This window comes from Marinomonas ostreistagni (assembly GCF_016461785.1).
Classification (GTDB): Bacteria; Pseudomonadota; Gammaproteobacteria; order Pseudomonadales; family Marinomonadaceae; genus Marinomonas; species Marinomonas ostreistagni_A.
In genome coordinates this window covers 1-42,762 of record NZ_JAEMUH010000023.1, presented here as the reverse complement: position 1 = coordinate 42,762, position 42,762 = coordinate 1, and the positions used below count along the sequence as shown (strand labels likewise).

Here is a 42,762-nt window from a genome sequence, read left to right as displayed (position 1 = left end):
AAGCAGAAAGCAGAAAGCAGAAAGCAGAAAGCAGAAAGCAGAAAGCAGAAATTTTAAATTAGAGACAAGAAAAGGGAAAGAAGTATTAATGGGGTGGACGATGGGGCTCGAACCCACGACCGATGGAATCACAATCCATAGCTCTACCAACTGAGCTACGCCCACCATAAAGACTAGATGGCTCCCTGAACTGGACTCGAACCAGTGACCTAACGATTAACAGTCGTTTGCTCTACCAACTGAGCTATCAGGGAACTACAAAACCCGCTTACAAGCAGGTTAAATGGCGGAGGAGGAGAGATTCGAACTCTCGGAAGGCTATTAACCTTCGCCGGTTTTCAAGACCGGTGCATTCAACCGCTCTGCCACCCCTCCGTATATCAAAAGTGGTGGGTCGTACTGGATTCGAACCAGTGACCAATTGATTAAAAGTCAACTGCTCTACCAACTGAGCTAACGACCCGCACATTTGAATTTTCACTATTCTGACTGGTCGGAGTAGAGGGATTCGAACCCCCGACATCCTGCTCCCAAAGCAGGCGCGCTACCAGACTGCGCTATACTCCGAGTGGCTCCCTGAACTGGACTCGAACCAGTGACCTAACGATTAACAGTCGTTTGCTCTACCAACTGAGCTATCAGGGAATGTCAGAAAACAGAAACATCATTTCTGTATACTATATAGTTGGTGGGTCGTACTGGATTCGAACCAGTGACCAATTGATTAAAAGTCAACTGCTCTACCAACTGAGCTAACGACCCAACTATATATGGCAATGGGGTGGACGATGGGGCTCGAACCCACGACCGATGGAATCACAATCCATAGCTCTACCAACTGAGCTACGCCCACCATTACCATTAATAAAATTAGTGGTCGGAGTAGAGGGATTCGAACCCCCGACATCCTGCTCCCAAAGCAGGCGCGCTACCAGACTGCGCTATACTCCGAATGGCTCCCTGAACTGGACTCGAACCAGTGACCTAACGATTAACAGTCGTTTGCTCTACCAACTGAGCTATCAGGGAACAACTAATTTTTAAACTCACTTCAAACCACTTCATTTAAGAAATGGCGGAGGAGGAGAGATTCGAACTCTCGGAAGGCTATTAACCTTCGCCGGTTTTCAAGACCGGTGCATTCAACCGCTCTGCCACCCCTCCGTTGCGAGCGAGGTGTATATTACGGATTCTAAATTTCAGTGCAACTATTTTTTTAACTTTTTTTAAATTAATCCGTTACATACCGCTGTTCGGCAGCCGTACGAATCCATACGTTAGAGAACCAGTAATAATGCTTTCCAGACTGATCGGGCATCGTACAATTAATACGCCCTCGCCCAACTGGAAAGGCCTGCTCTGCCTCAACAATGACCGTACGATCGTCACGCCAATTGAGCAGCGCTTTACCTTGACCTGCAACATAACAAGTTAGCTCACTGGTTCGGTAACGTCCTTCTTTTAAAGTAAGCGCCATTTTTACAGGCTGCTCACTGGCAAAGTCACCGCCATTTTCTATTGCATCAATCGGCATTGGCTTAGCACGCAATTTCACTTTCAAGGTTGAAAGCTTCGCATAAGGCCCCGCGGCTGGAAAGCGCGGCAAATTGGCAAAGTCAGAATTTTTACTCACCACACCTGATTGCTGACCAAAGCCAACCATACCTTGTTCCTTAATGAGCTTACGCACACTGTCATTGGATTCGCCGTACGGATAAGCGATCATCTTCGGAGTGGAACCAAGCTTTGACACTAGCAAAGACTCAACATCAGCCACCTCTTGTTTAACTCTTTGCTCCCATTGCCCCACTGTTTCCCCCTCTTCCAAACGAAGCATGTAGGGGTGACTGACTGTGTGGTTTGCAAAAACGCCACCAGACTTCTGCATTTCTTCCATTTGAGACCAGGTTAAAAAGCTACGATGACCTCGTTCAATGGGCCCTGTATTAATAAATACGGTAAACGGAAAACCATGTTCCTTAAGGATCGGAAAACCATTTTCGTAAATATTCAAATAAGCATCATCAAACGTAATGGCAACAGCCTTATCAGGTAGAGGCTGATCAGAACGAATTCGCTGTAAAGCTGTTTCCAAATCAAGCACCTGATAACCGGTTTCCTTCAAATAGTCCATATGCTGTTTAAATTCTTCAGGTGACACGGATGTTGAGCGAGGTGTTGAAGCATCCACATGGTGGTACTGCAAAATCGGCAAATACTCTTGTGCATGAGCAGTCCCCGTGACACAACAAGTACTTAAAAGCACAGCAGGCAGTAATTTCATAATAACCCTTTTATCATTCTTTACATGTCATCACATTGTACGGGAAAGGTAGTAGATAAACATGTAAAAGGCTCTGCTGGGGAATTGCATACAATCATTGGAGAGAGTAGCTTAATCACATATACATTTAAGAATAACGAGTTTTTTCATGGTTGAAATTGGCACAAGCACACATCCATCACCGCATGCTATGGCACGATATATACTGGTCACCAAGCAAAGCGTACTAACACATGACTCGGGCTTTCTTTTTTCCATAAAAGACTTTCACCCGACACCAGAAATGCGCAGCGTTTATATCGGCCAGTTTGAAGGGGAAGATGTATTCGTATGCCATTTCTCCACTGCCCCTAAAGGATATACCGAGAAAGGGTTACGTGATGTTCTGTATGAATCAGATGCCTACTACTTTGGGCTTTTAAGCAGAGCTCACCAACTGGCTACATGGGATTTGGACCACCAATTCTGTGGCCGCTGCGGCTCAACGCTTACCAAAAAGCATGAAAAAGAACACGCAAAGCTCTGCAACAAGTGCCACATTAGACACTATCCACGTATCTCCCCCTGCATCATTGTCTCTGTAAGAAAGGAAAATTCTATATTGCTCGCGCGCTCATTTAACATGCCGTCAGGTCGAATGAGCAACATTGCAGGGTTTGTTGAAGCGGGTGAAACATTAGAAGAAGCCGTTCATCGCGAAGTGCTTGAGGAAGTGGGGATTCATATTAAGAACATTCAGTATCGAGGCAGTCAACCTTGGTCATTCCCCCATCAACTTATGGTCGGTTTTTTTGCCGAATATGATCACGGCGATATCACACCAGCGCCAGAAGAAATCGCTGAAGCAGGCTGGTACCCAATTGACGCATTGCCCACTACTCCTAACGAAACCAGTATCTCAGGTCAGCTGATACTTGAGCATATTGAGCTTATTAAGCAGATGGACTCTAAAGCATAAAGAGGTAGAAAGGATCATGAAGCTGTTCAGTTGCCAACAATGTGGTCAAGCGTTGCTTTTTGAAAACACTCAGTGTGAGAGCTGCCAATCCCCTTTAGGATTCCACTCCGACACATTAGAGTTAACTGCGCTTACACCGTTGGAACAAGGTTTTAATGCGTACTCGAATCACCCCCCCTCGCCAGACAACACAGTTTGGTATTATTGCTCCAATCATGTTCATAATGTATGTAATTGGCTAGTTTCTACCCCTAACACATTATGTGATGCCTGTGATTTAAATCGACACATCCCGAACCTTTCAGACATAGAAGAAAAGCAGGCTTGGCAGACATTGGAGCAGGCTAAACATCAACTTGTTTATGCATTGCGCCGACTCAATTTACCGATTGTTAGCAAGAAACAAGATCCGGATGATGGTCTATCTTTTGACTTTATTTCAGAAGATAACGTCATCCCTGAGGATGCCCAAACCTCAACAGGTCACGCTCAAGGCCAAGTAACCATTAATGCAGCCGAAGCTGACAGCGTTGATAGAGAGCAAATGCGTAAAGACATGAATGAATCTTATCGTACTGTCATAGGGCATTTTCGACACGAAGTCGGGCATTATTACTGGGATCAACTGATTGCAGATCATCCCACTAACCTAACTTCATTTCGAACACTGTTTGGCGACGAGCAAACCGATTACACAGAAGCATTATCAAATCATTACGCCAATCCTAATCCAGTGTGGAATCATGAATTCATTAGCTCCTACGCTTCATCCCACCCTTGGGAAGACTGGGCGGAAACCTGGGCACACTATTTACATATATTAGATACTTTAGAAACTGCTTATTACTTTGGCCTTACCACTCGCCCACCCTTGCCTGAACATAGCCAGCTAACTGCAAGCGCTTCTTTAGATCCCTATACCCATGAGAACTTTGAAGATCTTCTTAACGAGTACCTTCCACTGACTTTCGCAGCCAACTGCTTAAACCGAAGCATGGGGCAACCAGATCTCTATCCGTTTGTATTGGTGCCGAAGGTAAGAGAAAAACTTGGCTTTATTCATCGACTAATCCGCCAAGTTCAAACAGACACAGCTCAATAAAGATAAATAGCATGCAATAAAAAAAGGCCGCACTAAAGATATCTAGTGCGGCCTTTTAACAATCAGTCACAGAGAGTTAATCAGTGATGACTTTATAGCAAGGCACATAAGCCGTACCTGGCAACTTCATACGCTGTTGAGTCACAAACGCTTCTAGCAAAGCATCTAGTTTTTTCATCAGCTCCTTGTCACCGTGTATTTCAAATGGGCCAAATTCTTTAATACTGGCAACTCCCTGTGGTTTCACATTCCCAGCCACAATAGCTGAGAAGGCGCGACGCAGGTCCGCAGCGAGCAAATGCGTATCTTGACCATAAAACAAATTCAACCCCTTCACATTTTCATGTGTCGGCTCAAATGTGCGTTGAAATTCGTCAGGGATATGCAACTTCCAGTTGTAATAGAAGGCATCTTGATGGGCTTTTCGATACAGACGAACCGCTTCCATCCCTTCTTTCATAACACGCGCCACTTCTACTGCATCATCAATGATGATCTTGTATTTAGCTTGTGCTTCCACCCCTAAAACAGAACCAATAAACTCATGGATCTGCTCAAAATAAGGTGCACTTTCTTTAGGTCCGCTAAAGACTAGAGGGAAAGGCATATCAGCATTTTGGGGATGCAATAAAATACCTAAGATATAGAGGATTTCTTCAGCGGTTCCAGCGCCACCAGGGAAAACAACGATGCCATGACCAGTTCGAACAAACGCTTCAAGTCGCTTTTCGATATCTGGCATAATAACCAGCTGATTCACAATCGGATTAGGTGATTCGGCAGCAATAATTCCCGGCTCAGTTAAACCTAAATATACGCCATTTTGGATACGTTGTTTCGCATGAGCAATGGCAGCGCCTTTCATAGGCCCTTTCATGGCACCTGGACCACAGCCCGTACAAATATTCAGCTCACGCAGGCCTAGCTCATGGCCAACTTGTTTCGTGTAGTCATACTCATGGCGGGCAATAGAGTGTCCCCCCCAGCAAACGACCATGTCCGGTGTTTGTATACGACGAAACACATTTGCATTTCGAAGCAGCTCAAAAACAACGTTGGTTATTTTGTCTGAGCTTGCATCATTAAGACCACGAGCGACATTGTATTCGTGATAAGTAAAAATAATGTCTCGCAACACACTAAATAACATTTCGCGGACACTACTAATCATTTTGCCATCAACAAACGCGCTACTGGGCGCATCACTTAGTTGCAGTTTTACGCCACGCTCCTGCTGAACAATTCGAATCTCGAAGTTTTTAAATACCGACATGATTTCTGAGGGGTCATCAGAATCACTGCCACAATTTAAGATTGCCAAGGCACAGCGACGAAACAACTCATGCAAATCGCCACTGTCTTCAGACATACGAGCAATTTCTTCCTGTGACAACATTTCTAGTGCGCCTTTTGGTGATACTAGCGCATCAACGCGATCGCTATATGTCATGGATCGCCCTCCTTTTTTCTATGTGCTTGTCTTATAAGTATATTGCTCCTAGTCGACGAAAATGCAAGCAGATTTGTTTGTTTCTATAAAAAGCATAGTTGTAGAGCATTCATAGATAGGTCAGTCAATGCTGTGACTTAGACACAAAAAAGCCGCAAAAAATGCGGCCTTTTAAAACAAAAACTTATGAGATTTGTTCGAGAACATGCTCCGCAGAGCTAACACCAAACTCTCCTGGCTCTTCAAGCCAAAGCTGCTGAATCACACCATTAATAACTAACATTGCATAACGGCGACTACGTAACCCCATTTGCGCTGTTGCGATATCAATCTCTAACCCCAAAGCCGTTGTAAACTCTGCAGAGTTATCTGCCGCCATAACAATCTTTTCAGCCCCTTGAGCTTGGCTCCAAGCATTCATGACAAACACATCATTGACCGACAAGCACATAATCTCATTCACACCTAATGCTTGAAACTCATCATAATGCTCCACAAAGCCAGGCAGATGTCTTGCACTACAAGTGGGCGTAAAAGCACCTGGCACAGCAAATAAAATGACGGTTTTATCTGCAAAAAATTCAGTGACATTCACTTCTTGTGGACCATTTTCCCCCATTACCAAGAAGGAACCATATGGCAACATATCACCAATTTGCACACTCATGCTCGTACTCCAATTGATTCTCGGATAAGCATCATAGCGTGATTTCTAAAACTCTGCGACTCAGGCCGTTCGAAATTGCCCCACCAACTCACGCTGATGCGCTGCAACTTCATTCATTTTCTCGCAGTTCGCTTGGCCAATACGAGTTTCTTCCATGGCACTTTCAGAGCTAGACGAAATTTCATGGACACTTTGGTTAATGTCTTGTGCAACATGGGATTGCTGCTCAGCCGCTGTCGCAATCTGCATACTCAAATCACGGATCTCAACCATAAACTCACGTAAATCATTCAACACCACACCAACACTTTGCGCTTCTTCCATACTATCGCGCGCATTTTGTCGGCTTTTCTCCATTGAAACCACTACATCTTTCACGCCACCTTGGAGGTCCGAAATCACCGCTTGGATCTCTTCAGTTGAAGTGTGCGTTCTATTGGCGAGCGTTCGAACTTCATCCGCCACCACAGCAAAACCTCGACCTTGCTCACCCGCACGAGCCGCCTCAATCGCAGCATTCAAAGCAAGTAGGTTGGTCTGCTCAGCAATTTCTTGAATCACTTCAAGGATTTGTCCGATGTCCTGAGAATGCTTATCCACTCGCTGAACAATCTCAGAAGACGCCTCCAACTGAGACACCAAACTTTGCACCTGCGCGATATTTTCATTCATACGCTCAAGGCTATGATTCGCACTCTTATCAACGTCCTGCACTTTACTCAACGTTACTTCAGCGTTCTTAGCCACTTCACTTACCGTTGCTGACATTTCGTTCATCGCAGAGGCAACCGACGTGGTTTTATCATTTTGCTCTTGCATGATGTTCTGCGTATTCGCGGATGTTTGATAAACCTGCCCAGCCGACTTGACCACTTCATGAGAAGCCCCATCAATCTGCTTAACAACAGACCCTAGCTTCTCTACAAGGGTATTCACCCAGCTCGACAACTGACCAAACTCATCTTTGCTAGCTACCGTAACACGCTGTGTCAAATCACCATTAGCGATCAAATCAAGCACTTCAAGGATTTTTGCTAATGGCTTGCGAATACTGCGACTTACCCACATTGCAACCAGCACAGCAATCACGACCGATACCGCAACAACGATAAGTGAAATGTATTTTGCATTCGTTGACGCGCTTAGGGCGTTTGCCTTCGCTTGGTCACGTAACGCGTTAACCATACCGCTAAGCTCGGTCAGGTGACCTTGAATAACCCCTAGGCTATTTAGCAAGCTAGACGCAGCCACTTCTGCGTCTGCTTCAATCTGATTTAATTCCAAGTAATCAGCGACAACACCTTCTTCGTCTTGAGCCGCTTTACGGACTACTTCAATATTCTCTGCAATAAAGTCATCATTAATCTTAGAAAGGGCTTGATCGACCGGACCAAATGCAGAGTTTATGTCACCTTGAAGATCTCTTAATGCATCCACCCTAGAAGAATCAAAGTAATCACTCAAAAGTACTTGTAGACTTTCCATTTGAGTTCGAACAAGGGCTGTTGCAAACGCCTGCTCATCAGACTCAGGGTAGCGCTCAATAGCGCGTAAATCATCAACAACAAAACTTAATGCATCTCTTAGATCAAGCTTTTTGTCCGCTAAATTGCGTTCCAACTGCACTTGGCGCATATGGTCATCAATTGCTCCACCCGCCACTGTTAAGAATTCATTAGCCTGACTGTCCACATCAACTAACACAGTCAAGATCTCTGGGTAATCAGTCACCAAAGTTTGTAACTCTTCGCTTTGCGCGGCAAATGCCTCTTTGCCTTGATTAAATTGAGCCATCGCCCCTTCGAGTGCGGTATCACTCGAAGCCACTAAATACTGCAAAACTGCGCTACTGGTTTTACCCATTTGAGCACTTAAACCGTTACTCCCATCGGATACTGCGGCCATTTTTCCCGTTACAGTTTCTATACGCTCCTGAACACTGTTCAGCCCTTGTACACCCGCTCCCGCAACAACAAATAGCAGCACCAATAAAAGTAAAAAACCCAGCAGCACACGCTGCACAACTGATAGAGACATGATTTCCTCTCGTCAAATAGATTGAATAGCCAGTGGTTTGATCATCCGGTTCAGTCCCCCGCAATTATAATTATGTAAATTTTTCATCAACTTTGCCTGTAAACAAACGTAACCGCAAGTCGACCTGTCAGACAACACATCTATGACTTATTTTAAAGCGCGCAATCTGAAAAATTGTAACGCAAGCAAACTTAAGGCCATCTTCTCGCATGGATCTAACTCTCTATCAAAAAGTCGCAGATCAAATCGAGACGCATATCCATGAGGGTCTTTTTAAACTGGGAGAGCGCATTCTATCCGTTCGTAAAGCCAGTGCGCAGCCGTCATCCGAACAGTCTAAAAGCATTCAAGCACTGCTATCTAAACTCCTATATTTGTCACAAAATCCAAAAGCGACTCAATTTGGTGCAGCTATACCCAACAATCAGTTTCTACCAATCCGCCAACTTCAGCACTCGGTCGGACGTCTGATACGATTACAAGCGGATATCTGTGTAGCCAAAACCTCAACCAGTTCACGAATGCAATCCAAGCATACTTCCCTAGCGGAACAAGCTGTTCTTCACCCAAAGGCGGCTTTATCCTTTGAGTCACTTTGCCTAATAAAATCAATTTATTAGAGCTTTACGAACGAGCGCTAACGAAAAATATCGACCTACTGCCAGGACCTGCACTGAGTGATTCGGGTGAATTTACGCATCACATACGAATAAATTATGCTTTACCCTGGAACAATCACACCGAAACAGCACTCAAAACAATCGGAAAGCTGTGTTTTGAATTACTGGACTGATATATGCATGACATTCTATCTACATAGGATGCATTCTTTTGAATGCTAGAAAGCTCAGTAAAATACTGCTTAGATAAACAGTGTTTTAAACGCTTTTTCTTAGATTCTGAGCTTAATAGTTAAAAATTATTTATAGCACTGAATTTATCCTAAATTTCGTCTGTACAGCCAGATTAAAAAGCGTACAATTCGCTTTCTTTTAAACCTAATGGCTATCCGGCCGATAAACTGACTAATTAAACGATTACTGGCTTGTTGCGATGGAATTTGTTGCACATCCGAAAGACCTCCCCTTAGACATCACTGTTGTAGAGGACCAGTCTTTCCCTATTGTTGGAGCAGAAAGAATCGGCTTTGTAGGCATCACCTATTTAGCTCCTTTCGAGTACCAAACAGGTTCTTGCGTCCGCATTACACTTCAAGAAATCGACCCTCATTTTTGCGTCACGGGGCGTATAGCTTGGTGCGATAAAGAGCAAGATGAATACAGAATAGCAATCGAGTTTCCTAACAACGATGATTGTTATTGTGTTCGTATGGTTGAACAACTATCTCAGATTGAACACTATCGACGACAGGCTAAACATCAAGGTCGACGCCTTAACTATAACGAAGCTGCCGCTGAATGGATCCAACAGTTTGCCGCCAGTTTCCCAGCATTCACACTTTAATTACCTTAATGAATAATACTCTTTCTCAAGCTGATATTGATATCATCACTCAGCAATTGGGCCGCACTCCAAGTGGCATTCGACGTGTTGCACACTACTCCCCAGATGGCGTTCCTCAGGTTCTAGAAATGGAAACTTGGGTTTTCGATCAGCCTTTTCCAACACTATTTTGGCTTTCTAGCAGTAGCATTGATAAAGCGCTTGCACGAATCGAGAGTCAAGGTGTCGTTAAAGAGCTGGAGCAACGCATCAAAGAAGATGCGGATCTTCGCGAGGCGTACCATGACTCCCATCGCGATTACATAGCAAGACGTTGGCAAGCAATGAGCGATGAACACAAACAAATCATAGAACAAAAAGGCTTTACTCACCTTTTTGAGACTCTAGGCATTGGTGGCATCAAAAACTGGGATCAAATCCGCTGCTTGCATATGCAATATGGCCATCACCTAGCAGGGAATAATGTGATTGGAAGGATTCTAGATGAAGAATATGGCATTCGAGAAATCGCGGACGCCGAGAAGAAGTAGCAAGTATATTGGTGTATCTCTTCATGAGATACACCAATCAAAAACTTTTAAGAAATTAGCCCTTTAAGTACGTCTTCAACTCATCTGCAGTACTTACTTTGCCCAGCCCTTCACGAATTTTATTAAAAGCATTCGCAGCAACAACAGGTCGCTGTGCGTAAGTTGTTAATGCGCCGCCAGTCCATCCAGCCATTTTAAGTGCCTCTTTCTTAAAGGCATTACCTGACACACCATGGCCACCAAGAGCCAGCAATTCATCTTCAATATCCAGGTAGCTAGGACGCTCGCCACCAAATTTCATAAAGTCATCTTGATGCACTTCTGCGTATTGTTTAGCCATCAATAAAATCCCTCAATATCACTAAGTATCAGTACTAAAAGTTAGCTAGTATCGCATCCAAGCTCAAGCAAATATGCGTTTAAAAACGTAACTCAACCTTTTACGTTGTCACTAACTCGCTTAACACTTCTAACATACTGTAAGATGGCTATATTACGCTATGACTATTTGCAAGGAGCTGATTTTTTTGGAATGGTTTTCTGATTTGTCGTTCTGGGCAGTATGTGTATTAGTCTTAACCGCATTCTTAGCAGGGATCATCGACGCCTTAGCAGGGGGAGGTGGCTTAATCACGGTCCCTATCATGATCGCCGTTGGCATTTCCCCTATTGAAGCGCTCGCTACCAACAAATTACAAGGCTGCGCTGGAACACTTTCAGCCTCTCATCATTTTATTAAACTAGGTCATGTTTCTTTACGAGAAATGCGCTTCCCAATTTTTATGACAGCCGTTGGTAGCCTAACAGGAACGCTTCTCGTCACTTACATTAACACCGCAATACTGCTGCGCATCATTCCAGCAATACTCATTTTCGTCGCCATCTTTTTTTACGCGTTGCCCAAACTGCAACCCGTTATTTCGTCCTTTGTACGTATTACCATGAATCGCTTTGCTTTCATTGCAGGCTTTAGTATTGGTTTTTACGACGGTCTTATCGGGCCTGGTACCGGTGCCTTTTTCTCAACCGCCTTTATATGCTTGATGGGACTATCCATTATTTCAGCTACTGCTCATACTAAAGTGCTCAATGCTACTAGCAACCTTACATCCCTTGTTGTTTTTTGCTTTAGTGGCCATATTCTTTGGGGTATTGGAATCGCTATGGGAGTAGGACAGTGGCTCGGGGCCAAGATAGGCTCACGATTAGTGATAAGCAAAGGCAATACTCTTATTCGACCTTTGGTCATCACGATATGTATCGCGCTATCAATTAAGCTCTTACTATCATGAAAGTGCTTCCTCTAAGGAATAAGATCGGCACTCCTCAATAAGCCACTTTAAGACTTGTTGGATAGGTTCTCGATCACGGAATTCATTTGGGCAAGCAAACAAATACACATGCCCATTATCATAAACCTGATCAAATGGCTTCAGTAGGCGCCCCTCTCTAATATCATCCATAACGAGAGGCGTTCTACCTAACGCAACACCTTGACCAGATAACGCAGCTTGAACCGCTAAATCTCCTCTATTAAAGCTCATGGCACGGCTCGGCCGAGCACCTTTCACATTTGCCATCGCTAGCCATGCTTCCCACTCAGCATACGGACTGAAGAAGCGCCACTCTGAATCATCATTAATAAGCGGAACACGAATTAAGTCTTGAGGAGAAGTTAAAGCTTTCTGTTCTGCAAACAATGGACTACATACGGGGAATACTCGATCTGCTAGTAATGGCACACTGTAAGCACTTCCAGAATGTAAATGACTGTGAACAATGGCCGCATCAATTCTATCTCGAGTGAAATTCACTTCGCGCTCATTCGCTTGAATTCTAAGCTGTAACCCGGGATGAAGCTCTTGCAGTCTTCCAAGGCGAGGCATTAACCACCTTGTCGCAAAAGACGGCATCACCGATAAAGTAATGATATTTGAATCACGCTCTTCTCTAAGCTCTTCGATAAGCCCATCTAAGTCAGAAAACATGTGACGTAAATGCATCGCTAAGCGTGCCCCCATTGGAGTCAGCTCTAAGCGACGATGGAAACGAATAAATAAAGTGAAGCCTAAGCGCTGCTCAAGCAAACGTATTTGCTGACTAACAGCACCTTGAGTCAAAAACAACTCTTGCGCAGCTTTGGTAAAACTTAAGTGCTTAGCCGCAACTACGAAGGTATGCAGAAAAGGAAGGGAGGCTTTATTCATAGGTATTTAGCATTAGATAATTTAATCCAAAACACAAGTTTATATCGTTTGTCGTGCAACGCTCAATAGCTAGAATAAGCACCATGTTTTGGTAGTACTGCTTCCTTAACTTGGCATCCATCATGATTAGATGCCAACCTCTAGTGCATGTCCCCACAGCCATGTATTAGTTGTGATGTTGGTGAGCGCCACATCACATCAACTGCTAGTTACATTTATCGGGCCTTGTGCCCGATTTTTTTTGCCTAAACCTAGCCCTACACCAAAGACAAGCAACAGCACATTATTTTCAGACAAAAAAAACGGCGACCCGAAGGTCGCCGAACTAACACACATGCTTAAATGTGTCCGGTCATTACGCCGCTGCAGTCTCTACAGCGTTGCTATCAGCCAATGCCATCTGCGCTAACTTTTCCATTAGACGCACCACTTGGCAGCTGTAGCCATATTCGTTGTCGTACCAAACGTAAAGTGTCGCTTGGTTACCACGTACTTTTGTTGATAGAGAATCCAAAATACCTGCTTGCTCACTACCGATGAAATCAGAGCTTACCGCATCCGCTTCTGCGCTGAAGCCAATTTGACCTGCTAACGCCGCGCTTGCAGAGGCTTTCTTCAGTACTTCGTTGATCTCTTCAACTGACGTTTCCGCTTTCAAATTCAGGCTTAGAACCGCGATAGAAACGTTGATAACAGGAACACGAATCGCACTGCCACTTAGCTTGCCTTCAAGAGAAGGAATCGCTTTAGAAACAGCTTTCGCTGCGCCCGTTTCTGTCATTACCATGTTCATGGCTGCAGCACGACCACGACGATCGCCTTTATGAACGTTATCGATTAGGTTCTGATCATTCGTGTATGCGTGAACTGTTTCAACGTGACCAGATTCAATACCGTACTTCTCTTCAAGAACAGAAAGAATCGGAGTGATCGCATTCGTTGTACAAGACGCTGCCGAAAGGATTTGATCGTTTGATTCAATATCTGAATCGTTAACGCCAAACACAATGTTTTTCATTTGCTTGCCAGGCGCTGTCAATACAACACGATCGATGCCTGGACGAGCTAGATGGATGCTCAATCCATCGTGATCACGCCAGCGACCAGTGTTATCTACTAGCAAGGCGTTGTTGATGCCGTAGGCAGTGTAATCCACTTCACTTGGATCAGAAGAGTAAATAATCTTGACTGGCTGACCGTTGATGATCAGTTGCTCATTTTCAGCATCTGCTTTGACAACACCTTCGTAAGTACCGTGAACAGAATCGAACTTAAGCAGGCTAGCGCGTTTAGCCAAGTCATTATCACCCGCTTTACGAACAACGATAGCAGCCAAATTCATACCTGGCGTTGTATGACCTAGCGTACACATGCGACGAGCAAGCAAGCGACCGATACGACCGAAACCGTACAAAACAACAGGGGTTGTTGAGCCAGCTTGAGCAAAGCTCGCTAACGATGCAATGTCTGCATCGGTCAATGCTTCTTCAAGTTCAACAACTGCATTCGATGTTTTGTTTGCGATCAGTTGTTCCAACACTTGATACACACGAGCTAGGTCTACTGCTGGATATTGATCAAACAATGCAACCAATCCAGTAACGGAATCTGACATCAAAGTTTGTCCAGCAAGCTGAACTTTAACTGACTGCTCACGACCTAGCTTGCCCAATAGTGGAATCATGGATTCAACTTTGGAAACCGTTTCTAACCAAGTGTTTGTCATTTATCTGCCCCCGAGAAATACAAACGTTTTGCGACAATTTGGGCGCAGTCTACCCATTCATCGGGGCAAAAACAAATTGTAACAAGGCAACAAAAAACCTTTAAAAACGGTACTTTAGGGCATTATTTTATGAAAACAACGTAAGAATAAAAGGTGCGTAAATAAATAACGACATTATGACAATTGCAGTAAAATTACAGCGCATTTTCTAATAAATTTACGTAATTTCACTACAGAAAAAGAAGGAAACTTTCTTAACTTTTTTTTATAAATAACGCTTTCTCTCTGCGATAACCCCCAGAACACAAAAACAAACCAGAATCAAAGCTGGTCGCCATACAGGATCCGTCATGCTTAACACTCGGTAAATAATCGGCTGCCCCCAAAGCGTCAACAGGCCATAGCCAAAAGTACACATCAACACAAATGCAGCAATACGCGCTATAAACCACCAACTTGCCACAGAGCGCTTTAATGTTCGATTAAGCCAATCCCCTAAAACCACCAAACTAGTCGCCACCAAAGCTAAAGCAATATCCGATAAATAGGGCTGCATCATTCGAGCAGCGTCCATGTTGATCTCTGAGATAACATTCACTTTAATTACTGACTCCGCCTCAATAACGCTTCCACATCGATTCGCCCTGACGCAGTTACGCGCTTAGGAACTCGGTCAATATAACTAACCGATACATCGAACGTTGTATTATGTAGTTCTATTTCAGTGCCATCACGCAACATCCATCTTGCGCGACCATAACCATTACGCACAAAACCTATAGAAGGCGGGCCATATTTACTCTCAAGCAAGTTTCCAAGTTTTGCTCTTAACTCTGGGCTTTCAACAACACCAGACATGGTTGCATGCTCTACAAACTCATAGCGATTGTAGACCACAGTAAGCTCTTTTATTCCAAGAATCCCTGTTGCGCCTAAACTATAATTAGCCACTCCAGCACGATATGATGGATAAGGCTCTAAGCCCATTTTCGTCAAATGATCTTCAAACTTTGTTTTTGATAAATCATTGAATTCAACACCAAATAATTCAGCGCCTTTTGCATATGACGGCTGAGTTTCAGCAATCACCTCTGGCGTTTCTGGCTCTTCAGCACCAACGTGACTACTAGCAATCGCCGCTGTTAGCAGAACAGTCACAACACTCAAACATTTATTCCACATGAAAATCTCAATCTTCATAATGTTAACCAATAAGTCAGGAAGGAATTTTAACACTTCTCTGTTAAACTAAAGCCTAATTCTTCCATTCAGCAATGCAAATTCATTTTCTTTTGAGGTAGCCTATGGCTCTCGTAATCGGCATCACCGGTATTTCAGGTAGCGGTAAAAGTCGCCTATGCTCTCTGTTAGCAGAAGGCCTTGGAAATAAGTTGACCATAATTTGTCAGGATAGTTTCTATAAAGGCTGCGGCAACATCGACCCAGATGTCTATAATTTCGATGACTTAAACTCTCTTGACTTAGAGAGCATCACCCTAGCCATCCATAACTGTAAAAACCAACAACAGCCAAATGAGATCCCTGTTTACGATCACTCACAACACAAACGAGTTGGCTATCGTAATCTGGAGCCCTCAAAGGTGGTACTGGTCGAAGGTCACATGATGTTCCAAGATCCAGGTATTCGCGATGCGTTGGATTACTTACTCTATGTCGATACGGATATGGACATCGCCATTGTGCGCCGTCTAAAGCGCGACATCGCAGAGCGAGGACGTAACGTTAATGAAGTGACTAGCCGCTATATGCGTCACGTTCGTCAAGCTTCCCTCAAAACCATAGAGATCCGCAACAAGGCAGACTTTATCATCCCTAATAATAATAGCTTCACCAACGCAGCCAATCTGTTGCGTCAATATATTGAGACTTTACTAACAGAAAAAGGAGCCTAATGGCTCCTTTTTATTATTACAAGCTATATTAGAAATTACTTCTTAATATCTTCAAAGAAACGCTTCACACCATCAAACCAACTTTTTTGCTTTGGCGAATGATCTGAGTTCTCACCCATAGTTTCCGCAAGTTCTTCCAGCAGCTCTTTTTGACGATCAGTTAAGTTAACAGGTGTTTCCACCATTACCTTACAGATCAAGTCACCTACTGGTCCCCCTCTTACAGGCTTCACACCTTTGTTACGCAGACGGAACAGCTTACCTGTCTGACACTCTGGTGTAACTTTTAGTCGTACGCGACCATCAAGGGTTGGCACATCAATCTCACCACCCAGCGCTGCCGTTGCAAAGCTAATGGGAACCTCACAATAAAGGTTCGCACCATCACGCTCAAAGATCGCGTGAGGCTTAACAGAAACCTGAACAAACAGATCGCCTGAAGGGCCACCAAACGTTCCAGCTTCCCCCTCGCCTGACAGACGAATGCGATCGCCGGTATCCACACCCGCTGGGATCTTAACATTAAGCGTCTTGTACTCTTGCTTACGGCCTTGGCCATGACAAGAATTACATGGATCTGAAATGATCTGACCTTGACCATGACACTGAGGACAGGTCTGCTGCACAGAGAAAAAGCCCTGTGACATACGCACTTGTCCGGCACCGTTACAAGTTGGACAAGTCGTTGGCTTAGTGCCTGGTTTGGCGCCAGAACCTTCACACTTATCACACTCTACAGCTGTTGGTATGCGAATCTTTTCTTCACAACCCCAAACCGCTTGCTCAAGGTCCAGTTCAAGAGTGTAACGTAGGTCTGATCCACGACGAGTACGGCTTTGACCACCGCCACCACCGCCGCCAAAAATATCACCAAACACATCACCAAAGATGTCACTGAAACCACCAGCACCACCGCCGAAGCCACCATGACCGCCTTGACCACTCACGCCTTCATGACCGAAACGGTCATAGGCTGCACGCTTATCTTCTGAAGAAAGAACTTCGTACGCCTCGGCAATTTCTTTGAATTTATCCAGCGCTTCTGGATTATCCGGGTTTTTATCCGGATGGTACTTGTTCGCTAACGAGCGGTAGGCCTTTTTAATGTCCTTTTTGTCCGCATCCTTGGCAACACCAAGTACTTCATAATAATCACGTTTACTCATTGCAGGTGTTCCTGAATATGTAGAGTGAGTTCAAATCCCTAGAGACAGCAAAACACGGTAGCGTCCCGTGTTTTGCATAAGTCCCGTTGGGACGACGACTTAACTAAGCGGTTGGCTTATTTTTTGTCGTCTTTAACTTCTTCAAACTCAGCATCAACTGCGTCGTCTTGTTTTTGACCAGAAGCTTGTTCACCTGCTTGAGCTTCAGCAGCATCTGCTTGCTCGTACAGTTTCTGCGCTAGAGAACCAGACGCTTGAGTCAACGCATTCGTTTTCTCTTCGATCTGATCTTTGTCGTTAGACTCTAGAGCCGCTTCTAGATCAGTGATCGCTTTCTCGATTGCTTCTTTTTCTTCTGCAGTCGCTTTATCGCCCGCATCTGTCAAAGTCTTACGAGTTGCATGGATCATGCCGTCCGCAGTGTTACGAGCTTGTACTAGCTCTTCGAACTTACGGTCTTCTTCAGCATTCGCTTCCGCGTCCTGAACCATTTGTTCTACTTCTTCATCGCTTAGGCCAGAAGAGGCTTTGATCACGATAGACTGCTCTTTACCAGTCGCTTTGTCTTTCGCAGAAACACTCAAGATACCGTTGGCATCAATATCAAAGCTAACTTCGATCTGAGGCACACCGCGTGGCGCTGGTGGAATGTCAGCTAAGTCGAAACGACCTAGAGACTTGTTCTGAGACGCTTGCTTACGCTCACCCTGAAGGGCGTGGATCGTTACAGCGTTCTGGTTGTCTTCCGCAGTCGAGAATACTTGTGACTTCTTAGTTGGGATAGTCGTGTTTTTCTCGATCAGAGCCGTCATCACACCACCCATTGTCTCGATACCTAGAGACAGTGGCGTCACGTCTAGTAGAAGAACGTCTTTCACGTCACCTGCTAGTACCGCACCTTGGATCGATGCACCGATTGCAACCGCTTCGTCTGGGTTCACGTCTTTACGAGGCGCTTTACCAAAGAATTCAGTTACTTTCTCTTGCACCATAGGCATACGAGTTTGACCACCAACAAGAATAACTTCGTCGATGTCAGAAGCAGATAGATCTGCATCTTTTAGCGCTTGGCGGCAAGGCTCTAGAGATTTAGTCACTAGATCTTCAACTAGAGACTCAAGCTTAGAACGAGTTAGCTTAACATTAAGGTGCTTAGGACCTGACGCGTCTGCCGTGATGTAAGGTAGGTTAACTTCTGTTTGTGAAGAAGAAGACAACTCAACCTTCGCTTTTTCACCCGCTTCTTTTAGACGCTGTAGCGCTAGAGGATCGTTGTGTAGATCGATACCCGTCTCTTTCTTGAACTCTGCAGCCAAGAATTCGATAACGCGCATGTCGAAGTCTTCACCACCTAGGAATGTATCACCATTCGTAGACAGTACTTCGAATTGTTTCTCACCATCAACGTCAGCAATTTCGATGATAGAGATATCGAATGTACCACCACCTAAGTCGTATACCGCTACGGTAGAGTCACCAGATGCTTTGTCTAGACCGTAAGCAAGTGCTGCCGCTGTTGGCTCGTTGATGATACGCTTCACATCAAGACCCGCAATTTTACCTGCGTCTTTAGTCGCTTGACGTTGAGAGTCGTTGAAGTAAGCAGGAACCGTGATTACCGCTTCTGTTACCTTCTCACCTAGGTAGTCTTCCGCTGTTTTCTTCATTTTCTTAAGAACTTCAGCAGAGATTTGTGGTGGCGCTTTTTTGTCGCCTTTCACTTCTACCCATGCATCGCCATTGTCAGCAGAAACGATCTTGTACGGTACCATTGAGATATCTTTTTGTACCACGTCGTCTTGGAAACGACGACCGATCAAACGCTTAACAGCGAATAGAGTGTTTGTTGGGTTAGTAACCGCTTGACGCTTAGCTGACTGACCTACCAATGTCTCACCATCTTCAGTGAACGCTACGATAGATGGGGTGGTACGATCGCCTTCCGCGTTTTCGATAACGCGAGCCTTGTCTCCGTCTAGTACGGAAACACAAGAGTTAGTTGTACCTAAGTCAATACCAATGATTTTGCCCATGGTTGCATCTCCAATAAAATTCTTTGTTCGTTTCGATAATTCTGTATTTGGGTACGGCAATTTTTATTTCAAGCTCTGACTGTCAAAAAAATGACAGCTTTTTTAGGCAGCGCTTGAAACCACTACCATTGCTGGACGCAACAAGCGGCCATTCAGTGTGTAACCTTTCTGTACCACATCCATCACGGTATTTGGTTCCATGTTTGGATTTGGCACCATAGTCATCGCTTGATGTAATTCAGGGTTGAATGGTTCGCCTTGAGGATCAACCGCAACTACCTCAAAACGTGCAAGCGTTTCTACTAGGTCTTTGTATGTTAGTTCAACGCCTTCGCGCATTGGATCATTTTCAGAACCTTCTGCCGCAGAGGACAATGCACGCTCTAGGTTGTCAGCAACCGTAATGACGGATTTCGCGAATTTTTCCAACGCAAACTTATGCGCCTTTTCAACATCTTGCTCAGCACGTCGACGAATATTTTGCGTTTCAGCTTGAGCGCGAAGCGCTACTTCTTTGTACTGGGCCGCTTCTTCGCGGGCTTTAACCAGCTCATCTGACGCTTCTTCTTCCACCATACCTTCTAGAACTTCTTCTGCGATGGCAGCATCGGCTTCGTTTAGCAATTCTTCTTGCTCGACTTCTTGCTGTGCTTTATTCGTTTGATCACTCATTTTCATCTCCAAATAACAGAAAGTAACCTGTCTGTGCGTGTTATATGGGGACACCTTTTAGCCTTTCAACACCTAATCCTTATTAAATGTATGCAAATAAAATCTTTTCTCAGAACTTGTCAAAAAACGTACAAATACTGTATAAAGAACCATATAAAAGTACTGTATATTTAACCATGAAAAATTGCTTAATCGGGAGCATACCATGTTAACCAGTATCGCCATTTCGAATTTTGCCATTGTAGAATCCCTAGAATTAGAGCTGAAGCCTGGAATGACCGCCATTTCTGGCGAAACCGGTGCCGGTAAATCCATTATGGTTGATGCCCTTTCACTTTGTTTAGGAGGACGTACTGATGCAGGTGTTGTGCGTCACGGGGAAAAAAAGGCAGATATCAGCGCCACCTTTGAAATCAGCGCTTATCCAGCGATACAACACTGGCTAGAAGAACGGGACCTTGAAAACGGCAGTGATCCCCTATGCATACTACGCCGAGTCATTAGTAAAGAAGGTCGCTCTAAAGCATACATTAACGGTCGTCCATGCACATTGAGCGACTTAAAAGAAGCAGGCAGTTTTCTGGTCGATATTCATGGTCAACATGAGCATCAGTCTCTGTTAAAGCGCAGTGCTCAACGTCAGCAGCTTGATGAATACGGCCAACTGACGGAGCTCTCTCGTCAAGTTCGTGACGAATACAACGCATGGCGAAAGCTGAAAGAAGAACTGTACGCGAAGCAAAATCGCTCAGCTGAACTTGAGGCCAAAATTCAATTATTGTCATACCAAGCGGAAGAATTGGCACAGCTAGACCTTAAGTCTCACGAACTGGAGGATCTGGAAACAGAACAAGCCTTTCTCTCCAACATTGCAGATGCCCAATATAAAGCCTACGCAGCGAGCGGCATCCTCAGAGATAACGATGAAGGCAATATATGCTCGCTGTTACATCAAGCAATACAACAAGCAAGCGCCATTCACCCTGCAACCAAAGAGCTTGAAAACGCTTTAGAAATGATGAATCAAGCACTCATCCAAGCGGAAGAGGCTTCAAGTAGCCTGAATCATTACCAAGACACTCTGGAGCAAGATCCTGGTCGCCTGCAAGATGTCGAACAACGTTTAAGTGATATCTACGACACCGCTCGCAAGCATAAAGTGTTGCCGGAAGGCTTAATACCTTTACGAGAAGACGTCAAAGCGGAGCTAGACAGCTTATCTGGAGGAGAAGAAAGCTTAGAAGCCCTAAAAGTTAAAGAAGAAAAGGCTTATCAGCAATTAACCACCAGCGCCACCTTACTAACCGAAAAACGTATGCGTGCCAAAGAAGAGCTAGCACAGCGAGTTGAAGAGCAAATCCACGGTCTGGGTATGCCCTATGCGCGTTTCCACATCCATTGCGAGCCTTTGGAGCAAATCAGTGCCAATGGTTACGAGGAAATCGAGTATATGATCGCTTCTAACCCCGGCCAGCCAGCCCAACCTCTTCGCAAAGTTGCTTCGGGTGGTGAACTATCACGAATTAGCCTGGGGATTCAGGTTGTAACGGCACATACTTCAGTCATTCCGACATTGGTATTTGATGAAGTAGACGTAGGTATCAGTGGCGGAACGGCAGAAGTCGTAGGGCGTATGCTCCGTGCCGTCGGTAATCGCGGGCAAGTTTTCTGTGTCACACATTTGGCGCAAGTAGCCGCACAAGGACATCAGCATTTCCGTGTTAGCAAAGAAGTTATTAATGAGGCAACAGTATCTACTGTGGAGTCATTGAGGGAAACAAATCGTACGCAAGAGATTGCTCGCTTGCTGGGTGGCATTGAACTTACCGAGCAAACTCTAGCACACGCTAAAGAGATGCTCAGTAACGTTCAACTTCAGTAGCTAAGCTACTGAAGTTGATTAACTCTTCTTTGGACGAACATAGATGATCAAATTGTGATCTTCAATTTCGTAGCCATGCTGCTCTGCAATCTCATGCTGACGCTGTTCAATCACATCATCAACAAACTCAATCACTTTGCCTGTCTCAAGACAAATCATATGATCGTGATGTTCGCCTTTCGCTAATTCAAAGACAGCCGTGCCAGCCTCGAAATGATGGCGAGATACAAGACCCGCTGTTTCAAATTGAGTCAGCACACGGTATACAGTTGCCAGACCGACATCTTCGCCCTGATCCAACAATGTACGATATACATCATCAGCACTCATATGGTGATCGCCAGCATTTTCTAAGATTTGTAGGATTTTCACACGCGGAAGTGTTACTTTCAGTCCAGCTTTTTTAAGTTCTTGATTTTCACTACTCATGAGTCATTCTCTATTTCGATCTCGTTAATAATTACTTTATCATTGACCTAACCAATACAGGATAAGACCAATGAAGAAAACGATTCTCCTACTTTCGACACTGCTCACTGTCAGCGCATGCAGCCTACTGCCCGCACCTTACAAGCCTTCCGTTGAGCAAGGTAACGTCATTAAAGCAGAACAAGTACAACAACTCCAACTAGGCATGAGTGAATCACAAGTGATCTATGTACTGGGCACTCCCATGGTACAAAGCACATTTGACTCAAGCCAATGGCATTACCTATTCACCAGTCTATATACTGATGACAAAAGCAAGCTAAGTGAAGTTAAACATCTTGTTCTTTCTTTCCAAAACGGGTCACTGACAAGTATTGACGAAAAATAGGAAACGGCTATTTGTCTGTTTTTGCCGCACGATTGGCCCGAGCTTGTTTCGGGTCAACCTTTAGTTCTCGATAGATCTCCACGCGCTCACCCGCCTTAAGCACCTGCTCTTCAGGTTTACGCACAGCCTTACCGAATATTCCCACCTTAGGTGCAGACAAATCTAAGTCTGGGAAAAACGCATCAATATTTGATAATCGAACCGCTTCTAGAACGGTACAGCCTTCTTCTACATCAAAGGCAACTATTTTTTGCTTTTCAGGCAGCGCGTAAGCCACCTCCACTCTAATTTTAGCCATATACTACTTTTGCTCGCTCACTAAATGCTTCCACCATGGCATTGGCTACTTGACCGAACACTCCACCAAACGCAAATTTCAGCATTCCACTCAACTCAAAATCGATACTTAAAGCAATTTTACAAGTCGTTTCGGATAAAGGCTCAAAGGTCCATACTCCATGCAAACGCTTAAAAGGGCCTTGCACTAAATTCATTTCCACTCGGCTCGGCTCGGTTAATACATTTCGCGTCGTAAATGACTGTTGAACAGGCCCTTTGCCAACATCCAATGTGGCAACAATCTCTCGATCCGTTCGAGATAACGTACGTGCGCCAATACAACCTGGTAAAAATGCAGGGTATTGCTCAAAATCGTTCACCAAGTCATACATCTGTTGTTGACTAAAATTGACATGTGCGAACTTATGAATATGACTCAAACTAAACTCCTATCCATCCCGCAACGGTAATCAGAACAGCCGCCGGAATACTGACGTATTTGAGCGTAGTGTACCACCAATAAAAGTGTCTGGGGTTCTGCGCTATCATTTCATTTTTTAACATAGGTTCCGGAATCACCCAAGCGACTAAAGTGGATAATGCTATGGCTGCGATAGGCAATAAAATCAATGATGTTGTGCCATCAATAAGCTCAAATAAATTAAGACCGAATAATATTTTCGCATCCCAATGGTTAAAGGATAAAACCACGGCAATACCAACAAACCATACCGCAAGACCAAGCATAAAAGATGCTTTTAAGCGACCAATATAAAAACGCTCGTGCATCCACGAAACAAACAATTCCAGCATGGAAATGGCAGAGGTTAAAGCCGCCAAAACAAGAAGCACAAAGAAAACCAAACCAATGACTTGGCCTGCAGGTAATAAGTCAAAAATGATGGGCAAGGTGACAAATGGCAAGCTTGGCCCTGAATCCACGTCAATCCCAAATTCAAAAGTCAGCGGAAAAATAATCAATGCCGCCAAGATTGAAACCACTAAATCTAAGCTCACGACGATCGTACAAGCTTTCGCAATCGACATACGTTTACTCATATAAGCACCGTATGAGAACATTGCTCCTAGTCCAACACCTAAACTAAACAGCGCATGACCAATGGCAGAAAGCGCAACCTCAAACGTTACTTGAGACCAGTCCAAACGAAACATAAAACGAATCGCTTCTGAACCGGAGCCAACCACTAACGCATATATAGAAAGTAGCAACAACATAAAAATTAATGTTGGCAGTAAAACCCTAACGACATTTGATAGCCCTCTTGTCACCGCTTGGCCTACCACCAACACCACAAGTGCCATAAAAACGCTGTGCCATAACAGCATTTCGACAGGGTTATTCAGAAAGCCTTGAAATAAAGCTTCTGATTGAAGTTTATCTAAATGTTCCAACTCCCCAGTTACCGCACGATGGGAGTAGGCTAATGCCCAGCCTGCGATAACGCTGTAAAATGATAAAATCAACAATCCCGTCAAACCGGCTAAATAAGGCACAACCACCCAGTATTTTGACACCACCCGCCTTTCAGCTAGATCGTTTACGGTATCGACTGGGTTTGAGCGCACAGTTCGTCCCAAAGCGACTTCGGCCATCAGCATAGGTAAGCCGACGACAATCAAGCAGAGGCAGTAGATCAATAAAAACGCTCCACCGCCGTTTCCACCCAGCATATAAGGAAACTTCCAAATATTGCCTAAACCAATGGCTGAACCGGCTGCCGCAAAAATAAATATCCACGGGCTAGACCAAATACCTTGTAAACAGCGACTCTCGGGCATACATTAAGCTCTCAAAAATGAGTTAAGCGAATTTAAACATACGGCGGTTACAACTGCCTGCACCGAACTTACTTAAAGTCGTAAATTTTCTTATATTAGAGCGCATACCTCAAGAAAAGCATTAGGCTTTTCGCGCTATCGACCGTATAATTTTTTCCTATGAGTAAAGCAAAGAAAAAACCAAACAGCTCCGGCACGATTGCCTTAAACAAACGCGCGCGCCACGAGTACTTCGTTGACCAGAAGTTTGAAGCGGGTCTAGAGCTATCAGGCTGGGAAGTCAAAAGTCTTCGTGAAGGGAAAGCACAACTAGTGGATAGCTACGTTATTATCCACCGGGATGAAGCGTACCTTATTAATGCGCGTATAACGCCACTATTGAGCGCGTCTACTCACGTGGTCTGCGAACCGTTGCGTCAGCGCAAACTGTTACTACACCGCCGAGAACTTGATCGCATCATTCAAACCATTGAACAGAAAGGTAAAACTTGTGCCGCAATGGCCTTGTACTGGAAAGGTAACAAGATCAAATGCGAGATTGCACTGGTGACAGGTAAAAAAGATCACGATAAGCGTGACACAGCCAAAGAACGTGATTGGGCGCGCGATAAAGAACGCCTAATGAAATCAAAAATTTAATTTCCACATTGTGGAAAGCGCGCCACTGACTAGCGAAATCGGATTAGATTCGTTATGATGGCGGCAACTTCGGGGATGACATGGTTTCGACGCCGGTTACAAAACCTGAGGTGCATGTCGAGAGTGATACGTGATCTCGTAAATCCACATGTATCAATTATATAGTCGCAAACGACGAAAACTACGCTCTAGCAGCTTAATAACCTGCTAGTGTGCTGCCCCCAGGTTGCTTGTAGCCCGGGATTCCGCAGTATCATAAATTACGAGATGCTATCCGATGCCCTGCCTGGGGATAAGGATCTAAGATCAAACAGGCTCGCTGGTTACACCCTGTCCTTCGGGCGGTAAACAGTCAAAAAGTAGAAGTGACTAAACATGTAGATCCGATGGCAGAGGACTGGCGGACGGGGGTTCGACTCCCCCCATCTCCACCAGACGTCTAAGAAAAAGGCCGCTCAGCAATGAGCGGCCTTTTTTGTGTCTTTCAATCTACATCACCTTTCTCTAAATCTCTATCTTTCTGCCCTACTTCCTGTTCTATCATGCGCTAAGCTATTTCCACTAAAAGTCTTCAAGGCGGTATCAGATGAAAGGGGATCGATAACAATATGTTTAAAGAGTTAGCATTTGGCGGGCTGTTATTTAGCCCATTGGTATTGTTTGCCCCTTTGGCGTTTATTCTTTCTTTAGTAACACGCTTTGTCCTCTATAAAACCGGTCTTTATTCAAAAATCTGGCGTGTTGCATGGTTTGAGGTGGGCTTATATGTCTGTTATTTAGCACTAGTCGTGTATTTACTTGGGAGTTAACTGATTATGAAAAACACCTTACGCATCTCCCTGACCCTGGCGGTGGTATTGATTGCATTTTTGGCTGGCCAGTGGATTTGGCAACATTATCTACACTCCCCTTGGACAAGGGATGGCCGTGTTCGTGCGCATGTTATTACCGTCGCACCCGATGTATCTGGCTGGGTCACAGAGCTAAATGTGAAAGATAACCAATCAGTAAAGAAAGGAGATGTTATTTTAAAGGTCGATGATGCACGAGCCAGAACAATCGTCGCGCAATTAGAAGCCCAGGTTGAAAGCAATCAGTACGCATTAGAATTAGCCAAACATCAATATAAGCGCCGTAGTGAGTTGAGTCAAAGAGGCCAACTCGTTTCCGATGAAACCACTGAAAGTGCACGCATTCAAGTGAAGCAAGCGGAAGCAGCGTTAAAGCTTAGCCAAGCGGAATTAGATGCCGCAAAATTAGATGTGGAGCGCTCTATAGTAAGAGCTCCACAAGATGGCTACATCGTAAATTTAAATCTGCGTGAAGGTAACTATGTTAGCCAAGGTAGCGCGGTGCTTTCTTTGATACAAGCAGGTTCGATGTATGTTACAGGCTACTTTGAAGAAACGAAGTTACAGCTTATTCATGAAGGTCAGAAAGCTCATATCACATTGATGAATGGTAATCAGCCACTGACCGGAAGGGTCATCAGCATTGGTAAAGCTATCGCTAACGACAATACCGAGAGTAATGCTCAACTCTTACCACAGGTCCAACAAACCTTTAATTGGGTTCGTCTAGCACAACGTATTCCAGTAGACATTGAGCTTGATACAGCGGAGAACACAAGACTCAGTGCAGGTATGACTGTTTCAATTCGATTAAACGACGAATAGTGGAGCATTTATGCCTGTATTCTTCAAAAGCTTATTGTTTCCAAGTAACGATGCAGTAAAGTTTGCAGTCAAAGGTCTATTGGCCATGACTCTTTCATTATATGTGGCCATGTATTTCAACTTGGAACGCCCTTATTGGGCGCTGATCGGGGCGGTGTTTTTACAGATTCGTCCGGAAAGTGGGTTGGTCATCGAGAAAGGTATCTACCAAATTATCGGAACCCTAGTAGGTGGTATTTTCGGCATATTTATATTGGAAAACTTTTTCGCCGAGCCTTTGATCGCCATGACCTGTTTAGCATTATGGTTAGGTATTAATTCTGCTCTATCCGCTTTGGTCCGTCGTGTGAACTTGATCTATGCCTTTGCTATGGCTGGTATGACGGCTTCCCTTGTTGTGTTGTTGGTAATGGTTCAACCTGAAAAAGTCAGCAGTGCTTATATCTTTGGCATTGCACAAGCTCGAATCAGTGAAATCATTGTCGGCGTCGTATGTGCAGCATTAGTCAGCACCCTCATTTGGCCGATAAAAGTAAGCTCTGTTCTTCGCAGTAACGCTCAAAATAGCATTAACCAAACACTCGAATATTTAGCAATCGAACTTGATCCAAATAGCTCACATGAACATCGTCATCAGACCATTGATGGCATTTTAGAGTCATTGTCCGCCTTAAATGATGACTCCACGGCGGTAAACTATGAAGGCCCTCACGGACCAGGTAGAAGCCGAGCATCAAACCTGCTTTCTAATAAAACCTTATCTATCTTGGCGATGATTCAAATCTTTGGTCGCTTACAACGTAATCATCCCGAGTTAATCTCTGCATCATTACGCATCATGATTGATGATATGTACCAATCTTTTCACGCCATAGCGAGTGCAACAAACTTTTCTGATAGCTACGAACTAGTAAAAGCGTTACGTCGTAGACAAAATCAATATGCGAATGAGGCGAACGGGGAATCTCCTCTTGGGCAACGTTTATTCAAGATTGCCCTTGAATTAAGTACTGAGCTAATCGTCATCTTAAAAAGCTACGATTCGCTGACTAGTGAACGCCAGCCACAATTAAACGCGCTACGCATTAAACCACACCACGATCCATTAGTCGGTCTAACGACAGGCCTTCGTAGTACAGTAATGTTTGCTGTGGGAGCAACTCTGTGGCTAGGCACGGGATCAAGCGCAGTGCTGATGATTATGATTTTACCCGTAGTCTTTTCAATTATGATGGCACGTTTTCCAATGATGATTTTAACAGTTGTGCTACGACGTATATTAGTTGGTGTAGTAGTCGCTACCTTGCTCGCAGTATTTTACGCTTTGCCATTGTTAGCACAGAGTTCTGGTGACTTTGAGTTGTTAATTTTGATCTTAGCGCCACCGTATTTTTGTGGTCTACTTTGCTTGGCTAATCGTCCAACCTTACCTTACGGTCTGGGCATTTTGATCCCATTTACGATTTTCGTAATGCCAAGCTCAGGTATGGAACAGGCATTTAAAATTGATTACACCATCAGTAATGGATTAGCAATCTTTGTTGGTATCACAATTTTATATTGGCTGTTTAAACTCATCACAGGGCCAAGCCTAACGTTGATGATGCACCGATTAATCAAAAATACTTATCGAGACTTGATTGATTTACCTTATCACCCCCGAGCTGATCAATGGTTTAACGCTCGTATGGGAGATCGTTTGTTACGCATAGCCAGCTACGAAAAAGGTATTAAGTCAACTCGGTATTTGACCGATCTTGCGTTAACTGGGCTGAATTTGGGCCATGTATCCCTTCATCTGAAAAGTATGATGAAAACATATTTTGGTGGCCTTATGGATAACGAATTAGACCAACTGCAAAAAGCTCTCGCTCAAGCGTTTCTTGATTGTTATAGAGGGCAAAGTCCTGATGCTTTTAAAATTGCGGCAAAGCAGTTTCTTCAACAGCTACCTAGAGGCCGGCTTGCAGCAGAAGACATGGAGTTAATTCAAGGCAGCTTTGAGCGACTATCTATGTCATTAGAGCGCTCTGCCCGTATGATTGCTTCTGAGCAAAGCCCCTCTGAACAGCCAGCATGATACTTTCTGGAACGCTTTCGAGCACAATACAGAGTGATATAGCTTAATTATCTAAAGGCCTTTCTGTATATAAGAAATCGTTATCATCCAGCCACCTCAATGGCTCGTATCCATCTATACTGAACGTTAAAGGTGCATTCTAAACACATATAACCGTTCAGAAACATCTAGCTTCATTTAAGTCGAATACGAGGAGGACAGCATGATTAATCATGTGTGGGGATTATTACACCATCCTGATCGAGAATGGCGAGAAATCAATAAAGAACACGAATCGGTCAGTCATATGTATGCACATCATGTGTTGATTATGGCTGCCATTCCGGTTGTCAGTAGTTTCATTGGAACCACGCAAGTTGGGTGGACTCTAAACGGTGAAGAAGGTGTAAAACTAAGCGTCATGACAGCCCTTGGGCTGGGAGTTTTGTTTTACGCCTTAATTTTATTAGCCGTGGCTGGTGTTGGCTCAGCTATTCACGCTCTTTCAAGACAATACTCTCATCGACCCAGTCGAGCCGAAAGCATTGTATTTGCTGGTTACATTGCAACACCAATGTTTTTGAGCGGCTTATTTGCCATTTATCCAATTGCTTGGTTATGCGTACTGGCTGTTTGCATGGGCGTTGTATACTCCGCCTACTTACTTTACAAAGGAACGCCACGCTTCTTAGGCATTAGTCACAAAGAAGGCTTCATCTTATCAACGGGCACTTTAGGTATTGGTGTGCTGGTATTAGAGTTCTTACTAGCAATTGTTGTACTTCTTTGGAGCATGGGGTCAGAACACAGTCCTTTGTGGGCATTTTTTGGTTAATGCTCAATTTTTGAAGCATATTTATGTCTGCCATTAGTCATTTTAAAACTTTGATGAATGGCAGGCATTGTTCTTTTAGTTACAAATTTAATACATTTAGACAATAAATAACTTTTATCTCTTCAGCATTGAGCACACAATATCCACAAATTTGATATTTATCCTATTTATGGAGCCAAGCTGAAAGATGTTTTTCTCTTCTAATAAAAACCGCATTGCTGAGCTTGAAAGTTTAATAGAGCAAGAACGCAGTCAAAGCCAACAACGAATTGCAACACTAGAGGCAGAACTTAGTGAAGCTAAACAAACTCCCGTAGCAAACAATGACAATGAGTTTTGTTCTGAACTACTTGGCTATCAGTTACGCGGTGGAGATATGCTCGGATCGATTCGAGAAGGTTTAGCAGACAGTGCAGATAACCTTATCCATGAGCGTAAAAAACTTAAAGAAGTCGATACTCTTTTTAGTGATACTCGCTCAGCATTATCACGTTTGAACGAACGTGCACGAGTCATCAATCAAGAAGCAAGCTCCAGCATGGAAGCAGCCAATGTTCTGGACAAGACTGCCAGCGGCATCAGCCAACTAGTATCAAGTATCCAAGAAATTTCCGATCAAACCAACCTGCTTGCTTTAAATGCTGCCATTGAGGCCGCGCGAGCTGGTGAGGCTGGTCGCGGGTTTGCTGTAGTGGCCGATGAAGTGCGAAATTTGGCAAGTAAAACACATTCAGCCAGTGAACAAGTTGAAGACCTTGTACGTAAAGTGCTAGAGCAAACTCAACAAATTAAGACCATGGTTGATAAAAACCAAACCAGTGCTGAAGACGTTGCTACCTCAGCAAGCCAAATTGATAGCATTGTTGAAAATGTCATCTCAACCTCCCAGCAAATGCAGTACGTTATTAAGGTCGCTGCCACACAAGCCTTCTTAGATACCGTTAAGCTAGACCATACTGTTTGGAAGAATCAGGTTTACCGTAAAATTGATCAGCGTGATTTTCGCGAGGGCGTTAATGCCCACACTGAGTGCCGCTTAGGAAAATGGTACTATCAAGGGTATGGTCACAAACATTATCAACACTCACGTAACTTTAAAGCATTAGAAACACCACACAAAGCCGTGCATGATTCAGGCCGTGCCGCCGTAGCGGCCGCTGAACAAGGCAGAAATGAAGAAATGCTAAGATGCTTAGACCAGATGGAAACCGCTAGCTTACAAGTAGTCGTTAGCATTGAATCACTCATGGAAGAAATTAAGTCCTAGTGAACTAAAGCCATATACCAAGGTCTATAGAAAAGCGCTGATTTTGTATCGGCGCTTTTTTTTACTAGGACGCAACATATTATTTTTGTTACTTTTTTCACACGTTTTTTTAAAGAAAATATGCGTTTATCGCGCTATCCTTATGGAGAGAAATCGATATAGCATCTTCGTTTCGTAATAAGTTGCTAGTGAAATGGAAACGTCAGGCCCCCTCTAAATTAGCTTAATAGGCCTCGTAAACTTGCTATGAAGGAGCAAATCCGTTGAATACCCTACTGTGCATTCCCCTATTAGTACTGATGGGCACTCTAGTCCCATTATGTAGTACTCGATATAGCCGAACCGCATGTGCTTTTTTAACGGCTGCGCTGCCAGCTATCGCGCTGTTTCTTATCTTGCAAATGGCCCCAGCGATCCTAGATGGGCAACGTTTTCAAACCGCCATTGATTGGGTGCCTAGCTTAGGCCTATCTTTGGCTTTTCGTTTAGATGGCCTTACTCTCCTTTTTAGTTTGCTTATTCTTGGAATTGGCCTGCTTGTTATCCTTTATGCTCGTTATTACTTATCAAGTAACGATAATATGGGTAAGTTTTACTGTTATCTGATTCTCTTCATGTTCGCCATGCTTGGCGTAGTAATGTCGGATAACCTTATTCAAATTTGGGTGTTTTGGGAGCTCACCAGTATTAGCTCCTTTTTGCTAATTAGCTTCTGGGGGAGCAAAAGTGAAGCGCGTAAGGGCGCACGTATGGCACTTACGATTACCGGTGCAGGCGGACTATTTCTTTTAGCCGGCTTGCTCATGCTTGGTAACGTTGTAGGGACGTTTGACTTGCAAACGGTACTGGACAGTGGCGATATCATCCGTGCGCACAGTACGTACCCGATCATCACTGTGTTGATCTTAATCGGTGCTTTCACTAAGTCCGCTCAGTTCCCGTTCCATTTTTGGCTACCTAATGCCATGGCTGCGCCAACTCCAGTCAGCTCTTACCTGCACTCTGCTACCATGGTTAAAGCTGGTATATTCCTAATGGCTCGCTTTTACCCATCCCTTGCAGGAACCGATTTATGGTTCCTGATTGTTAGTATGACAGGGCTTGCGACCTTTCTGTTAGGGGGTTATTTAGCGCTGTTCCAACATGATCTAAAAGGTCTTTTGGCTAACTCTACGATCAGTCATTTAGGTTTAATCACTTTACTTCTAGGCATGGGATCTGATTTGGCGCTGGTAGCGGCCATTTTCCATATTATTAACCATGCTACGTTTAAAGCATCTTTGTTTATGGCTGCAGGTATCATTGATCATGAGTCTGGTTCAAGGGATATGCGCCAATTAAATGGCTTATGGAAGTACATGCCTTATACGGCAACACTCGCGATGGTCGCCTCTTCTGCCATGGCAGGGGTTCCTCTATTGAACGGTTTCTTGTCTAAAGAAATGTTCTTTAACGAAGCGTTGCACCAAGATTCACTTGGTTCGCTCTCTTGGATGGTGCCAGTATTGGCCACGTTAGGCGGTGTATTTTCTGTGGCGTACTCCACCCGCTTCGTACACGATGTGTTCTTTAATGGTGAGCCAATTAACTTACCTAAAACGCCGCATGAGCCACCACGCTACATGCGTGTACCTGTTGAGATTCTTGTTGCCCTGTGTCTCTTGGTCGGTATTTTCCCAAGCTGGATTGTCGGCGACTTACTGCAAAGTGCTTCTCTCTCGGCGTTGAATGGACCTGTACCAGAATACAGTTTGGCGATTTGGCACGGCTTTAATATACCTCTGCTAATGAGTGTGATCGCTCTTTTAGGTGGCCTTTTGGTGTATTACAACCGCCAGCATTTGTTTAAGTTCCAAGCACAGTTCCCAACAAATGATCCTAAAGTATTGTTTGAACGAGCAATTCAGCAATTGGTTGGCAAAGCCACGTGGATCATTAACTTCTTTGAAAATGGTTCGCTACAGCGTTATTTATATTTCCTATTCATGTTCACGATTGTCATGAGTGCTTATCCACTTCTTGATTTGAATGCGACCGCAGGCCGCCGGCCAGAAATTCCCCTTGACGCTCTGTCTATTACGGGTGCAGTGTTACTATCCATCGCGTCTTTAGCGACCGTAGTATGGCACCGTCGACGCATGGTCGCGCTATTGACCTTATCTGTTGTTGGTTTGATCGTAACCTTAGCGTTTGCTCGATTTTCCGCACCAGATCTGGCGTTAACTCAGTTATCTGTTGAAGTTGTCACCATCATATTGCTGATGCTTGCCCTGTTCTTTTTACCGCAAAAGACACCAAAAGAATCCAGCCCTCGTCGTGTAGTTCGTGATTTAGGTATTTCTGCCATGATCGGTGGTATTGTCGGTACGGTCATCTACGCCTTAATGACACGGCCATTGGATACGATTTCGGACTTCTTTACTGAGAACAGTAAAACGGGCGGTGGTGGTACCAATGTGGTCAACGTGATTTTGGTCGATTTCCGTGGTTTCGATACGCTAGGTGAGATCACAGTATTAGGGATTGCGGCACTGGGTATCTTTAAGCTGATTGCTCGTATGCGCCTCTACATGCCATCCAGCAATGAGCAAGGACGCCCTTGGTCGACTGATAGCCACCCACTGATGCTGTCTGTTATTTCTCAAAGCCTCCTACCTCTTGCACTGCTTGTGTCTGCGTACATATTCTTGCGCGGCCATAACATGCCAGGTGGTGGCTTCATCGCAGGATTGATTACCTCTGTTGCGATTATTCAGCAATATGTGGCGCACGGTGTAGACTGGATTAAAGAGCGCTTGAAGCTGGATTATCAAATCATGATTGGCTCAGGTATTGGTATTGCAGCACTAACAGGTTTAGGTAGCTGGTTCTTTGACCGTCCGTTCTTAACATCATGGTTTGACTATTTCTACCTACCTGTAATCGGTAAATTTGAACTTGCCAGTGCCATGCTTTTTGACCTCGGGGTTTACCTCACCGTTGTCGGAGCGACTATGTTAATTCTTGCAAACCTTGGACAGTTGACCACAAGTGAGCGAGCGGTCTTTGAGGAGGAGAAATAATGGAAGGTATTTACGCATTTTGCGTAGGCTTAATGACAGCCTGCGGCATTTTCTTAACACTCCGAGGACGTACCTTTTCTGTGGTAGTTGGGCTTACGCTACTTTCTTATGCTGTCAACTTGTTCCTCTTTGCCAGCGGCCGCTTAAAACTTGATGCAGCGGCTGTACTAGGCGTGTCCGAAGACTACGGTGATCCACTTCCTCAAGCACTAGTGTTAACTGCTATCGTAATTGGCTTCGCAATGACAGCCTTTGCGGTCATTCTTGCTATGCGCGCACGTGCTGACTTAGGTAACGATCATGTTGATGGCCGTATACCACAGACAAAAGAAGAAGTTCGTCAGAAATCTGGAGGCCAGCGCTAAATGCAGCACCTTAGTATTCTCCCTATATTACTGCCCTTATTTACTGGTGCATTGTTATTGCTGCCACCATTTTCTAAGACTTTAAAGCGACAACGTATACTCTCTATAATTTCAGCGCTGCTACAAGTACTGGTAGGTTTCGCCCTCGTTCTATCGGTACAAGCTGACGGTATCACCCAATATATTCTTGGTAACTGGCGTCCACCTTTTGGTATTGTATTGGTGACTGATCCTATGTCGAGCATCATGGTCGCTGTCACGAACTTCCTAGCGTTCTCTGCACTGTGTTATGCAACAGGCTCTCACGACAAAGCAGGTGGCTACTTTTACCCGCTGTTCATGTTTCAAGTAATGGGTATCAATGGCGCATTCCTAACCGGTGACGTGTTTAACCTATTTGTATTCTTTGAGGTGTTATTGATTGCTTCTTACGCATTACTGGTACATGGTGGCGGAAAACAGAAGACTCAAGCAACAATTCACTACGTTGTCTTAAACTTAGCTGGCTCAAGTGTTTTCCTCTTCGGTTTAGGTATTTTGTATGGCACGTTAGGTACATTAAACATTGCTGATATGGCTCAGAAAGTATCCGAGCTGGATGGTAGTGTTGCCATTCTGGCTAAGATCGGTGCATTAATGTTATTAGCTGTGTTTGGCCTCAAATCGGCTATGCTGCCTCTACATTTTTGGTTGCCAAAAACCTACTCCAGTGCCAGCGCTCCGGTTGCCGCCATTTTTGCTGTCATGACCAAAGTGGGTATTTACAGCATTCTGCGTATCCATGGGGTAGTGTTTGGAGATGAAGCTGGTGAGTTAGCGAATATTGCGCAATCTTGGATTTGGCCGCTCGCTTTATTAACGATCACTATTGGTACCATTGGTGCCTTAGCAAGCCCAAGCTTAAAACTATTAACCGCTAATTTAGTGGTTCTTTCAGCTGGCACATTACTCGTTTGTACCGCCATTCAAAGTGAAGCGGCGACCAGTGCTGCCCTATACTACATGATCCACAGTACCTTGGTAGCTGGCGGCATGTTCCTTCTGGCTGATATGATCTCTCGACAACGAGGCAAAGCGGAAGACCGCTTTGTGGTTGCGAAAAAAATGGATAATCCCGTTTTTCTGGGAATCTTCTTCGCTATTGCCGCGATTGCGGTCATTGGTATGCCACCCTTCTCGGGCTTCATTGGCAAAGTAATGGTGCTACAGTCTGTTCAATCTGCTGCTGAGCAAATCTGGGTATGGCCCATTCTATTACTTAGCAGCTTGGGAGCTTTGATTGCATTATCACGCGCTGGAACAACTCTCTTTTGGCGCCACTCGTCTGGCAAACAGACAGAAGCCACTCAGCCTATTCACCTTGGTGAATGGTTAGGCGTTGTACTACTGCTGTCTGCTTCACCGTTATTAGCTTTATTTGCTGGGCCTTTATCAGAATTAGCAAATGATGCTGCAGCATTTTTGCATGACCCTAGGCTATCAGTCGAAGCCCTATTAACAAGCCCTTTGGCTGAAGGAGGCTTTTAAGTCATGAAATTATTACCAATGCCATTTCATAGCTTATTGCTGTTTAGTGTTTGGCTATTAATGAATAACTCCATCAGCCCAGGCCACATCGTCTTGGCAGCCTTTTTTGCAATCAGCATTCCGTTGCTAGTTAATTCAATGCGAGATGAGCAACCAAAGATACGCAAACCTTGGCTCGCTCTACGTTATTTTTTGATGGTTCTAAAAGATATCTTAGTCGCCAATATTCAGGTAGCGGCACTAGTCCTTGGTCCTATCAAAAGGTTACAGCCTGGGTTTGTCGCGATTCCTCTTGATTTGAATTCTGATGTTGGCATTACTGTGCTGGCTAGTACGGTATCATTAACACCAGGTACAGTTAGTGTAGAAGTATCTGAAGACAAGCGTTGGCTTTATGTTCACGCTTTACATTTAGACAATGAGCAAGATCTTATTGATGAAGTTAAACAGCGTTACGAACAACCTATCAAGGAGATCCTAGGATGCTAAGTTGGGCTTTATTTTTCGTCACCATCTGTATCTGCGTGGCGCTGTTTTTAAACTTGTGGCGCTTGTTGGTAGGGCCTCATGTATCTGATCGTATTATGGCGTTAGATACCATGTATATAAATGCCATCGCACTGATCATGCTATACGGTATCTATATGGAAACCAGCTTATATTTTGAAGCGGCTTTACTAATCGCAATGTTAGGGTTCGTCAGTACATCAGCTTTATGTAAGTACTTACTTCGCGGCGATATTATCGAATAAAAGGAGCGTTTTATGTCGTTTTATGTAGAACTTATTATTAGCATTTTACTGGTTATTGGTGGTGTTTTCTTACTGGTTGGCTCAATTGGCCTTGCGAGGCTTCCTGATATTTTTATGCGCTTGCATGGCCCAACTAAAGCCACGACGCTGGGAATTACAGGGGTACTGTTAGCCTCTTTAGTGTATCAATCCATCAATCAAGGCTCTTTTTCTGTTTCAGAGCTGCTGATCACTTTATTTCTATTGATTACAGCTCCCGTCGCAGCAAATATGATTGCTAAAACGGCTTTACACCGCGAAAATCCAGCAATACCTCGCACAGCTGGGCAGAGCTTAGTCGAAAGAATCCGTAATCGTGATGCTGCCGACAGCGACTAACCGGTTTTGCTATTTTCCACTTGAAGAGACTGTGTTCGTAGCATTTCAAGCGCAGCCTCTTCAATTAAAGGCTTATGGTGGTAATAACCTTGATGAAGGTGACAACCTAAGCTATTTAACACCTCACATTGATGGCTATTTTCAACCCCTTCCGCAATAACTTCTAGCTCAAGGTTTTGTGCGAGCTGAACAATGGCCTCGCATATCTTTCTACCTTCAACATTGTCTCCAATCTCACTCACGAATGACTTATCAATTTTGAGTACATCTAATGGCAGCATTTTTAGATAATGCAAAGAAGAGTATCCTGTACCAAAATCATCAACAGATATTTCTACCCCTAATTGTTTCAACCCAGACATGACCTCTACGCAGTAATCCATGTTATGAATGAAAACGCCTTCCGTGATTTCAATTTTTAACCAACTACCAGGTACATCATAACGTTCAAGTAAAGTCTGGATGGACTCTAAGAAACCTTCCGCAGCAAAATGCCTTCCTGAGATATTCACAGCGACGGGCTGTATATCGAACTCCAAAGATCGCCATGTATCTAAGGTTTTTACAGTCTTTTCAAGTACCCACTCATCTATGCGGCAAATTAGGTTAGATTCTTCTGCTTGGGGAATAAAATCATCCGGTGAAATAGTTCCCATTTTAGGGTGCAGCCAACGGATTAATGCCTCAAAGCCAAAGATTCTCCCATATGCAGTATCAATCTGAGGCTGGAAAACTAAGAAAAACTGATCATTATCCAGTGCATCTTTTATATCTTGCTCTTTCTGAAAGCCAGAAGTCACCTCTTTCGCCATGTAACTTTGAAAAAGCTTCGCATTATCACGACCATTTTGCTTCGCCCAATACATTGCCATATCTGCATGCTGAATTAAGGTTTCTGCATCACATTGCTGATCACTTAATGCAATCCCAATGCTTGTTCCAACTTTGACAGGCTTATCAAGTAAGGTAACTGGTTCATGCATGATGTCTAAGATCGCTTTTGATAAGACTTTTGCTCTGACTTCTGACACATCCTCTGTCAACATGATCAGAAATTCATCGCCTCCCCAACGAGCAATAACATCTGATTTTAAAACGGTTTGTGTTAATCGGTCAGCCACTTCGCACAGCAGCTCATCACCCGCTTTATGCCCTAGTGTGTCATTGATCGTTTTGAACTTATCAAGATCTAAGAATAATAACGCTACTTTAAGGTGACGGTCTTGAGCATTCTGTAATGCTCGCTCCAGCTGCTCTGTCATATAAGTACGATTAAACAAGCTGGTTAAGGGGTCACTATAGGCCAAGAATCGCAAACGCTGTTGTAACTTAACGTGTCGAGTCACATCTCTAATGTGAAGGGTAAATTCTTGTGACCCTCCTCTTTCATTTAGTGCTTTCGTTATCGCGATCTCAACGGGAAAAACTTGATGGTCGCCACGCTGTAGTTGGAAGTGATTACGACGATTGATTAACCAGCCACCCGAACTCGAAAAACCGGTATCTAAACTCGCGACAATTGAACTTCGATCTTTTTCTGGGACGAAAAACTCTATAAAATTTTCGCCCTCTACTTGTTTTTTTAGTACACCAAAAGTTCTCTCAGCTGCTGGGTTGTACTCCATAATCCTGCCCTGATCATTAATCGTGACAATACAGTCCATTGAAGAATCGAGTATCGCCGACTTACGCATTTCACTCTCTTTAAAACGATTGAGTGCGCTGTCACGCTCTGTAATCTCTTGACTCACACGATCAATTACCTGGTTGTATTGCTTAGCAATTTGACCAACCTCAGTAAATGGTTCTTCTGGAACATGGTGAGAGAAGTCTGCTTTATCTTCTTGATATTGCATCGAATTTAACAAATCAATAAGCTCTGTTGCTGCTCTATGCTCCGCGATATTTAGACCTTGCTCCTCTTGTTCCTCGGTAACGCGTAACTTAACAAACCAGCCAATACACTTAAGCAATATGAAAGATACAGTAACGCAATAAAAGCCAATACTTGCGATGCCAGCAGTTTGAATCTCTAACTGTTCCCATCGACTAAGCCCTGTCCCAATGAGTTCCAAATCACCAAATAATGCGACGGCTAAAGTCCCCCAGATTCCTGCCAATAAGTGCGCAGGCACAACATCCAGAGCATCATCGAGTTTACACCGGTCCATTAAGTAACTACCTAGAACACAGATTATGCCACTGATGAAACCTACCATGATGGCACCAGAAGCAGATATTACATGGCACCCGGCAGTAATCCCCACTAGACCAGCAATTACACCATTTAGGAGCTGAGATACATCCACATAACGCTTATGCAAGTAGAAAATCAAACTCGCACCAACGCCACCCCAAATCGCTGACAGAAATGTATTTAAAAGAATATGAGGTACCGACTCATTGAGACTTAATGTGCTCCCGCCATTAAAACCAACCCACCCCAACCAAATAAGCAAAACTCCTAAACCGGATAAAGGTAAATTACTACCCTGAGGAAGGTTTATTCCTTTTTCAAATCGGCGTAACCGAGGGCCAATTAAAAATATAGCGACCAGTGCAACCCACCCCCCTACTGAATGCACAACTGTAGAGCCAGCGAAATCTACGAATCCACTTTTCTCAAGCCAACCTTGAGATTCTGTCTGGAAGATACCGTTCCAAGCCCAATGCCCAACTACTGGATAGATCACTGCACTGAGAATCACAGTCATTACCAAATAGCCAACAAATGTCATACGCTCAGCTACAGCACCAGATACCAAGGTTGCAGCCGTGCCACAGAACATCATTTGAAAGAGAAAGAAGGAAATACTTTCAGGATTAGAATTATCTCCGAAGAGGAATTCGGAGATGCCAATAAAGCCTTGGTATGAAGCACCAAACATCAGCCCAAAACCAAGCACATTGAATACAGCAGAGGAAATAATAAAATCAGAAATGTTTTTGGCAGCAACATTAATACTGTTTTTGCTTCGAATTCGGCCACTTTCCAGGCATAAAAAGCCTGCCTGCATGAGAAACACTAAACTAGCCGAAATCAAAACCCAAACAACATCAATCATAGACTCTCCTATTTTGTTGCAGCCTAGTAAGAGAAGCACCAAATCAAAGCACAAAGTCGATTTGAATTGATTTATAGCTCTTAAATATCCAATACCCTTAATTTCACTATGGAATCATACAATTGTTAGGCCAATTTTGATTTTTAGCATCTCAAAAAAAAGCAGGCGCCTAGCGCCTGCATTTTTAATTTTAACTACCCAGTACAACCTGGGCTAAGCCAATGGATGCAATATACCCTAACGAATAGACCAACAATAACACCATCGAATATCTAGCATAAGAACCAAAAGTTAGCCCATCAACTTTGCTCATTGCAACAATGCCTGCCGCCGATCCAATCACAAGTAGTGAACCACCAACACCAACAGCATAGGTCAAGCCTAACCATTCAGCTTCAGTCATAACGATACCCGCTTTTAACAATGCAGCCGTTAATGGCACATTATCAATGGCTGAAGACAGTACGCCCATCAGGAAGTTAGCAATACTTGGCGGTAACACTTCGTACATCTGAACAATCGCGTCTAGCACCTCAATTTCCTTTAACATACCAACTAATAAGAGTATTCCTAAAAAGAAAAGAAGTGTTTCGAACTCAATCACGCGAATATATTCTAGGATCTTCTGCTCTTCTTTTTCATCAGAATCAAAGAAGCGGGCAATAAGAAACATGCTGGCCATACCTAACAGGAACATTAGTACAGGAGGGATACCAAACAACACATTGGCAACAATAGTCGTGATAATTGTACAAAGAAAAGCACCAGCAATCATCAGATCTACTGGCCTAACTTCATTATGACGAATATCAATCTCAACTGTTTCATTTAAGCCGCGACTTAATAATAAAGCTAACACCATCACTGCACTGAATGCAGGCAGTGATAACATTAGCAAATCAAGTATATTTACTTTTCCATCAAGGAATATCATCAAAGTGGTTACATCACCAGTAATAAGGGAAACGCCCCCAGAGTTCACTGCAAAAACAACTAATGTTGCAAAGCGTATCGTTTTTTTGGTGGAAAGGTTTAGTGACAATATCAAAGTGACGGACACAAGTGTCGCAGTTATATTGTCAGCTAATGATGAAAATATAAAACAGAATATTGCAGTCAAAAAAAGCAATGACCGCTCTTTTACACGACTCGGTAAAAAAAGGTGGATGACATTTTCGATCATCCCTTTATTATTCAAGTAGGCAACAAACGTCATAGCTGCAACAAGAAATAACCATAGCGAAGCGATCTCCGCCACGTTTTCTTCAAAACCTATTGCAACAGCTTCAGCTTCCTCCGGAGTGCCGGAATGGAATACATATAACAAAAACCACGAAAATGTACCTAAAAACAGCGTAATTTTCGCTTTATTAATATGAATAATATCTTCAAGAACAACCCCGAGCAAAGCTAGAACAGCCAAGCTTACAAGTACTATTTGCAGTACCTCAGACATGAAACCAACCTCAGTAAATGAATTTAAAAGCCCAAAATTTTGATTTCGGAATTTTATACCCGTTTAACCATCTCTCCTACTCATTATCGATCAAATTGTGAAATAAAATTTCATAAAGACTATTGATTGTAGTGATATTGACTTAAAAAAAGTTCACAACTGTACAAATAAAAAGCTAAAAATAGTTCATACTACAAAGAACGCAGCCAAACTATTTTCAAAAGATACAAAAACACGTCAAAACTGAAATAACCTCTTTTTCAATCATCATAAAATGTGTTGAAGAATGCATAAGCAGCAATATTTAATTATTTGAGTTCAGGTTTATAAGGAGCTGCCATAGAAGTAAGAGCAGTAGAAAATACTGAGGTGTATTCTGGAGTACTTTTTAATACGTGATGAACCTAACCAGGGAATCAATCAAGTTTATGTTAAGAAGACTATTTTTAGTCTCAAGAGATGTATCTCTCTCAAAAGTATTATTGGCTATAACTCTGCTCCGTTCGTGAAGGAAGAGCTTTAGTCGTTCTTTTAACAAAAGCTTTCGCCATCGGTAGATGGCTTATACGGCCCGACTTCGTTCGGAAACCTCAGGGCTCAGATCCTTGTAAGAACATCAGTCTCCAAGCACTATCACCAGTTGAGGGATCTGCCCCCTTTGATGAAGATGATAACCATCACTGAGTTGGTTTCA

The 42,762-nt window shown here is 43.8% G+C and carries 39 protein-coding genes, 11 tRNA genes, 1 other RNA gene and 1 pseudogene; 23 read left to right on the top strand and 29 right to left on the bottom strand.

Annotated features, from left to right (window positions below; translation table 11 throughout):
- Positions 1–89: 89 nt before the first annotated feature.
- The 12 genes from JHD44_RS18170 to JHD44_RS18115 form a co-directional block, all read right to left on the bottom strand.
- Positions 90–165: transfer RNA gene (locus tag JHD44_RS18170), tRNA-His, on the bottom strand.
- A 13-nt stretch (positions 166–178) separates the two neighbouring features.
- A tRNA-Asn gene (locus JHD44_RS18165) sits at positions 179–254 on the bottom strand.
- A 30-nt stretch (positions 255–284) separates the two neighbouring features.
- Positions 285–375: transfer RNA gene (locus JHD44_RS18160), tRNA-Ser, on the bottom strand.
- A gap of 12 nt (positions 376–387) precedes the next feature.
- Positions 388–463, bottom strand: a tRNA-Lys gene (locus JHD44_RS18155).
- A 27-nt stretch (positions 464–490) separates the two neighbouring features.
- A tRNA-Pro gene (locus JHD44_RS18150) sits at positions 491–567 on the bottom strand.
- 2 nt (positions 568–569) lie between these two features.
- Positions 570–645 (bottom strand) — tRNA-Asn (locus JHD44_RS18145).
- A 41-nt stretch (positions 646–686) separates the two neighbouring features.
- Positions 687–762: transfer RNA gene (locus tag JHD44_RS18140), tRNA-Lys, on the bottom strand.
- A gap of 15 nt (positions 763–777) precedes the next feature.
- Positions 778–853: transfer RNA gene (locus JHD44_RS18135), tRNA-His, on the bottom strand.
- Between the two features lie 21 nt (positions 854–874).
- Positions 875–951 (bottom strand) — tRNA-Pro (locus JHD44_RS18130).
- A gap of 2 nt (positions 952–953) precedes the next feature.
- Positions 954–1,029, bottom strand: a tRNA-Asn gene (locus JHD44_RS18125).
- A 44-nt stretch (positions 1,030–1,073) separates the two neighbouring features.
- Positions 1,074–1,164, bottom strand: a tRNA-Ser gene (locus JHD44_RS18120).
- A gap of 67 nt (positions 1,165–1,231) precedes the next feature.
- Positions 1,232–2,284 (bottom strand): polysaccharide deacetylase family protein, encoded by a 1,053-nt coding sequence (locus JHD44_RS18115; RefSeq protein ID WP_199464139.1) that lies wholly within the window; start codon positions 2,282–2,284, stop codon positions 1,232–1,234.
- Positions 2,285–2,432: 148 nt separating this feature from the next.
- Between JHD44_RS18115 and nudC the strand changes: the two genes are divergently transcribed.
- Both nudC and JHD44_RS18105 read left to right on the top strand, forming a co-directional pair.
- Positions 2,433–3,242 (top strand): NAD(+) diphosphatase, encoded by an 810-nt coding sequence (gene nudC, locus JHD44_RS18110; protein WP_199464138.1) that lies wholly within the window; start codon positions 2,433–2,435, stop codon positions 3,240–3,242.
- Positions 3,243–3,258: 16 nt separating this feature from the next.
- Entirely contained in the window at positions 3,259–4,344 is a 1,086-nt protein-coding gene (locus tag JHD44_RS18105) for a zinc-binding metallopeptidase family protein (RefSeq protein ID WP_199464137.1), read from the top strand.
- A gap of 76 nt (positions 4,345–4,420) precedes the next feature.
- On the opposite strand, the gene ppnN is transcribed toward JHD44_RS18105, so the two are convergent.
- From ppnN to JHD44_RS18090, 3 genes are all read right to left on the bottom strand, one after another.
- Complete coding sequence (gene ppnN / locus JHD44_RS18100; protein ID WP_199464136.1) at positions 4,421–5,794, bottom strand: nucleotide 5'-monophosphate nucleosidase PpnN; 1,374 nt, start codon at positions 5,792–5,794, stop codon at positions 4,421–4,423.
- A gap of 184 nt (positions 5,795–5,978) precedes the next feature.
- Positions 5,979–6,461 carry a peroxiredoxin gene (locus tag JHD44_RS18095; RefSeq protein ID WP_199464135.1) on the bottom strand — a complete coding sequence of 161 codons (483 nt, stop codon included), beginning with the start codon at positions 6,459–6,461 and terminating at the stop codon, positions 5,979–5,981.
- A 60-nt stretch (positions 6,462–6,521) separates the two neighbouring features.
- Complete coding sequence (locus tag JHD44_RS18090; RefSeq protein WP_199464134.1) at positions 6,522–8,498, bottom strand: methyl-accepting chemotaxis protein; 1,977 nt, start codon at positions 8,496–8,498, stop codon at positions 6,522–6,524.
- A 209-nt stretch (positions 8,499–8,707) separates the two neighbouring features.
- Here JHD44_RS18090 and JHD44_RS18085 point away from each other — a divergent pair, with 209 nt between their 5' ends.
- The 3 genes from JHD44_RS18085 (at position 8,708) to JHD44_RS18075 (ending at position 10,492) form a co-directional block, all read left to right on the top strand.
- Complete coding sequence (locus JHD44_RS18085; protein ID WP_233402310.1) at positions 8,708–9,118, top strand: hypothetical protein; 411 nt, start codon at positions 8,708–8,710, stop codon at positions 9,116–9,118.
- Between the two features lie 433 nt (positions 9,119–9,551).
- Entirely contained in the window at positions 9,552–9,962 is a 411-nt protein-coding gene (locus JHD44_RS18080) for a PilZ domain-containing protein (RefSeq protein ID WP_199464133.1), read from the top strand.
- 8 nt (positions 9,963–9,970) lie between these two features.
- Positions 9,971–10,492, top strand: coding sequence for a DUF501 domain-containing protein (locus tag JHD44_RS18075; protein ID WP_199464141.1), 522 nt, complete (start codon positions 9,971–9,973; stop codon positions 10,490–10,492).
- Positions 10,493–10,547: 55 nt separating this feature from the next.
- Here the strand turns inward: JHD44_RS18075 and JHD44_RS18070 are convergent, their stop codons facing one another.
- Positions 10,548–10,832, bottom strand: coding sequence for a hypothetical protein (locus JHD44_RS18070; protein ID WP_199464132.1), 285 nt, complete (start codon positions 10,830–10,832; stop codon positions 10,548–10,550).
- A gap of 187 nt (positions 10,833–11,019) precedes the next feature.
- Between JHD44_RS18070 and JHD44_RS18065 the strand changes: the two genes are divergently transcribed.
- On the top strand, positions 11,020–11,784 hold the full coding sequence (locus tag JHD44_RS18065; protein ID WP_233402308.1) for a TSUP family transporter: 765 nt from the start codon (positions 11,020–11,022) through the stop codon (positions 11,782–11,784).
- Here JHD44_RS18065 and JHD44_RS18060 read toward each other — a convergent pair.
- The 4 genes from JHD44_RS18060 to JHD44_RS18045 form a co-directional block, all read right to left on the bottom strand.
- Positions 11,779–12,699 (bottom strand): LysR substrate-binding domain-containing protein, encoded by a 921-nt coding sequence (locus JHD44_RS18060; protein ID WP_199464130.1) that lies wholly within the window; start codon positions 12,697–12,699, stop codon positions 11,779–11,781. The two genes, JHD44_RS18065 and JHD44_RS18060, sit on opposite strands and share 6 nt — an antisense overlap.
- A 355-nt stretch (positions 12,700–13,054) precedes the next feature.
- Positions 13,055–14,425 carry a glyceraldehyde-3-phosphate dehydrogenase gene (locus JHD44_RS18055; protein ID WP_199464129.1) on the bottom strand — a complete coding sequence of 457 codons (1,371 nt, stop codon included), beginning with the start codon at positions 14,423–14,425 and terminating at the stop codon, positions 13,055–13,057.
- 265 nt (positions 14,426–14,690) lie between these two features.
- Positions 14,691–15,023 (bottom strand): DUF3392 family protein, encoded by a 333-nt coding sequence (locus tag JHD44_RS18050; RefSeq protein WP_325097118.1) that lies wholly within the window; start codon positions 15,021–15,023, stop codon positions 14,691–14,693.
- A 5-nt stretch (positions 15,024–15,028) separates the two neighbouring features.
- The gene (locus JHD44_RS18045) at positions 15,029–15,607 is read right to left on the bottom strand and encodes a uridine kinase (protein ID WP_233402306.1); all 579 of its coding nucleotides are present in this window, start codon (positions 15,605–15,607) and stop codon (positions 15,029–15,031) included.
- A 122-nt stretch (positions 15,608–15,729) separates the two neighbouring features.
- On the opposite strand from JHD44_RS18045, the gene JHD44_RS18040 reads away from it, so the two are divergent.
- Positions 15,730–16,338, top strand: coding sequence for a uridine kinase family protein (locus JHD44_RS18040; protein ID WP_199464127.1), 609 nt, complete (start codon positions 15,730–15,732; stop codon positions 16,336–16,338).
- A gap of 35 nt (positions 16,339–16,373) precedes the next feature.
- On the opposite strand, the gene dnaJ is transcribed toward JHD44_RS18040, so the two are convergent.
- The 3 genes from dnaJ to grpE form a co-directional block, all read right to left on the bottom strand.
- The gene (gene dnaJ, locus JHD44_RS18035) at positions 16,374–17,504 is read right to left on the bottom strand and encodes a molecular chaperone DnaJ (protein WP_199464126.1); all 1,131 of its coding nucleotides are present in this window, start codon (positions 17,502–17,504) and stop codon (positions 16,374–16,376) included.
- A gap of 116 nt (positions 17,505–17,620) precedes the next feature.
- Positions 17,621–19,537, bottom strand: coding sequence for a molecular chaperone DnaK (dnaK, locus tag JHD44_RS18030; RefSeq protein WP_199464125.1), 1,917 nt, complete (start codon positions 19,535–19,537; stop codon positions 17,621–17,623).
- Positions 19,538–19,639: 102 nt separating this feature from the next.
- Positions 19,640–20,209, bottom strand: a complete 570-nt coding sequence (grpE, locus tag JHD44_RS18025) for a nucleotide exchange factor GrpE (RefSeq protein WP_199464124.1) — start codon at positions 20,207–20,209, stop codon at positions 19,640–19,642.
- A gap of 205 nt (positions 20,210–20,414) precedes the next feature.
- On the opposite strand from grpE, the gene recN reads away from it, so the two are divergent.
- Positions 20,415–22,091, top strand: coding sequence for a DNA repair protein RecN (gene recN, locus JHD44_RS18020; protein ID WP_199464123.1), 1,677 nt, complete (start codon positions 20,415–20,417; stop codon positions 22,089–22,091).
- A gap of 18 nt (positions 22,092–22,109) precedes the next feature.
- Here recN and fur read toward each other — a convergent pair whose 3' ends face one another.
- Positions 22,110–22,520, bottom strand: coding sequence for a ferric iron uptake transcriptional regulator (gene fur, locus JHD44_RS18015; protein ID WP_199464122.1), 411 nt, complete (start codon positions 22,518–22,520; stop codon positions 22,110–22,112).
- Between the two features lie 70 nt (positions 22,521–22,590).
- On the opposite strand from fur, the gene JHD44_RS18010 reads away from it, so the two are divergent.
- Complete coding sequence (locus tag JHD44_RS18010; RefSeq protein ID WP_199464121.1) at positions 22,591–22,908, top strand: outer membrane protein assembly factor BamE; 318 nt, start codon at positions 22,591–22,593, stop codon at positions 22,906–22,908.
- A gap of 7 nt (positions 22,909–22,915) precedes the next feature.
- Here JHD44_RS18010 and JHD44_RS18005 read toward each other — a convergent pair whose 3' ends face one another.
- From JHD44_RS18005 to JHD44_RS17995, 3 genes are read right to left on the bottom strand one after another with little or no spacing between them, the layout of a single operon-like run.
- A complete protein-coding gene (locus JHD44_RS18005; protein ID WP_199464120.1) occupies positions 22,916–23,206 on the bottom strand; it encodes an RnfH family protein in 291 nt (96 codons plus the stop codon).
- Positions 23,199–23,627, bottom strand: a complete 429-nt coding sequence (locus tag JHD44_RS18000; RefSeq protein WP_199464119.1) for a type II toxin-antitoxin system RatA family toxin — start codon at positions 23,625–23,627, stop codon at positions 23,199–23,201. Before JHD44_RS18000 ends, JHD44_RS18005 begins: the two co-directional genes overlap by 8 nt.
- A gap of 1 nt (position 23,628) precedes the next feature.
- Positions 23,629–24,987 carry a sodium-dependent transporter gene (locus JHD44_RS17995; RefSeq protein ID WP_199464118.1) on the bottom strand — a complete coding sequence of 453 codons (1,359 nt, stop codon included), beginning with the start codon at positions 24,985–24,987 and terminating at the stop codon, positions 23,629–23,631.
- Between the two features lie 159 nt (positions 24,988–25,146).
- Between JHD44_RS17995 and smpB the strand changes: the two genes are divergently transcribed.
- From smpB to JHD44_RS17930, 14 genes and pseudogenes are all read left to right on the top strand, one after another.
- Positions 25,147–25,626, top strand: coding sequence for an SsrA-binding protein SmpB (smpB, locus tag JHD44_RS17990; RefSeq protein ID WP_199464117.1), 480 nt, complete (start codon positions 25,147–25,149; stop codon positions 25,624–25,626).
- A gap of 71 nt (positions 25,627–25,697) precedes the next feature.
- Positions 25,698–26,060: a transfer-messenger RNA gene (gene ssrA / locus JHD44_RS17985) on the top strand.
- A gap of 174 nt (positions 26,061–26,234) precedes the next feature.
- Entirely contained in the window at positions 26,235–26,435 is a 201-nt protein-coding gene (locus JHD44_RS17980) for a DUF1656 domain-containing protein (protein WP_199464116.1), read from the top strand.
- 6 nt (positions 26,436–26,441) lie between these two features.
- On the top strand, positions 26,442–27,302 hold the full coding sequence (locus JHD44_RS17975; protein WP_199464115.1) for an HlyD family secretion protein: 861 nt from the start codon (positions 26,442–26,444) through the stop codon (positions 27,300–27,302).
- Positions 27,303–27,312: 10 nt separating this feature from the next.
- Positions 27,313–29,382: an FUSC family protein gene (locus JHD44_RS17970; RefSeq protein ID WP_199464114.1), complete on the top strand. Its 2,070-nt coding sequence runs from the start codon at positions 27,313–27,315 to the stop codon at positions 29,380–29,382.
- Positions 29,383–29,584: 202 nt separating this feature from the next.
- Positions 29,585–30,196 (top strand): Yip1 family protein, encoded by a 612-nt coding sequence (locus JHD44_RS17965; protein WP_199464113.1) that lies wholly within the window; start codon positions 29,585–29,587, stop codon positions 30,194–30,196.
- 187 nt (positions 30,197–30,383) lie between these two features.
- A pseudogene (locus JHD44_RS19255) lies at positions 30,384–31,061 on the top strand (methyl-accepting chemotaxis protein); the annotation flags it as partial.
- A gap of 27 nt (positions 31,062–31,088) precedes the next feature.
- Entirely contained in the window at positions 31,089–31,463 is a 375-nt protein-coding gene (locus JHD44_RS19250) for a CZB domain-containing protein (RefSeq protein WP_233402312.1), read from the top strand.
- A gap of 299 nt (positions 31,464–31,762) precedes the next feature.
- Positions 31,763–34,525 carry a monovalent cation/H+ antiporter subunit A gene (locus JHD44_RS17955; protein ID WP_418903738.1) on the top strand — a complete coding sequence of 921 codons (2,763 nt, stop codon included), beginning with the start codon at positions 31,763–31,765 and terminating at the stop codon, positions 34,523–34,525.
- A complete protein-coding gene (locus JHD44_RS17950; RefSeq protein WP_199464110.1) occupies positions 34,525–34,890 on the top strand; it encodes a Na+/H+ antiporter subunit C in 366 nt (121 codons plus the stop codon). The genes JHD44_RS17955 and JHD44_RS17950 overlap by 1 nt, the downstream gene beginning before the upstream one ends.
- On the top strand, positions 34,891–36,417 hold the full coding sequence (locus JHD44_RS17945; protein ID WP_199464109.1) for a monovalent cation/H+ antiporter subunit D: 1,527 nt from the start codon (positions 34,891–34,893) through the stop codon (positions 36,415–36,417).
- A gap of 3 nt (positions 36,418–36,420) precedes the next feature.
- A complete protein-coding gene (locus JHD44_RS17940; RefSeq protein ID WP_199464108.1) occupies positions 36,421–36,906 on the top strand; it encodes a Na+/H+ antiporter subunit E in 486 nt (161 codons plus the stop codon).
- The gene (locus tag JHD44_RS17935; RefSeq protein WP_199464107.1) at positions 36,900–37,169 is read left to right on the top strand and encodes a K+/H+ antiporter subunit F; all 270 of its coding nucleotides are present in this window, start codon (positions 36,900–36,902) and stop codon (positions 37,167–37,169) included. Before JHD44_RS17940 ends, JHD44_RS17935 begins: the two co-directional genes overlap by 7 nt.
- 12 nt (positions 37,170–37,181) lie before the next feature.
- Positions 37,182–37,547, top strand: a complete 366-nt coding sequence (locus JHD44_RS17930) for a Na+/H+ antiporter subunit G (RefSeq protein WP_199464106.1) — start codon at positions 37,182–37,184, stop codon at positions 37,545–37,547.
- On the opposite strand, the gene amt is transcribed toward JHD44_RS17930, so the two are convergent.
- Both amt and nhaD read right to left on the bottom strand, forming a co-directional pair.
- Positions 37,544–40,612: an ammonium transporter gene (gene amt, locus JHD44_RS17925; protein ID WP_199464105.1), complete on the bottom strand. Its 3,069-nt coding sequence runs from the start codon at positions 40,610–40,612 to the stop codon at positions 37,544–37,546. The two genes, JHD44_RS17930 and amt, sit on opposite strands and share 4 nt — an antisense overlap.
- Positions 40,613–40,802: 190 nt before the next feature.
- A complete protein-coding gene (gene nhaD / locus JHD44_RS17920) occupies positions 40,803–42,068 on the bottom strand; it encodes a sodium:proton antiporter NhaD (RefSeq protein WP_199464104.1) in 1,266 nt (421 codons plus the stop codon).
- Between the last annotated feature and the right edge of the window lie 694 nt (positions 42,069–42,762).

What these genes read in the sequence shown, in the direction of transcription:
- JHD44_RS18095 (WP_199464135.1), bottom strand. Translation starts at nt 6,461, where the DNA reads ATGAGTGTGCAAATTGGTGATATGTTGCCATATGGTTCCTTCTTGGTA.
- JHD44_RS17980 (WP_199464116.1), top strand. Translation starts at nt 26,235, where the DNA reads ATGTTTAAAGAGTTAGCATTTGGCGGGCTGTTATTTAGCCCATTGGTA.
- fur (WP_199464122.1), bottom strand. Translation starts at nt 22,520, where the DNA reads ATGAGTAGTGAAAATCAAGAACTTAAAAAAGCTGGACTGAAAGTAACA.
- JHD44_RS17955 (WP_418903738.1), top strand. Translation starts at nt 31,763, where the DNA reads ATGGGCACTCTAGTCCCATTATGTAGTACTCGATATAGCCGAACCGCA.
- dnaK (WP_199464125.1), bottom strand. Translation starts at nt 19,537, where the DNA reads ATGGGCAAAATCATTGGTATTGACTTAGGTACAACTAACTCTTGTGTT.
- JHD44_RS19250 (WP_233402312.1), top strand. Translation starts at nt 31,089, where the DNA reads ATGCAGTACGTTATTAAGGTCGCTGCCACACAAGCCTTCTTAGATACC.
- JHD44_RS18085 (WP_233402310.1), top strand. Translation starts at nt 8,708, where the DNA reads ATGGATCTAACTCTCTATCAAAAAGTCGCAGATCAAATCGAGACGCAT.
- nhaD (WP_199464104.1), bottom strand. Translation starts at nt 42,068, where the DNA reads ATGTCTGAGGTACTGCAAATAGTACTTGTAAGCTTGGCTGTTCTAGCT.
- JHD44_RS17940 (WP_199464108.1), top strand. Translation starts at nt 36,421, where the DNA reads ATGAAATTATTACCAATGCCATTTCATAGCTTATTGCTGTTTAGTGTT.
- JHD44_RS18115 (WP_199464139.1), bottom strand. Translation starts at nt 2,284, where the DNA reads ATGAAATTACTGCCTGCTGTGCTTTTAAGTACTTGTTGTGTCACGGGG.
- recN (WP_199464123.1), top strand. Translation starts at nt 20,415, where the DNA reads ATGTTAACCAGTATCGCCATTTCGAATTTTGCCATTGTAGAATCCCTA.
- JHD44_RS18040 (WP_199464127.1), top strand. Translation starts at nt 15,730, where the DNA reads ATGGCTCTCGTAATCGGCATCACCGGTATTTCAGGTAGCGGTAAAAGT.
- JHD44_RS18010 (WP_199464121.1), top strand. Translation starts at nt 22,591, where the DNA reads ATGAAGAAAACGATTCTCCTACTTTCGACACTGCTCACTGTCAGCGCA.
- JHD44_RS18060 (WP_199464130.1), bottom strand. Translation starts at nt 12,699, where the DNA reads ATGAATAAAGCCTCCCTTCCTTTTCTGCATACCTTCGTAGTTGCGGCT.
- JHD44_RS18090 (WP_199464134.1), bottom strand. Translation starts at nt 8,498, where the DNA reads ATGTCTCTATCAGTTGTGCAGCGTGTGCTGCTGGGTTTTTTACTTTTA.
- JHD44_RS17975 (WP_199464115.1), top strand. Translation starts at nt 26,442, where the DNA reads ATGAAAAACACCTTACGCATCTCCCTGACCCTGGCGGTGGTATTGATT.
- smpB (WP_199464117.1), top strand. Translation starts at nt 25,147, where the DNA reads ATGAGTAAAGCAAAGAAAAAACCAAACAGCTCCGGCACGATTGCCTTA.
- nudC (WP_199464138.1), top strand. Translation starts at nt 2,433, where the DNA reads ATGGTTGAAATTGGCACAAGCACACATCCATCACCGCATGCTATGGCA.
- JHD44_RS17995 (WP_199464118.1), bottom strand. Translation starts at nt 24,987, where the DNA reads ATGCCCGAGAGTCGCTGTTTACAAGGTATTTGGTCTAGCCCGTGGATA.
- JHD44_RS17970 (WP_199464114.1), top strand. Translation starts at nt 27,313, where the DNA reads ATGCCTGTATTCTTCAAAAGCTTATTGTTTCCAAGTAACGATGCAGTA.
- ppnN (WP_199464136.1), bottom strand. Translation starts at nt 5,794, where the DNA reads ATGACATATAGCGATCGCGTTGATGCGCTAGTATCACCAAAAGGCGCA.
- JHD44_RS17950 (WP_199464110.1), top strand. Translation starts at nt 34,525, where the DNA reads ATGGAAGGTATTTACGCATTTTGCGTAGGCTTAATGACAGCCTGCGGC.
- JHD44_RS17945 (WP_199464109.1), top strand. Translation starts at nt 34,891, where the DNA reads ATGCAGCACCTTAGTATTCTCCCTATATTACTGCCCTTATTTACTGGT.
- JHD44_RS18070 (WP_199464132.1), bottom strand. Translation starts at nt 10,832, where the DNA reads ATGGCTAAACAATACGCAGAAGTGCATCAAGATGACTTTATGAAATTT.
- JHD44_RS18075 (WP_199464141.1), top strand. Translation starts at nt 9,971, where the DNA reads ATGAATAATACTCTTTCTCAAGCTGATATTGATATCATCACTCAGCAA.
- JHD44_RS17935 (WP_199464107.1), top strand. Translation starts at nt 36,900, where the DNA reads ATGCTAAGTTGGGCTTTATTTTTCGTCACCATCTGTATCTGCGTGGCG.
- dnaJ (WP_199464126.1), bottom strand. Translation starts at nt 17,504, where the DNA reads ATGAGTAAACGTGATTATTATGAAGTACTTGGTGTTGCCAAGGATGCG.
- JHD44_RS18105 (WP_199464137.1), top strand. Translation starts at nt 3,259, where the DNA reads ATGAAGCTGTTCAGTTGCCAACAATGTGGTCAAGCGTTGCTTTTTGAA.
- JHD44_RS18045 (WP_233402306.1), bottom strand. Translation starts at nt 15,607, where the DNA reads ATGTGGAATAAATGTTTGAGTGTTGTGACTGTTCTGCTAACAGCGGCG.
- JHD44_RS18080 (WP_199464133.1), top strand. Translation starts at nt 9,552, where the DNA reads ATGGAATTTGTTGCACATCCGAAAGACCTCCCCTTAGACATCACTGTT.
- JHD44_RS17930 (WP_199464106.1), top strand. Translation starts at nt 37,182, where the DNA reads ATGTCGTTTTATGTAGAACTTATTATTAGCATTTTACTGGTTATTGGT.
- JHD44_RS18005 (WP_199464120.1), bottom strand. Translation starts at nt 23,206, where the DNA reads ATGGCTAAAATTAGAGTGGAGGTGGCTTACGCGCTGCCTGAAAAGCAA.
- amt (WP_199464105.1), bottom strand. Translation starts at nt 40,612, where the DNA reads ATGATTGATGTTGTTTGGGTTTTGATTTCGGCTAGTTTAGTGTTTCTC.
- JHD44_RS17965 (WP_199464113.1), top strand. Translation starts at nt 29,585, where the DNA reads ATGATTAATCATGTGTGGGGATTATTACACCATCCTGATCGAGAATGG.
- grpE (WP_199464124.1), bottom strand. Translation starts at nt 20,209, where the DNA reads ATGAGTGATCAAACGAATAAAGCACAGCAAGAAGTCGAGCAAGAAGAA.
- JHD44_RS18055 (WP_199464129.1), bottom strand. Translation starts at nt 14,425, where the DNA reads ATGACAAACACTTGGTTAGAAACGGTTTCCAAAGTTGAATCCATGATT.